Annotated in this window: 54 protein-coding genes and 1 pseudogene (2 of these 55 cut by a window edge); 22 read left to right on the top strand and 33 right to left on the bottom strand. The window is 67.4% G+C overall.

Annotated features, from left to right (window positions below):
- Together ADE01S_RS09190 and ADE01S_RS09185 are read right to left on the bottom strand one after the other, a co-directional pair.
- Positions 1-422: the 5' portion of an AcrIF11 family anti-CRISPR ADP-ribosyltransferase gene (locus ADE01S_RS09190; RefSeq protein WP_062681378.1), read on the bottom strand. It extends 31 nt beyond the left edge of the window; 422 of the gene's 453 nt are visible here — the first part of the coding sequence; its start codon is at positions 420-422; the stop codon falls past the left edge of the window.
- 46 nt (positions 423-468) lie between these two features.
- Entirely contained in the window at positions 469-795 is a 327-nt protein-coding gene (locus ADE01S_RS09185) for a hypothetical protein (RefSeq protein WP_087881364.1), read from the bottom strand.
- Between the two features lie 86 nt (positions 796-881).
- Here ADE01S_RS09185 and ADE01S_RS09180 point away from each other — a divergent pair, with 86 nt between their 5' ends.
- On the top strand, positions 882-1,076 hold the full coding sequence (locus ADE01S_RS09180) for a hypothetical protein (RefSeq protein ID WP_062681377.1): 195 nt from the start codon (positions 882-884) through the stop codon (positions 1,074-1,076).
- Between the two features lie 4 nt (positions 1,077-1,080).
- Here ADE01S_RS09180 and ADE01S_RS09175 read toward each other — a convergent pair whose 3' ends face one another.
- Both ADE01S_RS09175 and ADE01S_RS31515 read right to left on the bottom strand, forming a co-directional pair.
- Positions 1,081-1,764, bottom strand: a complete 684-nt coding sequence (locus tag ADE01S_RS09175; RefSeq protein WP_062681376.1) for an SOS response-associated peptidase — start codon at positions 1,762-1,764, stop codon at positions 1,081-1,083.
- A gap of 33 nt (positions 1,765-1,797) precedes the next feature.
- The gene (locus tag ADE01S_RS31515) at positions 1,798-1,944 is read right to left on the bottom strand and encodes a hypothetical protein (RefSeq protein ID WP_156494252.1); all 147 of its coding nucleotides are present in this window, start codon (positions 1,942-1,944) and stop codon (positions 1,798-1,800) included.
- Positions 1,945-2,096: 152 nt separating this feature from the next.
- Between ADE01S_RS31515 and ADE01S_RS31510 the strand changes: the two genes are divergently transcribed.
- Complete coding sequence (locus tag ADE01S_RS31510; protein WP_131828716.1) at positions 2,097-2,339, top strand: hypothetical protein; 243 nt, start codon at positions 2,097-2,099, stop codon at positions 2,337-2,339.
- A gap of 482 nt (positions 2,340-2,821) precedes the next feature.
- Here the strand turns inward: ADE01S_RS31510 and ADE01S_RS09170 are convergent, their stop codons facing one another.
- The gene (locus ADE01S_RS09170) at positions 2,822-4,024 is read right to left on the bottom strand and encodes a two-component system sensor histidine kinase NtrB (RefSeq protein WP_062681375.1); all 1,203 of its coding nucleotides are present in this window, start codon (positions 4,022-4,024) and stop codon (positions 2,822-2,824) included.
- 229 nt (positions 4,025-4,253) lie between these two features.
- Positions 4,254-5,177, bottom strand: a complete 924-nt coding sequence (locus ADE01S_RS09165; protein ID WP_062681374.1) for a LysR family transcriptional regulator — start codon at positions 5,175-5,177, stop codon at positions 4,254-4,256.
- A 130-nt stretch (positions 5,178-5,307) separates the two neighbouring features.
- On the opposite strand from ADE01S_RS09165, the gene gbd reads away from it, so the two are divergent.
- The 4 genes from gbd to ADE01S_RS09145 all read left to right on the top strand — a co-directional run bounded on the left by gbd (position 5,308) and on the right by ADE01S_RS09145 (position 10,555).
- Positions 5,308-6,441, top strand: a complete 1,134-nt coding sequence (gbd, locus tag ADE01S_RS09160) for a 4-hydroxybutyrate dehydrogenase (RefSeq protein WP_062681373.1) — start codon at positions 5,308-5,310, stop codon at positions 6,439-6,441.
- An 83-nt stretch (positions 6,442-6,524) separates the two neighbouring features.
- Positions 6,525-7,856, top strand: a complete 1,332-nt coding sequence (locus ADE01S_RS09155; RefSeq protein ID WP_082775741.1) for an MFS transporter — start codon at positions 6,525-6,527, stop codon at positions 7,854-7,856.
- Between the two features lie 48 nt (positions 7,857-7,904).
- Positions 7,905-9,491, top strand: a complete 1,587-nt coding sequence (locus ADE01S_RS09150) for an aldehyde dehydrogenase (NADP(+)) (RefSeq protein WP_062681372.1) — start codon at positions 7,905-7,907, stop codon at positions 9,489-9,491.
- A 146-nt stretch (positions 9,492-9,637) separates the two neighbouring features.
- Positions 9,638-10,555: a transcriptional regulator GcvA gene (locus ADE01S_RS09145; protein WP_062681371.1), complete on the top strand. Its 918-nt coding sequence runs from the start codon at positions 9,638-9,640 to the stop codon at positions 10,553-10,555.
- 19 nt (positions 10,556-10,574) lie between these two features.
- On the opposite strand, the gene ADE01S_RS09140 is transcribed toward ADE01S_RS09145, so the two are convergent.
- The 3 genes from ADE01S_RS09140 to ADE01S_RS09130 are packed head-to-tail and all read right to left on the bottom strand — an operon-like array spanning position 10,575 to position 13,584.
- On the bottom strand, positions 10,575-11,504 hold the full coding sequence (locus tag ADE01S_RS09140; RefSeq protein WP_062681370.1) for an amidohydrolase family protein: 930 nt from the start codon (positions 11,502-11,504) through the stop codon (positions 10,575-10,577).
- Between the two features lie 40 nt (positions 11,505-11,544).
- Positions 11,545-12,765 carry a CaiB/BaiF CoA transferase family protein gene (locus ADE01S_RS09135; protein WP_062681369.1) on the bottom strand — a complete coding sequence of 407 codons (1,221 nt, stop codon included), beginning with the start codon at positions 12,763-12,765 and terminating at the stop codon, positions 11,545-11,547.
- 36 nt (positions 12,766-12,801) lie between these two features.
- Entirely contained in the window at positions 12,802-13,584 is a 783-nt protein-coding gene (locus ADE01S_RS09130; protein WP_062681368.1) for an enoyl-CoA hydratase-related protein, read from the bottom strand.
- Positions 13,585-13,857: 273 nt separating this feature from the next.
- Here ADE01S_RS09130 and ADE01S_RS09125 point away from each other — a divergent pair, with 273 nt between their 5' ends.
- Genes ADE01S_RS09125 through ADE01S_RS09105 form a run of 5 tightly spaced genes read left to right on the top strand, consistent with a single transcriptional unit; the run spans position 13,858 to position 19,109 of the window.
- Positions 13,858-14,832, top strand: a complete 975-nt coding sequence (locus tag ADE01S_RS09125) for a Bug family tripartite tricarboxylate transporter substrate binding protein (protein WP_062681367.1) — start codon at positions 13,858-13,860, stop codon at positions 14,830-14,832.
- Between the two features lie 2 nt (positions 14,833-14,834).
- Positions 14,835-16,028: a fumarylacetoacetate hydrolase family protein gene (locus ADE01S_RS09120; RefSeq protein WP_062681366.1), complete on the top strand. Its 1,194-nt coding sequence runs from the start codon at positions 14,835-14,837 to the stop codon at positions 16,026-16,028.
- A gap of 1 nt (position 16,029) precedes the next feature.
- Entirely contained in the window at positions 16,030-16,935 is a 906-nt protein-coding gene (locus tag ADE01S_RS09115; protein WP_062681365.1) for an NAD(P)-dependent oxidoreductase, read from the top strand.
- Positions 16,932-18,077 carry an alpha-hydroxy acid oxidase gene (locus tag ADE01S_RS09110; RefSeq protein ID WP_062681364.1) on the top strand — a complete coding sequence of 382 codons (1,146 nt, stop codon included), beginning with the start codon at positions 16,932-16,934 and terminating at the stop codon, positions 18,075-18,077. The genes ADE01S_RS09115 and ADE01S_RS09110 overlap by 4 nt, the downstream gene beginning before the upstream one ends.
- A gap of 36 nt (positions 18,078-18,113) precedes the next feature.
- Positions 18,114-19,109 (top strand): tripartite tricarboxylate transporter substrate binding protein, encoded by a 996-nt coding sequence (locus ADE01S_RS09105; protein ID WP_062681363.1) that lies wholly within the window; start codon positions 18,114-18,116, stop codon positions 19,107-19,109.
- Between the two features lie 15 nt (positions 19,110-19,124).
- Here ADE01S_RS09105 and ADE01S_RS09100 read toward each other — a convergent pair whose 3' ends face one another.
- Complete coding sequence (locus ADE01S_RS09100) at positions 19,125-20,921, bottom strand: ATP-binding protein (RefSeq protein ID WP_062681362.1); 1,797 nt, start codon at positions 20,919-20,921, stop codon at positions 19,125-19,127.
- A 198-nt stretch (positions 20,922-21,119) separates the two neighbouring features.
- Here ADE01S_RS09100 and ADE01S_RS09095 point away from each other — a divergent pair, with 198 nt between their 5' ends.
- Positions 21,120-21,989, top strand: coding sequence for an EAL domain-containing protein (locus ADE01S_RS09095; protein ID WP_062681361.1), 870 nt, complete (start codon positions 21,120-21,122; stop codon positions 21,987-21,989).
- Here the strand turns inward: ADE01S_RS09095 and ADE01S_RS09090 are convergent, their stop codons facing one another.
- On the bottom strand, positions 21,990-22,397 hold the full coding sequence (locus ADE01S_RS09090) for a hypothetical protein (RefSeq protein ID WP_062681360.1): 408 nt from the start codon (positions 22,395-22,397) through the stop codon (positions 21,990-21,992).
- Between the two features lie 315 nt (positions 22,398-22,712).
- On the opposite strand from ADE01S_RS09090, the gene ADE01S_RS09085 reads away from it, so the two are divergent.
- Complete coding sequence (locus ADE01S_RS09085) at positions 22,713-23,177, top strand: helix-turn-helix domain-containing protein (protein ID WP_062681359.1); 465 nt, start codon at positions 22,713-22,715, stop codon at positions 23,175-23,177.
- 4 nt (positions 23,178-23,181) lie between these two features.
- Here the strand turns inward: ADE01S_RS09085 and ADE01S_RS09080 are convergent, their stop codons facing one another.
- The 4 genes from ADE01S_RS09080 to ADE01S_RS09065 form a co-directional block, all read right to left on the bottom strand.
- Entirely contained in the window at positions 23,182-27,198 is a 4,017-nt protein-coding gene (locus ADE01S_RS09080) for an autotransporter outer membrane beta-barrel domain-containing protein (RefSeq protein ID WP_115599003.1), read from the bottom strand.
- Between the two features lie 134 nt (positions 27,199-27,332).
- Positions 27,333-28,031: an Hpt domain-containing protein gene (locus ADE01S_RS09075; protein WP_062681357.1), complete on the bottom strand. Its 699-nt coding sequence runs from the start codon at positions 28,029-28,031 to the stop codon at positions 27,333-27,335.
- A gap of 16 nt (positions 28,032-28,047) precedes the next feature.
- Positions 28,048-28,680, bottom strand: a complete 633-nt coding sequence (locus ADE01S_RS09070; RefSeq protein WP_062681463.1) for a response regulator transcription factor — start codon at positions 28,678-28,680, stop codon at positions 28,048-28,050.
- Entirely contained in the window at positions 28,677-31,064 is a 2,388-nt protein-coding gene (locus tag ADE01S_RS09065; protein WP_062681356.1) for an ATP-binding protein, read from the bottom strand. The genes ADE01S_RS09070 and ADE01S_RS09065 overlap by 4 nt, the downstream gene beginning before the upstream one ends.
- 195 nt (positions 31,065-31,259) lie before the next feature.
- Here ADE01S_RS09065 and ADE01S_RS09060 point away from each other — a divergent pair, with 195 nt between their 5' ends.
- Both ADE01S_RS09060 and ADE01S_RS09055 read left to right on the top strand, forming a co-directional pair.
- Complete coding sequence (locus tag ADE01S_RS09060; RefSeq protein WP_062681355.1) at positions 31,260-32,393, top strand: DUF3182 family protein; 1,134 nt, start codon at positions 31,260-31,262, stop codon at positions 32,391-32,393.
- Complete coding sequence (locus ADE01S_RS09055) at positions 32,380-33,138, top strand: alpha/beta hydrolase family protein (protein ID WP_062681354.1); 759 nt, start codon at positions 32,380-32,382, stop codon at positions 33,136-33,138. The genes ADE01S_RS09060 and ADE01S_RS09055 overlap by 14 nt, the downstream gene beginning before the upstream one ends.
- Positions 33,139-33,155: 17 nt before the next feature.
- Here the strand turns inward: ADE01S_RS09055 and ADE01S_RS09050 are convergent, their stop codons facing one another.
- The gene (locus ADE01S_RS09050; RefSeq protein WP_131828734.1) at positions 33,156-33,770 is read right to left on the bottom strand and encodes a hypothetical protein; all 615 of its coding nucleotides are present in this window, start codon (positions 33,768-33,770) and stop codon (positions 33,156-33,158) included.
- A gap of 256 nt (positions 33,771-34,026) precedes the next feature.
- Between ADE01S_RS09050 and ADE01S_RS09045 the strand changes: the two genes are divergently transcribed.
- Positions 34,027-34,305 (top strand): hypothetical protein, encoded by a 279-nt coding sequence (locus ADE01S_RS09045; RefSeq protein ID WP_062681352.1) that lies wholly within the window; start codon positions 34,027-34,029, stop codon positions 34,303-34,305.
- Between the two features lie 513 nt (positions 34,306-34,818).
- Here the strand turns inward: ADE01S_RS09045 and ADE01S_RS09040 are convergent.
- The 13 genes and pseudogenes from ADE01S_RS09040 to ADE01S_RS08990 all read right to left on the bottom strand — a co-directional run bounded on the left by ADE01S_RS09040 (position 34,819) and on the right by ADE01S_RS08990 (position 47,059).
- Entirely contained in the window at positions 34,819-35,784 is a 966-nt protein-coding gene (locus ADE01S_RS09040; protein WP_062681462.1) for a Bug family tripartite tricarboxylate transporter substrate binding protein, read from the bottom strand.
- Positions 35,785-35,880: 96 nt separating this feature from the next.
- Positions 35,881-37,059, bottom strand: a complete 1,179-nt coding sequence (locus ADE01S_RS09035) for a CaiB/BaiF CoA transferase family protein (RefSeq protein WP_062681351.1) — start codon at positions 37,057-37,059, stop codon at positions 35,881-35,883.
- Between the two features lie 37 nt (positions 37,060-37,096).
- On the bottom strand, positions 37,097-38,377 hold the full coding sequence (locus ADE01S_RS09030) for a TRAP transporter large permease (RefSeq protein ID WP_062681350.1): 1,281 nt from the start codon (positions 38,375-38,377) through the stop codon (positions 37,097-37,099).
- Positions 38,374-38,967 (bottom strand): TRAP transporter small permease, encoded by a 594-nt coding sequence (locus ADE01S_RS09025; RefSeq protein WP_062681349.1) that lies wholly within the window; start codon positions 38,965-38,967, stop codon positions 38,374-38,376. Before ADE01S_RS09025 ends, ADE01S_RS09030 begins: the two co-directional genes overlap by 4 nt.
- A gap of 10 nt (positions 38,968-38,977) precedes the next feature.
- Positions 38,978-40,000 carry a TRAP transporter substrate-binding protein gene (locus ADE01S_RS09020; RefSeq protein WP_075873348.1) on the bottom strand — a complete coding sequence of 341 codons (1,023 nt, stop codon included), beginning with the start codon at positions 39,998-40,000 and terminating at the stop codon, positions 38,978-38,980.
- A gap of 86 nt (positions 40,001-40,086) precedes the next feature.
- A complete protein-coding gene (locus ADE01S_RS09015) occupies positions 40,087-41,055 on the bottom strand; it encodes an SMP-30/gluconolactonase/LRE family protein (protein ID WP_062681347.1) in 969 nt (322 codons plus the stop codon).
- A gap of 10 nt (positions 41,056-41,065) precedes the next feature.
- Positions 41,066-42,004, bottom strand: coding sequence for a hydroxymethylglutaryl-CoA lyase (locus ADE01S_RS09010; RefSeq protein WP_062681346.1), 939 nt, complete (start codon positions 42,002-42,004; stop codon positions 41,066-41,068).
- 186 nt (positions 42,005-42,190) lie between these two features.
- Positions 42,191-43,093, bottom strand: coding sequence for a LysR family transcriptional regulator (locus ADE01S_RS09005; protein ID WP_062681345.1), 903 nt, complete (start codon positions 43,091-43,093; stop codon positions 42,191-42,193).
- A gap of 170 nt (positions 43,094-43,263) precedes the next feature.
- A pseudogene (locus ADE01S_RS31170) lies at positions 43,264-43,691 on the bottom strand (VOC family protein).
- A 62-nt stretch (positions 43,692-43,753) separates the two neighbouring features.
- Complete coding sequence (locus ADE01S_RS09000) at positions 43,754-45,400, bottom strand: hypothetical protein (RefSeq protein WP_062681344.1); 1,647 nt, start codon at positions 45,398-45,400, stop codon at positions 43,754-43,756.
- 26 nt (positions 45,401-45,426) lie between these two features.
- On the bottom strand, positions 45,427-46,044 hold the full coding sequence (locus tag ADE01S_RS08995) for a YiiX family permuted papain-like enzyme (protein ID WP_075873349.1): 618 nt from the start codon (positions 46,042-46,044) through the stop codon (positions 45,427-45,429).
- Complete coding sequence (locus tag ADE01S_RS31775) at positions 46,041-46,208, bottom strand: hypothetical protein (protein ID WP_165695633.1); 168 nt, start codon at positions 46,206-46,208, stop codon at positions 46,041-46,043. The genes ADE01S_RS08995 and ADE01S_RS31775 overlap by 4 nt, the downstream gene beginning before the upstream one ends.
- Before the next feature lie 155 nt (positions 46,209-46,363).
- Positions 46,364-47,059 carry a DUF3313 domain-containing protein gene (locus ADE01S_RS08990; RefSeq protein WP_062681343.1) on the bottom strand — a complete coding sequence of 232 codons (696 nt, stop codon included), beginning with the start codon at positions 47,057-47,059 and terminating at the stop codon, positions 46,364-46,366.
- Positions 47,060-47,260: 201 nt separating this feature from the next.
- Between ADE01S_RS08990 and ADE01S_RS08985 the strand changes: the two genes are divergently transcribed.
- Positions 47,261-47,893: an FMN-binding negative transcriptional regulator gene (locus ADE01S_RS08985; protein WP_062681342.1), complete on the top strand. Its 633-nt coding sequence runs from the start codon at positions 47,261-47,263 to the stop codon at positions 47,891-47,893.
- On the opposite strand, the gene ADE01S_RS08980 is transcribed toward ADE01S_RS08985, so the two are convergent.
- Positions 47,853-49,112: an MFS transporter gene (locus ADE01S_RS08980; protein WP_062681341.1), complete on the bottom strand. Its 1,260-nt coding sequence runs from the start codon at positions 49,110-49,112 to the stop codon at positions 47,853-47,855. The genes ADE01S_RS08985 and ADE01S_RS08980 overlap by 41 nt on opposite strands.
- A gap of 86 nt (positions 49,113-49,198) precedes the next feature.
- Here ADE01S_RS08980 and ADE01S_RS08975 point away from each other — a divergent pair, with 86 nt between their 5' ends.
- Both ADE01S_RS08975 and ADE01S_RS08970 read left to right on the top strand, forming a co-directional pair.
- A complete protein-coding gene (locus ADE01S_RS08975) occupies positions 49,199-49,963 on the top strand; it encodes an ArsR/SmtB family transcription factor (RefSeq protein ID WP_062681340.1) in 765 nt (254 codons plus the stop codon).
- Between the two features lie 271 nt (positions 49,964-50,234).
- A complete protein-coding gene (locus ADE01S_RS08970; RefSeq protein WP_082775738.1) occupies positions 50,235-50,507 on the top strand; it encodes a hypothetical protein in 273 nt (90 codons plus the stop codon).
- A 7-nt stretch (positions 50,508-50,514) separates the two neighbouring features.
- Here the strand turns inward: ADE01S_RS08970 and ADE01S_RS08965 are convergent, their stop codons facing one another.
- The 3 genes from ADE01S_RS08965 to ypfJ form a co-directional block, all read right to left on the bottom strand.
- A complete protein-coding gene (locus ADE01S_RS08965) occupies positions 50,515-51,279 on the bottom strand; it encodes a DUF1828 domain-containing protein (protein WP_062681338.1) in 765 nt (254 codons plus the stop codon).
- Positions 51,276-51,812 (bottom strand): hypothetical protein, encoded by a 537-nt coding sequence (locus tag ADE01S_RS08960; RefSeq protein ID WP_062681337.1) that lies wholly within the window; start codon positions 51,810-51,812, stop codon positions 51,276-51,278. The genes ADE01S_RS08965 and ADE01S_RS08960 overlap by 4 nt, the downstream gene beginning before the upstream one ends.
- A gap of 187 nt (positions 51,813-51,999) precedes the next feature.
- Positions 52,000-52,851: a KPN_02809 family neutral zinc metallopeptidase gene (gene ypfJ, locus ADE01S_RS08955; protein WP_062681336.1), complete on the bottom strand. Its 852-nt coding sequence runs from the start codon at positions 52,849-52,851 to the stop codon at positions 52,000-52,002.
- Between the two features lie 87 nt (positions 52,852-52,938).
- Between ypfJ and ADE01S_RS08950 the strand changes: the two genes are divergently transcribed.
- The 3 genes from ADE01S_RS08950 to dapA all read left to right on the top strand — a co-directional run.
- Positions 52,939-53,565: an L-threonylcarbamoyladenylate synthase gene (locus ADE01S_RS08950; protein ID WP_062681335.1), complete on the top strand. Its 627-nt coding sequence runs from the start codon at positions 52,939-52,941 to the stop codon at positions 53,563-53,565.
- A gap of 69 nt (positions 53,566-53,634) precedes the next feature.
- Positions 53,635-54,282 carry a site-2 protease family protein gene (locus tag ADE01S_RS08945; RefSeq protein WP_062681334.1) on the top strand — a complete coding sequence of 216 codons (648 nt, stop codon included), beginning with the start codon at positions 53,635-53,637 and terminating at the stop codon, positions 54,280-54,282.
- 87 nt (positions 54,283-54,369) lie between these two features.
- On the top strand, positions 54,370-54,574 hold the 5' end (the start) of the coding sequence (gene dapA / locus ADE01S_RS08940; RefSeq protein ID WP_062681333.1) for a 4-hydroxy-tetrahydrodipicolinate synthase. Its footprint extends 701 nt past the window's final position; only the first 205 of its 906 coding nucleotides appear in the window; its start codon is at positions 54,370-54,372; its stop codon lies off the right edge, out of view.

Below are 54,574 nucleotides of genomic sequence, written 5' to 3'. Positions count from 1 at the left end.
GCCATGTCGACGAGGTAGGACGTTCCCTGCTCATCGCGTACGGCAACGCCGCGAAAACCCAGGATCGCCGCGGCGCGGGCGGTGATTGCCTGGATGTCCCACGATATTTCGCCGAGGTCATCTTCGATCCCGTCAAGGTCGAAGACCGATTTCGACTCGTCGATCAGGGCCTCGGCGTCGTCTTCGTCGAGGCCGAGGCGAGCCGCTAGTTCGTCAACCAGCGGTTGCAGCCTGGCCGCGTCTTCGTGATAGAACAGTCGGCCTGCGTCGATGATGCTGTCGTCGTCGATTTCCAGGCTGTACACCAGCGCTTCGCCTGCTGTCATCGTATAGGCGCGGGCGGAGAAAAACAGAAATGAGCCGAAACGGCCGGTGCTGGTGATCGTGCTGATTTCGCTGGGGCTGGTGTGAAAGAGTTGCATGTCGCTCTCCGCTTTTGACTAAATTATATAGTCATGCAGAAAGGCGTCAAGCTTTTGCCGCTACCCATTGCATCCACCAACCCTGATAGTAGCGCTGGCCGTCTATCTCTTCGAAGCCGCAGATCATCATCCCGCGATCAGAGCCAAACGTCAGCAGTTCGGGCTCCAATAGGTCAGGGATTGCCACTTCAGGCCCGGTGTCATAGCCGTGGAGCGGCTTCATTGTCATTACTGAGACATACCGCTTCAACTCTGGATGCATGATCGAATACATGCGCACCGTCCCGACAGCGATCCGGCCGGGGTCGTTGTCGCGGCGTCGCTCGCCGCGCTGATGGGTGCGCTGTACGGCGCATTTGAAGTCCACAGTCATGCCCAATATGCTGTATAAATAAACAGTATATTTCAGACGAATCCTAGTGCAATTCGGCCCCGATTTCGGCCGGCAGGAGACGGAGCATGGCCGATACGGAATGGACGCAGAGGGACGACTACTACTGGGAGGGGCCGCCGGGCTGGACGATCTGCCGCGTGTTCGTGGACGGCATGTGGCAATACGAGCTCTGGTTTAGCCGGGGAGGCGGCGGCACGATCTACGGCATGCGCGGCTCGCTGGGCGCGGCCCAGGACCTGTACCAGCAGAAACTAGGGTAGCGAACTACTTGGGCTGGGGCTCCGCGACCAGGCGCTCGGCCGGGTAGGGCAGCAGGAACTCCCGGGTGTCGGCTACCGGGGCTGTCAACCAATCCGCGTAGGCTCCCTCCGGCAGGATCACGACCATACGCTTTTCCTTGCCGGCCTGGTGGTAGTGCTTGAACAGCGGGTCATCGTCGGCGTTGATGGTGAGCACGGTGTAGCTCAACTGCCACTGGCCTGCCGCGTCGCGGTAACGGTCCCACAGGCCGGCAATGCCCATGGGCGCGCCGTCGGCTCGGGCGAAGCGAGTAGGGACGGGATGTTCCCCTCGCTGCTCATACACGGGGCGCCAATCGGGCTCGAAGATGGCCTCGGCAGGGATGATGCAGCGCCGGCCATGTTGCGAGGCCAGGCGGAATGTCCAGATTTCATGGGCCGTCTCGCTCTTGGAATTGAAGGGCGCGATCTTCTCGGCCTTCGCCAGCTTCTCGGGCGGAGTGCTGGGTGCGATCATGCCCCAGCGGCCGACGACCGCTTCGCGCTCCGGTACCGCGTCGTCGCCGGCGTCATGCTCGGGCGGCCGCCGGATGAGCGGCCCCTGGTACCCGGGCCACATATCCGACTTCGGTGGCAGCGGAATCCCGCGCGCGCCGAAGTACTTCTCCAGCTGTTCCTGCTTCTTGAGCGCGGTGTAGTGGCTGCACATGGTGGCCTCCCGGTCGGAAGGGCCAGTATAGGATCAGTCCAGGCCCGCCGCGGCCTCGGAATGGTGCTGGAGGTAGTAGACCAGCGCGCGGACGATCAGAGCGATCTGCCGCTGCTGCGCGACCGGCAGGGCGGCGAATTCCGCGACGGTGAAATATTCGTTGTAAGGCCAGATTTCCATGCCCATCACACTACCCCATTGCGGGCGATCATGTGGCCCTGGGCAGTAAATCTCGGACTGACTAGTCTTATAGGTCTGACAAGGGATTGGGCCTGTCACGACTTTGTCCCGTACACTCAGGGGCCTTATAACCAGAAGTGAGAGATTCGGCCATGTCAGATTCAAAAAACATCAGTCAGATTTTGGCGGATCGCCAACAGGCCGTGGATGCCATTGAATGGGATGAAGTGGAGCAAGAATATCGGGTTCCTGCCATGGAAGCACTAATTTCGGTACCGAAGTCTTATCTGCAGGATTCTGCCGGACAGGTTCGCCAAATTCTTCGATTGCTGGAAAAAGGCGCCACTCCGCAAACCGTGTTGGCGTTCGCAATTAAGGCGGGCCTAAACACCTAAGGGCGGATGTAGGGCGATCGATGCCGTCAGGTCTGTGCGTGCAGATCCAGCACCCGCCGGGATGGATCTGAGAGGGCTTGAAGTAGGATATGGCTGGATGAATGCACAGCCTTTTCGTTCTAATATTCAAGCAGGAAGGCGCATGATTGCGTGTTCGTTGGAACGTGTTTATTAGAAGAATTTCCCCACCAAGCCGCATGAATACTTGTAATTGGCCCGGATTGTGATTCCGGTTGTCGTGGGTTCGAGCCCCATCAGCCACCCCACAGAATACAAATGAAATCAGGCACTTGCGCGAAAGCGGAGTGCCTTTTTTCATTCTGCGATATAAAAATCAGAACGAAATCGCAAGTGTGAGAACGGCGCCCCGCTGTGGCCGAGGCTCGTGAGATAAGGCGATGGTCCATGCTTGCGGGCACGCGGCCGGGTATGTGTGGGCGGCGAAGTCCCAGCAAGGCTGGGAGCGTGATCTGGGCGCCTGTTCAGGTGTCGATGCCCGGCTTCCCGTCCGGGGAGGATACCCTGGGGAAGCAGAGTGTGAATGTGGTGCCGCCTTCGGCAGAACTCACTACATCCACATGCCCCTCGGATTGCGACATGTAGCCATACACTTGGCTCAAGCCCAATCCCGTTCCCTTCCCGTCTTCCTTGGTGGTAAAGAACGGTTCAAAGATGTGATCCAGAACGGTGGGGGGGATGCCCTCGCCATCGTCCGAGACGCTGACGATTACAAATCGCCCTGTGGCGATGCGCCCGGGCCCATCGGGATGCGATTCGGCGCCGCTGACTGCAATTTTCACATTGCCGCCATATGGCATTGCGTCTCCGGCATTCACCACCAAATTCAACAACGCGTTTTCCAGCTGGCTGACGTCGGCGCAAATGAAGCACGGCTCTTCAGGCAGCTGGTAATGCACTCGAACCGCGGAACCGAGCGTTGCTTGGAAGATTGGCTTCATGCCCGTGACACAGGCGCCCACGTCCACCTGGGTCGGCGCGAGAGGCTGGCGGCGGGCATACGCAAGCATTTGTTGCGTTAGGTGGGTCGCTCGTTGCGCGGTCTCCGCAATCGCATCGAGATACTTGAGACGCTTTTCAGGCGCGAGCTCGGGGTTGCGGAGTAATTCGGCCGCCCCGTTGATGATCGAGATGAAATTGTTGAAATCGTGCGCCAGCCCGCCCGTCACGCGACCAAGCGCCTCCATTCTCTGGGCCCGATGCAACGCCAGCTGGGTGGCCTGCAATTCGAGCTGGCTTTGTCGCTTCTCCGTTACATCACGCGTGACCTTCGCGAAACCGATGGGAGCTCCCGATCCATCCAGTATGGGATCTATGACGACGCTCGCCCAGAAGCGCGAGCCATCTTTGCGTACTCGCCACCCCTCCGCCTCAAACCTGCCTTCGGTCGCCGCGGTCGCCAATGCGCATTGCGGAACTCCTGCAGCGCGATCCTCTTCCGTGTAGAAGCGGGAGAAGTGCTGGCCGATGATTTCGGAGGCTTCGTAGCCCTTGAAGCGTTGCGCGCCAGCGTTCCAGCTTGCGACGAAGCCATTGGCGTCCAGGAGAAAAATCGCATAGTCGAGGACCCCTTCCACCAGAAGCTTGTAGCGGTATGGTTCGTCAAGTTCCGCCAAGCTACTGATGTGTGCGGCAGTCCCTAGTTTCGGGGGCTCAACGATGCTCATCGTCACTCCAATACGCGATCCTGGGGTGATCAATTATGGATCGAGATAGGCCTCCTCGCAAAGCGCTCATGGTGCCCTAACGCGCTTCCCGCATATGGCGGATTGCGCGCTGTGGTCGCGGATTTAAATCAGAGTGAATTCCATGCGCGGACGGTCATGCTCCCCAGTCCGCTCGACATTGCCATCATGTCAAGGTTGACCGGGGTGTGGCGCTACCTGGCGGTGCAGGTCAGCGGCCCTGAAGGCCGCCGCCGCTCAGGACGCGGTTCAAGGATTCCAGCAACAGGTTGAGCGTGGGGCTGCGCGGCGCGCCCTTTCTCAGGACCAGCTCGTAGGGCTCGCTGCGGGATTTGAGTTGCAGGGGCAGCACGCCGACGAGGCGGTGGCGGCAGAAGTAGTTCGCCACGTCGTCGGAAACCAGGGCCACCAGGTCCGTGTTGCGGCTGAGCAGGGAGAGCGTGGTCAGGGTGGACGTGGTTTCGACGAGGTGGAGCGGGAAGTTGAGCTGCGCTTCGTGGAATTCGCGTTCGAGCAGGCGGCGCATGGGCATATGCGCGCGGTAGACGACCCAGCGGTTGTCTTGCAGTTCGGTCAATTCCACGGATTTGGCGCCCATGGCCGGGTGATGCACGTTGGCGATCACCGATAGCGCTTCGTCCTTGATGAAGAGCGATTCGTAGGTGTCGGGGTTCCTGCTGACGGAGGAGCGGCAGATGGCGGCATCCAGCAGGCCGCGGTCCACCAGGCCCAGCAGCGTTTCGCTGGTGTCTTCCACGACTTCCAGGGACATCCGCGGCTGCTGCTGGAGCAAGTCGGAAATCACGTCGGTCAGCAGCGGCACGGCGCCCATGATGGTGCCGATGGCCAGCCGGCCGCCCGCGCCGCTGGCGATCGCGTCCAGCTCAAACCTCAGGTTATTGATGTCGGCCTGGATCAGGCGCGCGAAACGCAACACGCACTTGCCGGCCTCATTAGGGATTAACCCTCGGTTGGTACGCTCGAAGAGCTCGACCTGAAAGGTCTGTTCCAGCTCGCGCAGGGCCTTGCTCGCACCGGGCTGGGTGAGCCCGACCTTGTCCGCGGCGCCAAGCAGGGAGCCGCTTTCCTCGATGGCGATCAGCAGCCGCAGCTGCTTGGCATGCAGCCGCGACATCACGGAATTCAGGCTCGGGGTCGTGTTCACTATGAGTGAAAGTTATATCTCTATCGCAAGCTCTCAGTGTACCGAAACGGGAGCCATCCCTAGACTGCCCCTCGCATAACTGTTTTAACGAAGAGGCGATATGGCTTTGATCAATTACGTGACCGAGGTGCGTTTCGGCACTGGCGCGCTGGCTGAACTGAAAGAGGTTTGCGAGAAGCTGGGGATCCAAAACCCCTGCATCGTGACGGACAAGGGCGTGGAAGCCGCGGGCATCGTCGATAAGGTGCAATCCGTGCTCGGCCAGCGGGGCACCGTGTTCAACGAGACGCCGCCCAATCCGTCCGAGTCGGCGGTGCGCGCCGGCGTCGAAGCCTTGAAGGCCGCCGGCTGCGACGGCATCGTCGCGGTGGGCGGCGGTTCGTCCATCGACCTGGCCAAGGCGGTGGCCGTGGCGGCGCGCCACGAGGGGCCGTTGCGCCAGTTCGCGCTGATCGAAGGCGGGCTCCAGCGCATCACCGCCGCCACGCTGCCCATCGTGGCCATTCCCACCACCGCGGGCACGGGCAGCGAAGTCGGGCGCGGCGCCATCATCATCCTCGACGACGGCCGCAAGGTCGGCATCCTCTCTCCGCACGTGATTCCCAAGGTGGCGATCTGTGATCCGGCGCTGACGCTGGGCCTGCCGGCCGGGCTGACGGCGGCTACCGGCATGGACGCGATCGCGCACTGCATCGAGACGTTCCTGGCGCCGGCGTTCAATCCGCCGGCCGACGGCATTGCGCTCGACGGCCTGTGGCGCGCCTGGAGCCACATCGAGCGGGCCTTCCACGAGCCCGCCGACGTCGAGGCGCGGACCAACATGATGAGCGCCTCGCTGCAGGGCGCGCTGGCGTTCCAGAAGGGCCTGGGCTGCGTGCACAGCCTCAGCCATTCTCTGGGCGGCATCAATCCCAAGCTGCACCATGGCACGCTCAACGCCATCCTGCTGCCTGCCGTGATCCGCTACAACCGCGGCGCCGAATCGGTGGCGCGCGAGGACAAGATCGCCCGCCTGTCGCAGGCCATGGGCCTGCCGGCCGCGGTATCGATCGAGGACGCCCTGGTTGCCAAGTCGCGCGCGCTGCAGTTGCCCACGGGTCTGGGGCAGCTGGGCGTGACGGAAGATCTGTTCGACCGCATTGTGCAGGGCGCGCTGGCCGACCACAGCCACCGGACCAATCCGCGGGATGCCTCGGCCGCGGACTACGTCGAGATGCTGCGGCAATCGATGTGACTTCCATGCGTGCGCGCCCCGGCGGGGTCGCCGGGCGCGCATGGCGATACGACAGCCAATCATAGAAATAAGCAGGTGGAGACATGAGCAGCACCTCTCTCAACGCACTGGATTCCATGAGCTCCAAGGAGACCATGGTTCCGGATTCCGAGCGCCGCCGCGCCCTCTTCGGGAGCGCCGTCGGCAGCACCATCGAATGGTATGACTACTTCCTGTACGGAACCATGTCGTCCATTATTTTCGCCAAGCAGTTCTTTCCCAGCGACAACGCGCTGGTGAGCCAGATGCTGGCGCTCGCGACCTTCGCGCTGGCGTTCCTGATCCGCCCGCTGGGCGGCGTGATCTTCTCGCACATCGGCGATCGCGTCGGCCGCAAGAAGACGCTGGCCATGACGCTGTCCATCATGGGCCTGTCCACGGTGCTCATGGGGCTGTTGCCCAACTATGCGCAGATCGGCCTGGCCGCGCCCATCCTGCTGACGGTGCTGCGCCTGATGCAGGGGCTGGCCCTCGGCGGAGAGTGGGGCGGCGGCGTGCTGCTGGCGGTGGAGTATTCGCCCCGCAACAAACGCGGCTTCTATGGCGCCGTGCCGCAGACCGGCGCGGTGCTGGGCCTGGCCCTGGGCAACATCATCACTTCGATGCTGAGCGCCGGCATGAGCGAGGAGGCGTTCCTGTCCTGGGGCTGGCGCATTCCCTTCGTGGGGTCGATCGTGCTGGTGCTGATCGGCATGTGGATCCGCAATGCCGTGGGCGAGACCCCGTCGTTCAAGAAGATCCAGGCCACGCGCGGCAGCGCGCGCATTCCGCTCAAGGAGACGCTGCAGCACCATTGGCGCGAAGTGCTGATCGCCATCGGCGCGAAGGTCATCGAGACGTCGACCTTCTTCCTGTACGCGACTTTCACCATCTCCTACATGATGGACCACGGCTTCGCGCGCTCCACGATTCTCAACATCGTGCTGGTGTGTGCCTTGATCGCGTTCCCGTTCATGCTGTTCTTCGGGCACCTGTCGGACAGGATCGGCCGCAAGAAGGTCTTCATCCTGGGCAGCGTGGCGTTTCTCGCGTGGATCTTTCCCTATTTCTGGCTGCTGGACCAGAAGTCCGTTCCGGCCGCGGCCCTGGCCATCGTGGTGGGCCTGGGCATCATCTGGGCCAGCTACGGCGCCATGATCGGGACCTTGCTGGCCGAGGCGTTTCCGGCGGCGATCCGCTACACCGGCATGTCGCTCGGCTACCAGATCGGAGCGGCGCTGGTCGGCGGTCCGATGCCGCTGATCGCCACCGCGTTGATCGCCTATTTCAGCGGCAGCTATGTGCCGGTGGTGTTCTTCCTCGCGGCTTGCGCGCTGGTCTCCATCGTGGCCGTATCCCTGGCCCGCGACCGCAGCGGCCAGCCGCTGGACGACTGAATGCCATCGCCTTCCTCCATTTCAACCATTGAACAGGAACCTACCTCCATGCAACCCACCGGAGAAATGTTGATCGGCCGCGAGGCCGTCCGCGGCCAGGCTGGAATCCAGCGCGCTTTCAATCCCGCGACCAACGCCGAGATCGCCGAGCCGGCATTCGGCCTGGGCTCGCGCGAGGACGTGGACCGCGCCGTGGGCCTCGCCACCAGCGCCTTCGATTCCTATCGCAACCTGCCGCTGGAGCGCCGCGCCGCGTTCCTGGAAGCCATTGCCGACGAGATCATGGCGCTGGGCGATGCCCTGATCGAGCGCGCCCATGCCGAGAGCGGCCTGCCCGTGGCCCGCCTGACCGGCGAGCGCGCCCGCACCACCGGGCAGCTGCGGCTGTTTGCGCAGGTCGTGCGCGACGGGCATTTCCTGCGCGCCACCGTGGACAACGCGCAACCCGCGCGCCAGCCGGCGCCGCGCGCCGATCTGCGGCTGGCCAAGATTCCTCTGGGTCCGGTGGCCGTGTTCGGCGCCAGCAATTTCCCGCTGGCCTTCTCGGTGGCCGGCGGCGATACCGCGTCCGCGCTGGCCGCGGGGGCGCCCGTCGTCGTGAAGGCGCACAGCGCGCACCTGGGCACGTCCGAACTCGTCGGCCGGGCGGTGCGGCAGGCCGCGCAGCGGCAGGGCATGCCCGAGGGCGTCTTTTCGCTGCTGATCGGCGCGGGTCGCGAGATCGGCGAGGCGTTGGTGGCGCATCCCGGCATCAAGGCCGTGGGCTTCACGGGCTCGCGCCAGGGCGGCCTGGCGCTGCTGCGCATCGCCAACAGCCGCCACGAGCCGATTCCCGTCTATGCCGAGATGAGCAGCATCAACCCCGTGTTCCTGTTGCCGCGGGCGCTGTCCGCCAGGGCCGAGGCGCTGGCCCAGGGCTTCGCCGACTCGCTGACCCTGGGAGCGGGCCAGTTCTGCACCAACCCCGGCCTGGTGCTCGCCATCGACGGGCCGGACCTGCAGCGTTTCGTGTCGGCGGCCGGCCAGGCCTTGAGCGGCAAGGCCGCGCAGACCATGCTGACCCCAGGCATCCACGCCGCCTACCAGAGCGGCCGGGCGCAGGTGGACAGCCTGGAAGGGGTCGAGCGCGTGGCTTGCGGCGCGCAGGCCGCCGGCCAGCCCAATGCGGCCGAGGCCGCGCTGTACGTGACGGACGCGCAGCGTCTCTTGCGCACGCCCGAACTGCAGGCAGAGATGTTCGGCCCGGCGTCCGTGGTGGTGAAGGCGAGCAGTCTGGACGAATTGCTGGAGGTGGCCGAGCTGCTCGAAGGCCAGCTCACGGCGACCCTGCTCCTGGACGAGGGCGATCACGACGCCGCGCGCCGCCTGCTGCCGGTGCTGGAGCGCAAGTGCGGCCGCATCCTGGCCAATGGCTTTCCGACCGGCGTCGAGGTGTGCCATGCGATGGTGCACGGCGGCCCGTTCCCGGCCACGTCCAACGCCATGTACTCCTCGGTGGGCGCCAGCGCCATCGACCGTTTCCTGCGCCCGGTGTGCTACCAGGACATTCCGGACGCCTTGCTGCCGGCCGCCCTGCAAAACGCCAATCCGCAGGGCCTCTGGCGCTTGGTGGACGGCGCCGTGACGCAGCCCTGAAGCGGGGTAGAATCCAGTGACGCGGCAGCGGTGGCACGCTGCCGCGATCGGCCGCGGCTCCTGGCGAGCCCTGTAAGGCCGCGCATTGGCAGGCATCGGCAGGCAATGGCGGCTTCCGCAATTCCGGATGGATTCGCGCTTCTCTCATGCCCAGAAAAATCCCCCCTTTGAACCCGCTCCGCGCCTTTGAAGTGTCGGCGCGGCACATGAGCTTCACCAAAGCGGCCGAAGAACTGTTCGTAACGTCTTCGGCCGTCAGCCATCAGGTCAAGTCGCTGGAAGAGAACCTGGGCATCGCCCTGTTCGTCCGCGACTCCAAGACCCTCACGCTCACGCCGGCGGGCAAGGCCTATCTGCCCGGCGTGCAGGAGGCGTTCCGGCAACTGGAGGTCGCGACCTATCAGCTGCACCGCGAGAAGAGCACTTCGCTGCTCAAGATCAATCTGCCGCCGACCTTTGCCGTCAAGTGGCTGATCCCGCGCCTGAGCCGCTTCAGCCGCGAGCATCCGGACCTGGACTTGAAGGTTTCCACTTCCAAGCTCATGGCGGATTTTTCCCGCGATGCCGTGGACATGGAAATCCGCTACGGACGCGGCGTGTATGCCGGGCTGCACTCGGAGCTGGTGCTGCCGGTGGAGGTGTTCGCGGTGTGCAGCCCCGCGCTCCAGCAAGGGCCGCATCCCATCCATGAGTTCGCCGATCTTCGGCACCATGTGCTGCTGCACGACGACAGCACCTACGATGACGTCAGCAACCCGAACTGGGGCACCTGGCTGGCGCACATGGGCGTGCACGACCTGGACGCCGCCCGCGGCCCCTCGTTCTGGCCCAGCCACCTGGTGATCGACGCCGCGATCGACGGGCAGGGAGTGGCGCTGGTGAAGAAAAGCTGGGTGAGCCAGGACCTGGCGTCCGGCAAGCTGGTGCGCCTGTTCCCGGAGCACAGCCTGCCCATCGAGTTCGCCTATTACCTGGTGTTCCCGCGCAATCGCCTGGAGGATCCGCGCATCGCGGCCTTCGTCGACTGGATGCGCGAAGAATTGGCTCGCGACCCGCCCGCCTAGCAGCGGGCCGGGCCGCCGCTCACGGCGCGTTCGCGCCGATCCGATAAATGCGGGCCGCGTTGCCGGCCCACAGCGCGTGCCGTTGCGCGGGCGCCAGGGGCGCGATGGCCTCGGCGAAGGCCGCCACGATGGCGGGGTAGCTGGCGACGAGGCTGTCTACCGGGAAATTGCTGGCGAACATGCAGCGCTCGGGGCCGAAGAGGGAGATGGCGGTCCGGATCAACGGAATGTTGGCCTGCGCCGACCATGGCGAGTCGAGCTGGCCCAGCCCCGATATCTTCAGGGCGGCGTTGGGCGCCAGGGCCAGGGTTTCCAGCGCCTTGCGCCAGCCCGCCAGCCCTTGCGGGCTGCGATCCGAAGGCAGGCCGGTGTGGTTGAGGATCAGCGTGGTGGCCGGAAAATCGCGCGCTAGTTCCAGGGCCTGTTCCAGATGCCACCACGGCGCCTGGAGGTCGAACGACAGGCCGAACCGCTGCAACTGCGCATAGCCGTCGCGCCAGCGGGCATCGTCCATCGATCCCGGCTGGCCGCGGCGGGCGCCGTCGGCGCGAGGCGACGCGGCGGGCTTGTGGCGGATGCCGCGGACCATGTCGAACGCGGCCTGGGCCGCCAGGACCTCCCCGGCATCCGGCGCGCCCAGATCGGCGTGCGCGACCAGGACCGTGGGGCGCTGATGGCGCTCTGCCAACGCGGTCAGCCAGCGGGTTTCGTCCACGGGTCCGCGGCGATCCCATTCCGCTTCGATGTGGACGGTGGCCATGGGCGCGCAGCCCCGGGTGTCGGCCGCGTAGTCCTCCGGCAGGTAGTTGCGCCGCAGCGCTTCGTAGCTGCCATAGCGGAAGCCTTCGACGGTCTCGCCCTGCAACCACGGATAGGGATTCCGGTCGAGGTCCCAGAAGTGCTGATGCGCATCGATGAATGCCGGAATGTCGTTGTCTGCAGGGTTCATGGCCGGGTAATGCCGCGGAGGGTCGATGGAAATGTACCGCTTATGCGGGCACGGCGGTTTTGCCGCGCGCGCCAAACGCGCCGGCGGCCTGCAGCCGCTCGATGCGTTCGGCCGACAGGCCCAGTTCCGAGAAGACCTCTTGGGTGTGCGCGCCGAGCAGGGGCGCGACGCGGCGGATCTGTTGCGGCGTGCCCCGCAGCTTGACGGGGAAGCCGAGCATCTTGACCTTGCCTTCGATGGGATGTTCTCCCTCCATGACCATGTCGCGGGCCCGGGCCTGTTCGCAGTCCAGCGCTTCCTCGTAATTCTGTATGGGGGCGGCGGGCACGCCGGCGGCCAGCAGCAGGTCCACCCATTCGGCGGCGGGGCGGCGGGCGAACTCCTGTTCCAGCAGCGCGATCAGCGCCTTCCGGTTCTTGAGGCGTTCCACGTTGTCGGTGAAGCGCGGGTCGGCCAGCAGGTCCGGGCGCTCGATCACCGCGCACAGGGCGGCCCACAGCTTGGGGTTGGCGGCGCCGATGACCAGGTGGCGGTCGGCGGCGCGGATCGCCTGGTAGGGCGCGCTCATGCGGTTGGCGCTGCCCAGCGGGGAGGGCACGCGGCCGGTGCCCCAGAATTCGGCGGTTTCCCAGATCGACAGCCCCAGCGCGGTTTCGAAGAGCGAGGCGTCGATGTATTGGCCCTGGCCGGTCTCTCCGCGGCCGATCACGGCGCTCAGGATGGCGTAGGCGGCAAACAGCGCCGCGCCCAGGTCCGCGAAGGGCACGCTGGACTTCATGGGTTCGCCGCCGGGCTCGCCCATCACGCTCATGGCGCCGCAGCTGGCTTGCGCGATCAGGTCCAGGCCGGGGCGCAGCGCCCAGGGGCCGGTCTGCCCGAAACCGGAAATGCTGGCGTAGACCAGGCGCGGATTGATGGCCTGCAGCGTGGGATAGTCGATCTTCAGCCGGGCGGCGACGCCGGGGCGGTTGTTCTCCACCAGCACGTCCGCGCTGCGCACCAGCTCGTAGAACGCTTCGAGCCCCTGCGGATTCTTCAGGTCGATTTCGACGCTGCGCTTGTTGCGGTTCAGGGCGATGAAGCCGCCGCTGTCCTCGCCCTTGAGCTTGAAGCCCATGGCGCGGCGCGTCTGGTCGCCGACGCCCGGCGTTTCCACCTTGATGACATCGGCGCCCATGTCGCCCAGCAGCATGCAGCAATAGGGGCCCGCCATGATCTGGCTGACGTCGAGGACGCGGATTCGGGAAAGAGGAAGAGTCATTGCTATCGGAAGGATGGAAAAAGTGGGCGGGAGAGATCAGCGGCCGATGAAGGCGGGGCGCTGCTTGGCCAGGAAGGCGCGGTAGCCGATCTGGAAGTCCTCGGTTTCGAAGCAGTCGTACGCCACTTCCTGTTCCGAGTCCGTCAGGGGCTGGGGCAGGGCCAGCCGCCGCACGAAGTCCTTGTGCCAGCGCGCCACCAGCGGCGCGCCCGCGGCGATGCGGCGGGCGGCGGCGGCGCCTTCGTCCAGCACCGAGGCGTCGGGCACCACCCGGTTGACGAGTCCCTTTTGCAGGGCTTCGGCGGCGTCGAACACGCGGCCTTCCAGCACGATCTCCAGCGCCACGGCGGGGCCGGCCAGGGCGACGAGGCCGCCCAGCTCGCCATAGGACATCACCAGGCCCAGGCGGTTGATCGGGGCGCCGAAACGGCTGGATTCCCCGCAAAGGCGCATGTCGCAGACCGAGGCCAGCTCCAGCCCGCCGCCGACGCAGGCGCCCTGGATGACGGCCAGCGTGGGATGCCGGCTGGCCGAGACCGCCTGCATGGCCCGGTGCGTCACCTTGCCGTAGGCCATGGCCTGCGCCTTGTTCAGCCGGGTGCGCGGAAACTCCTCGATGTCGGCGCCCGCGGAGAAGGCGCGCTCGCCCGCGCCGCGCACCACGATGCAGCGCACCGAGTCGTCGGCATCCAGCTCCTGCATCAGATCGCCCAGGCGTTGCCACATTTCCAGGTTCATGGCATTCATCTTGAGCGGATTGTACAGCGTGAGGGTGACGATCTGTTGCTCGTCGCGGGACAGGAGGATTGCGTCTTCCATGGATCGAATGCCTTATATCGGGTGGGGCGAAGTTGCCATCGCATGCGAAAAGTGTAGGAAGGCCTGCCCACACCCTCAACCGAGAAAAATTGGGTGTCTGCCCAAGAAAAACTCAGCTAGCGGTGCATGAGAAAAACTTGTCGATCGCCTGAAATATTCCACGTTGTTGGGCGGGATGACGGCTCCTATACTTTTTTCGACCACAGCCTGAGGAGGCCATCCGGACCTCACCGAAGAAGCAGGCGCGGCAGCAGGAAACCAAGGAGACGAGACATGCAACGACGCCAATTTCTGGTAGCGGCGGGGCTGGCCGCCATGCACGGCATGGCCCGGGCCGCCAGCGCGGGAGAGCTGCTGCCCAAGGCCCCCATCCGCATCGTGGTGGGTTTCCCGCCTGGCGGCGGAACGGACGTGGTGACGCGGGTGCTGGCCCAGCAGCTGGGCAGCCGGTGGGGCCGTACCGTGGTCGTCGAGAACAAGACCGGCGCCGCCGGCGTGATCGCGGCCGAGTACGTGGCCAAGCAGGAGGCCGACGGGACCACCTTGCTGATGACGAATTTCAGCAACCACGTGGTGGCGCCCAGCCTGTATCCCAAGCTCGGCTACGTGGTCGAGCGCGACTTCACGCCCATCACGCTGGTGGGAACCACGCCTTGCCTGCTCATCTGCCGCAAGGAGCAGCGGGCGCAGACGCTGGAGGCCATCGTGCAGCGCTGCAAGGACAGCCCCGGCTCGGTGAGTTTCGGTTCGGCGGGCGCCGGCTCGATACAGCACCTGGCGCTGGAGATGTTCCAGCTGCGCACGGGCGTGAAGGCGCTGCACATCCCGTACCGCGGGTCGGCGCCCATGATCTCCGATCTGATCGGCGGCCAGATCGACTACAGCTTCGAAACCATGGCGTCGGCCTCGCCCCAGGTCCAGAGCGGGGCGGTAGTGCCCATCGCCCAGACCAGCCTCAGGCGCGCCCAGGCGCAGCCTTCGGTTCCCACGCTTGCCGAAAGCGGTTATCCGGGTTTCGATGCGAGGGTCTGGTACGGGATCGTGGGGCCGGGCGGCATGCCCGAGGCCCTGGTCCAGGCGATGAGCCAGGATATCAATGACGCGCTGGCGGTGCCGGCGGTGGCCGAGAAGCTGCTGTCGCTCGGCGCGGAAGACGGCGGTGGGTCGCCGGCGCAATTCGCTTCGTTCATCGCAAGCGAAAAAGCCAAATGGGCCCAAGTGATTCGCGATGCAAATGTGACTGTCTGAAGATGAACACGGAAAAATTCGTAATTGAACGCACCCTTCCCGAAGACCTGGCCGCGGCCGCGCTGGTGGGCCGGGTCTGGCGTCCGGGGGGCGTGGACGGCAGCCTGGAAGGCCCCTGCGTGGTGGCGGTGCGCGACGGCCGCCTGGTCGATCTGAGCGCCCAGGCGCCCACCCTGTCCGCCCTGCTGGAGCGCGACGACCGCCTGGCGCTGGCCGCGAGCGCGCCGGGCGCGGACCTGGGCCCGGTGGCGGATTGGCTGGAGAGCAGCCTGCGCCATAGCGGCGATCCGCGGCACCCCCATCTGCTGGCGCCCTGCGATCTGCAGGTGGTCAAGGCGGCGGGGGTTACGTTCGCGGCCAGCATGCTGGAGCGCGTGATCGAAGAACAGGCCCGCGGAGAGCCGGCGAAGGCCCATGCCATCCGGGCGTCGATGACGGCCATCGTGGGAGAGGACCTGTCGGCCATCGAGCCCGGTTCCGACGAGGCGCTCAAGCTCAAGGAAATGCTGTCCGGCCAGGGCTTGTGGTCGCAGTACCTGGAAGTCGGCATCGGCCCCGATGCCGAAGTGTTCACCAAGGCGGCGCCGCTGTCCTCGGTGGGACATTGCACGGCCGTCGGCCTGCATCCGGCATCGCACTGGAACAATCCGGAGCCGGAGATCGTGCTGGCGGTGAATTCGCGCGGCGAGATCGTGGGCGCCGCCCTGGGCAACGACGTGAACCTGCGGGACTTCGAGGGGCGCAGCGCGCTATTGCTGGGCAAGGCCAAGGACAACAACGCATCCTGCGCCATCGGGCCGTTCGTGCGCCTGCTGGACGGGAATTTCACGCTGGGCGACATCGCGTCGGCCGACGTGCAGATGACGGTGTCCGGCACCGACGGCTTCGTCCTGCAAGGCAGCAGCTCCATGCAGTGCATCAGCCGTTCGCCCGAGAGTCTGGTCAAGCATGCCATGGGTTCGCATCACCAGTATCCCGACGGCATGTTCCTGTTTTGCGGCACCATGTTCGCTCCGACCGAGGACCGCGGCGCGCCCGGCGCGGGCTTTACCCACCGCGTGGACGATGAGGTGCGCATCTACAGCGCCCGGCTGGGCGGGCTGTTCAACCGGGTCGGGCTGAGCGACCGCCTGCCGGCCTGGACGTTCGGCATCGGCGCGCTGATGCGCAATCTGGCCGCGAGAAAGCTGATCTGACATGAATCTCCCTAGCATCGGTTTTATCGGCATCGGCCTGATGGGCGAAGCCATGACGCTGCGCCTGCGCGACCAGGGCTATCCGGTCTTCGTCTGGAACCGCGAGCCCGAGCGGCTGCCGGCGGTGGAGGCGGCCGGCGCCATTGCGCTGGCATCGCCGGCGGAGGTCGCGCGCCACGGCGACGTGGTGCTGATGTGCGTGCTGGACGACGCGGCGGTGGACTTCTGCACCCGAGGTCCGCAGGGCATGGTCCACGCCGGCGGCGAGGGCAAGCTGATCGTCGATTTCTCGACCATCGCGCCGGGCACCACGCGGACGCTGGCGGAGCATGCGCTGCGGCGGGCGGGCATGCGATGGGTGGACGCGCCGGTGTCCGGCGGGCCGCAGGCCGCGCGCGAAGGCCAGCTCACCATCATGGCGGGCGCGAGCCCCGCGGATTTCGAGCAGGCCCGCCCCGTGCTGGAGGCGCTGGGCGGCCAGGTGACGCTCATGGGGCCGGTCGGCGCCGGCCAGACGGCGAAGATCATCAACCAGGCCATCGTCGGCGCGGGCTTCGTGCTCATGAGCGAGGCGGTTTTGCTGGCGGAGGCGTCCGGCATCGACGCGGCCAGGCTGCCGGACTGCCTGAAGGGCGGCTTCGCGGACAGCGTGCTGCTGCAGAAGCTCTATCCGCGCATTCTTGAGCGGCGCTTCGATCCCCCCATCGGCTACGCGCGCCAGCTGGCCAAGGACATGGCCGCGGTGCAGGCGCACGCCCGCGAGGCGGATTGCGCGCTGCCCCTGGTGGAGGAGGCCGCGAGGCTGTTCTCGCGCTACGTCGAGGCGGGCGGGGCGCTTGCCGATTCGGCGTCCATCATCCGCCTGTACGAAATGGGGCGGGCCGGCGCCAAGGGAGAGGACGCATGAAGCGGACCATCACCTGCGTCGAGGACCTGCGCGCGCTGGCGGAAAAGCGCGTTCCCCGCATGTTCTACGACTACGTGGACGTGGGTTCCTGGACGGAGAGCACCTACCGCGCCAATGCGGCGGACTTCCAGCGGATCCTGCTGCGCCAGCGGGTGGCGCGCGATCTGTCGCGCCGCTCCGTGCGTTCGACCATGGTGGGCCAGGACGTGGCGATGCCGGTGGCGATCGCGCCCACGGGCCTGACCGGCATGCAGCACGCCGACGGGGAAATCCTGGCGGCGCGCGCGGCCAAGGCCTTCGGCGTGCCTTTCACCCTGTCCACGGTCAGCATTTGCTCCATCGAGGACGTGGCCGAGGGCACGGACGGGCATCCGTTCTGGTTTCAGCTGTACGTGATGCGCGACCGCAAGTTCGTGCGGCGGCTGATCGAACGGGCCGCCGCCGCCGGATGTTCCGCGCTGGTGGTAACGCTGGACCTCCAGATCAGCGGCCAGCGCCACAAGGACCTGAAGAACGGCCTGTCCGCGCCGCCCCGGCTCACTTTGCTCAATCTGCTGAACATGGCGGGCAAGCCGCGCTGGTGCCTGGGCATGCTGGGGACCAAGAGGCATACCTTCGGCAACATCATCGGCCACGTCGACGGCGTGGACAACATGACCTCGCTGGCCGAATGGAGTTCGCAGCAGTACGACCCCGCGCTCAGTTGGGACGACATCGCCTGGATCCGCCGGCTGTGGAAAGGCAAGCTGATCCTGAAGGGCATCCAGGACGTGGAGGACGCGCGGCTGGCGGCGGCCAGCGGCGCCGACGCCCTGATCGTGTCCAACCACGGCGGGCGGCAGCTGGACGGCGCGCCGTCCTCGATCCGCGCGCTGCCGGCGATCGCCGAGGCGGTGGGCTCGGACATCGAGGTCCACATGGACGGGGGCGTGCGCTCGGGCCAGGACGTGCTCAAGGCCATCGCGCTGGGCGCCAAGGGTGTCTATATCGGCCGGGCCATGCTGTACGGGCTGGGCGCCATGGGCGAGCAGGGCGTGGCGCGGACGCTGGAGATCATCCGCAAGGAGCTCGACCTGACGATGGCGTTCTGCGGAAAAACCGACATCCGGGAAGTGGATGCCTCCATCCTGCTTCCCGCCTGACAACGATTCTTGAACATAAGAAAACTGGAGACCATCATGCATCAATCCCTCTCGAAGACGCCCGCGCCGGCGCGTCGCAGGCAGCTGCTCGCGGGCATGGCCATGCTGGCGCTGGCCGCGGCGCCGGCGCTGTCCGGGGCCGCGGACTATCCGCAGCACCCGATCCAGCTGATCGTGCCCTACCAGGCCGGCGGCGGCGCGGACGTCATGGCGCGGGCCTTTTCCAAGGCCGCGGCCAAGGTGATGCCGCAGGGCATCGTTATCGTCAACAAGCCTGGAGCGGCCGGCGTGATCGGCTGGCAGGAGGTCATCCGTGCCAAGCCCGACGGCTACAAGGTCGCGCTGACGACGGTGGAGATGACATTTCTTCATTACCTGGGCCTGGCCAAGTTCGACCAGCACGCGCTGCGCCCGATCGCCAAGCTGAACGCGGACCCGGCGGTGGTCGTGGTGCGCAGCGACTCGCCGTACGCCAGCATCGAGGATTTCCTCTCCCAGGCGCGCAAGCCCGACGCCAACATCCAGATCGGCAATGCCGGCCAGGGGTCGATGTGGCACATGGCGTCGGCCGCGCTGGCGGAGAAGGGCCAGGCCACGTTCAACTACATTCCCTACCAGGGCGGGGCGCCGGCGCTGCTGGGCCTGCTGGGCGGGCACATCGACGCCGTGATCGCGAGCGCGCCGGAGGTGATCCCCTACGTGAACTCGGGCAAGCTCAAGGCGTTGGGGGTCATGTCGGAAAAGCGGATCAAGGGCTTGGAGAACACGCCCACCCTGCGCGAGCGGAACATGGATCTGGTGCTGGGAACCTGGCGCGGGCTGGCCGTGCCCAAGGATACGCCGGACGCCGTGGTGCAGGTGCTGCGCGAAGCGACTGAGAAGTCCATGCGAGATCCAGAGCTGCGGGAAGTGATGGAAAAGCAGTTTTTCACCACGGACACGTACGAGGACGCGCCGGCGTTCGCCGCCAGCATGGATAAGGAGAGCGCCGAGCTCAAGGTGGTCGCCAGCGGTATCGCGCTGCGTCCCTGAGGAAGCATCGCGGCGCTATGCCGGCATGGCCGGTAGCGCCGCGAGCACCCGGCGCAGCGCATCGATGTCCACCGGCTTGATCAACACGTCGTTCATGCCGGCGGCGCGGGCGCGCGCGATCTGCTCCTCGCAGACGCCGGCGGTGTATCCGATGATGGGCAGGCGCGCCGCGGCATCGTCGCGCTGGCGCAACGCCCGGGCGAAGGCATAGCCGTCCATGACCGGCATGGCGCAGTCGCACATGACCAGGTCGAATGGGGCGCGCTCGATCTGCGCCAGGGCCGCCTGGCCGTTGTCGGCGGAGGCGACCTCGTGCCCCAGCTTCTCCAGCTGGCGGGTCAGCAGCAATACGTTCGACGCCTGGTCGTCGACCACCAGGACGCGCAGGCGGCCGCCTGCGGGGGGCGTCCCGTCCGTGTGCGCGGCATCGGGCGGCGCCGGCGGCAGCGGTATGCGGGCGGTCATGGTGGTGCCGGCTCCCCATAGGCTGTCTATGGTGATGGTTCCTCCCATTTTCTTTACCAGGCGATCGCAGACGTACAGGCCGAGTCCGGTGCCTTGATCGGTCGGCGGCTGGGCCTGCTCGACCTGAACGAACGGATGGAGCAGCGTGTCGAGCGCGGTGGCGGGGATGCCGATACCGGTATCGGCCACCTTGAAGGCCATCCATTGCCCGTCGCCTTCGGGGCCTTCGATGTCCAGGCGAACCTGGACCGAGCCCTTCGCGGTGTAGCGGATGGCGTTCGAGACGAAGTTGTTCATGACCTGCTTGAGGCGCAGCGGGTCTACGTTGTGCAGGACGGCGGCGCCTTCCGGCGCCTCGGCGCGCATCGAGAGGGCCACGCCCTTGCTGGCGGCGATCGGCCGGAACGTGTCCACGACTTCCTTGACCAGGTCGTGCAGCCGGGTCGGGCGAGGCTGCAGCTTGAACTTGCCCGCCTCCATCTTGGAGAGATCGAGCAAGTCGTCGATCAAGGCCAACAGGGACTTCGCGGCGAGATGGGCGGTGGCCAGCAGGCTTCTGTCGTCCACGGGCAGGGTCGGGTGCGACAGCGCCAGGTCCAGCATGCCCATGATGGCGTTCATGGGCGTGCGGATCTCGTGGCTGACGGCGGCCAGGAACGTCGACTTGGTGCGGTTCGCGTTTTCGGCGCTGTCGCGGGCGACGGCCAGTTCCTTCAGCACGCGCTGCCGATGCGTGATGTCCATCCACCCGCTGACGACGCCGACCACCTTGCCCCGGGCGTTGCGCAGCGGTTCCATCCAGTTTTCCACGCACATGGCCTTGCCGCGGGCATGGAACTCGCGGTCCTTGCACAGCGCGAGCCCGGTGGTCATGACCGTTCGATAGTCTTCCTCGATCCTGGCGATGTCCAAATCGCAGCTCAGACGGCGCAAGGCGCCTTCCAGCGTCGTGCCCATCAGGACGTGCTTGGGCTGCATCAGCAGCTTTTCGTACGACGAGTTGCAGGCGATGAGCTTCAGGTCGAGGTCGCGCAGCGTGATCGGCTGCGGGATGGCGTTCAGGACGCCCAGCTGAAACGCCAGGAGGTCTTTCAGTTTTTCCTCGGAGCGGGCGTGCTGGCGCGCCTTGCGCTGTAGCAGGATCAGGGCGATCAGGGCGATGAACAGCCCCGCCGAGCACACGATCTGCGTCAGCGTCAGCCACGCCTGCGCCAGGCGGCCCGCATTCGCGAACAGGGATCCGGCCCGCGCGCCGGGCGGCGCGGCCCAGGCGAGCAGCGCCAGCCCCGGCTTCAGCCAGCGCAGGGGAACGCGATGCGCGGGATAGCGGCAGGGCGGAGGAAGCATGGATCGGGCACGTGCAAGGGTTGGGGGCGCGGTATCAATCTAGGTCCGCGCGCCCGTCGCGTGCCGTGGAAATGTCCGAACGATTTGTCGAAATTTCATACGCGCCGCGCATCCCCAATGTGAAATTTCCCACGTACGGCATGCCTGCCCGCCATTACAGTCATGGCACCCGGCCCAGCCCGATTCCAGGAACCCGGCATGACTTCGTTGCCTTGTCGCCCCTCGGCCCCGCTCGTGACGGACCGCGACGTTCAGGCGCTGTTCGAGGACGGACCGCCGCTGCACCTTGAATTCCAACCCCAGTACGACCTGCGCAATGGCCGGCTGTCGTCGGCGGAAGCGCTGGCGCGCTGGTCGCACCCCGAAAAGGGCGACGTCCCGCCGGCGGACTTCATGCCGGCCATCCATAGCCTGGGGTTGGAGCAGGCGTTCTTCGAGCGGGTTTGCTCGCTGGCGCTGGACGCCATCCGGGTACTGAACTGCCACGGCATCTTCATCCCGATCGCGATCAACGCCTGCGCCCGGACGCTGGCCGGTCCGCGCAGCCTGGCGTTCCTGCGGCGCGAAGCGCTGCGGCGGCGGATTCCTCCCTCGCACATCCGTATCGAGCTGACGGAAGAGATGGCCATGGAAGGCCGACCCGGGCTGTGCGAGGCCATGGCGCGCTTGCGGGCCTGGGGCTGCGAAGTGGCGCTGGACGACTTCGGCTCCGGCTATTCGAACCTGGCCATGCTGGCCCGCCTGGATATCGACGAGCTCAAGCTGGACCGGCAACTGGTGGCGCGGGTCGACGACAGTCTCGTCGCCCGCGAAGCCGTGCGCTTCGCGCTGGCGCTCGGCGAGAGGATGGGATGGCGCGTCGTGGCGGAAGGGATCTCGACTTCGGCCGAACTGCGCGCGCTGCAAGCGCTGGGTTGCGGCCACGGCCAAGGCTATTTGCTGGGCAGGCCGATGCCGCTTTCGCGGCTGGCGGCGCTGGCCGACGCGGGGGCGGGATCCGCCATGCCGGTGTCTTGCGCGCAATGCCGCAGGCTGGAGCCGGGGCGCCCGTGCGTGGCAGGGTATTGATCACGGCTCGCTGATGTTCCGATACACGAGGTTGCCGGCCAGGATGGAATCGATCAGCACGGACAAGTTCCGGGTAGTGCCGTAGGCCGCGGCGTCGATTACGCCGTGGGCGCCCGCCTGCACGGCGAGGTACGCGAAGTTCTTCCATCGGGGTTCGGCACGGACCGCCACTTTCGCGCAAGGGAACAGCGCCCGCACCCTTACCGTGGCGGCCAGGCAGCGGGTCACGCTTTCGGCGATGTCCAGCAGCACAAGGTCGGGTTGCTGCGGATACGTTTCGTGCTCGAAAAAACGCAGGTCCTGCGCTTCGATCAGCCACACGGTCGGGGCGGTCTGTCGTCGCAGTGCTTCCTGGAAGTCGCGGTAATCGGAAAGCCTGTCGGTAATTATTATCGTATTGGCCAGCATATCGCTCTCCCTGTTATCTACCCCTGGCTGCGCCGGCGCGAAGCGTCGACGTTGCGATGAGACAAGTTTGCAGCGATAGCAATATGGGAACACCTAGGAAATTTCCGACGATCTAGTAGGAGATTTCGTAGCGGACCGATGGTCTGCCGCTTTGCGGCCGGAACGATTCGGAAATTTCCGCAAGCCGATTTGGCGTCTTCCTACACGTGTCGATGGCGCGCATCTCTATGCTCCGTACGAGTGCCGTGGAGCATGGGCACGATGAGGCGCGGGCAGCCTTCCTCGCCCGAGAATTCAACACAGTGGAATTTCCTTATGCTGTCCATTTTTCATTCCCGGCCCATCGCGGCGGGGCGCGGCTTGCGGTCCGACGCCCATGCCCGCGCCGTCGATTCTCCGGCGCCGCAGGCGTTCGGCCTGGGCGGCCTGCGTCAGCCCCTGGTGTTGACGACGGTTGCTCCGCCGGAAGAGGACGGCCCCGCCGGAGTCTTGCCGGAGCCCATCCGCAATGCCATCGTCGAGGGCGGCGCGAGCGCGCTGCGGGCCTGGCGCAACTATTGCGGGATTTCGATGCGGACGCTGCAGCTCCGGACGGACACCAGCTCCGCCACCCTGCAGGCGATCGACCGCGGCGACGTGACCATCTGCGAGTGGACGGTGGGCGCGCTGGCCAAGGCGCTGCACGTCGAAGCGTGGCAACTGCTCGAAGCGCAGGCCCTCGCATCGCGCCAGGGCCGCGCCCGCGTCTCCAGCGAGAAGTACGCCGGCTTCGCGAAGTGACCTCCTAGAAGGCGATTTTCACGCCGAGTTTTCCGTTCAGGCTATGGCCTTCGCCGCGAAGGCTGACTTCCGAACCCACGCTGCCGTAGAGCGATACGTTGCGCTTCACGCCCACGTCCGCGCCGAGGTTGAACTGGGCCGAGAGCCCTCTCATGTCGGCGCGGAACGGCACCTCGCCGCCCTGCGACGAGAATGCCGTGGCGGGGTTCGCGAGGAACTCGTTGACGAGGCTGGCGCGCAGCCAGGTCGTGGCGACGCGCCGGTTCTGGCCGCTGGAGTCCAGTTCCACCATGCGCGCCACGCGCACGCCCACGCGGCCTCGCAGGCTGTCGACGTCGCTGAATCGGACGCGGGCCACGCCGTCGTTGGCGTCGTTCAGATTGATCTTCTGGTAGCTCAGCTGGGCCTGCGGCTCGATGACCCATTCGTCGTTGAGACGGAAGGGATAGCCGCCCTCCAGCGACGCGCCCAGGCCGTGGCCGCGGGTGCGGACGTCGAAGCCGGATGGCGAGCGGGCATTGTCGACGTGATACTTCGTGCCCTGGATGATGGCATCGGTGTACCAGCCGTCCTTGCCGATATGCGTCCAGTAGCCGCCCAGCGAGAGGCCGTCGAGCTGCGCGTCGCCCGCGTCGCGGCCGCCGGCATGGGTGACGTCGGCGCTGGCGCGGCCGAAGGCGACGTAGGTTCCGGCGCGATCGATGCTGCCGGAAGGGGCTTGCCGCTGGTAGAGGTCGACCCCGGTTTGCAAGGCGTAGACCCGATAGTCGTAGTCGGGGCCCTTGGAGCCGTAGATGCCTGCCTGGCCGGCGTCGCGCTTGCCGGTGACGCCGATGGCGCGGCCCCATGCCAGGGGCGCGGCGTCGCTGGCGATGCCCGGGCGGAACATACGCTCTTCGCCCATGCGCTCGTGCAGCGAGTCCAGCAGCGCATCGCCATAGCGCAGCGCCAGCGTCGGCGTGGCGACGGCGGCCGACACTTCGGGCCGATAGTCGGGCGGCGCGGGAGGCGTGGGGCCGGGGGCCGGGTTGGGATCCGGATTGGGATTCGGGTCCGGCTCCGGGTCTGGCTGCGGGCACGCGGGGTGGGACGGGGCCGAGGCGCAGTCCACGGTCGAGCGCAGGTACCAGTTCTGTTGGCCGTTGCCGTCGACGCCGGCGCGGAACAGCCGGTAGGCGTAGGGGCCGGCCGCGATGTAGCCCCCGGGATTGCCGAGCGCGAACGCGCCGGCCGCGGTGGTGGCGCCATGGATGGCGTCGACGACGCGAATGCCGTTGCCGGTGGTCACGGCGCCCGGCCCGCCGGCGTTTTCGACGAGGAGGGTGGACGTTCCCGACGCGGCGCCGCCATCGATCACCAGGCGGTCGGACGGCGAGCCGTCGGCGCCCAGATAGGTGTTGAGCGCGATGGTGCCGTCGTGGCCGACGTAGTTCGGCGTGGTCAGCGTCGTGCCGGGCGAGGTTCCCGTTCCCATGGAGATCCGCCCCGCATTGCTCAGGCCTGCGACGGCCTGGCTGTAGCCGTTCAGGTCCAGGGTGCCGGCGGCCGCGACGGTCATCGCGGACGACGGGCTGAACGCCGCGGGCGTTCCCGCCCGCAGCACGCCGGCCTCGACGGAGGTGGCTCCGCCGTAGGTGTTGTGCGCCGTCAGCATGGTGACGCCGGCGCCTATCTGGCGCACCTCGCCCGCGCCGGACACGACGCCCGCGAAGGTCACGGCGTCCGCGCGATTGAAGACCAGGGCGCCTTGGTTCAGCACGTCGCCCATGATGGCGCCTGTGGCGCCGCCGTCGCCCAGTTGCAGCACCCCGCTGGAAATCGTGGTGCCGCCGGCGTAGCTGCTGTCCGCCGTCAGGATCGTGGTGCCGGCGCCATGCTGCTCGACGGCGCCCGTGCCGGAGATGGCGCCGGCAAAGGTCAGGGTGTCGGAACGGTTGAACACGAGCTTGCCGTTGTCCGTCACGTCGCCGACGATGGAACCGGTGGTGCCGCCGTTGCCGAGCTGCAAGGTCCCGGCGGAGATCCTGGTGCCGCCCGTGTAGCTATGGTCGGCCGTCAGCACCGTGGTGCCGGCGCCCTGTTGCCCGACGCCGCCCGTGCCGGAGATGAGCCCCGCGAAGGTCGCGGTATCGGAACGATCGAAGGCCAGCGTGCCGTTGTCCGTCACGTCGCCGACGATGGAACCCGTGGTGCCGCCGTTGCCCAGTTGCAAGGTTCCGGCGGAGATCGTAGTGCCGCCCGCATAGCTGTGGTCCGCGGTCAGGACCGTGGTGCCGGTCCCGGTCTGCGCGACGGCGCCCGTGCCGGAGATGGCGCCGGCAAAGGTCAGGGTGTCGGAACGGTTGAACACGAGCCTGCCGTTATCCGTCACGTCGCCCACGATGGATCCCGTGGCGCCGCCGTTGCCGAGCTGCAAGGTCCCGGCGGAGATGGTGGTGCCGCCCGTGTAGGTGTTGCCGCCCGTCAGGATGGTGGTGCCCGCGCCGTCCTGATGGACCGCGCCGGTGCCGCTGACCGCGCCCGCCAGTGTCAGGGTGTTGGAACGGTCGACGACCAGCGTGCCGTTATTGGCCACGTCGCCGACGATGGCACCGGTGGCGCCGCCGTTGCCCAGTTGCAGGGTGCCGCTGGAAATGGTGGTGCCGCCCGTGTAGACGTTGTTTGCCGTCAGTATCGTGGTGCCGGCGCCGGCCTGTTCGACCGTGCCCGACCCCGAAATGAGGCCCGCGACCGTCATGCTGTTGGAGCGGTCGAACTTCAGGATGGCGTTGTTCAGTACGTTGCCGGCGATGGAACCGGAGGTGCCGCCATTGCCCAGTTGCAGGATCCCGCCCTGGATCGTCGTGCCGCCGGTATAGGTGTTGTCGCCGGTCAGGACGGTGGCGCCGCTATAGACGCCGACGCGGCCGGCGCCCGATATCACCGGCGTGAACAGATAGCCGCCGCTGGCGTCGGTGTGGTTGAAGACGAGCGAGCCGGTCGAGCCCAGCGTCACCGACGGGGAGGCGCTGGTCAGCACCAGGCTGCCCGGCGCGGCCGCGGCGTCGGTGGCAGCCGCGCCGATGTTGATGACGCCCTGCGAGCCGGCGGTCACGCCCGCTCTGGCGCTTGCCGCGGTGACCACGGCATTGTTCGAAATGGTCAACGCGCCCGAGCCGCCATGGCCCACCGTGAGCGTGCTGGAGTTGGTCCACGAGGAGCCGGTTCCGTCGACCGTGACCGAGCCCGTCGCGCTCGCGGTGCTGCCTATGGTTCCGAGCGTGCTGGACACGGCGCCGCCATTGGAGATGATGAGCTGGCCCTTGCCCATGGTGCCGACGCTGAGTTCGGCGCTGCTGTTCCACTGCGACCCCGCGCCGCTTACCGTCGCCACGCCGATGCCGGTCGTGTCGTAGCCGACGTAGCCCAGCCCATTCGTCACGACGGCGCCGCCCGTGATCTGCATGACGCCGTGGCCCGTCTGGCCCACGCGCATGAAGCCGGCGGTGTTCAACTGGGAACCCGCGCCGCTGATCGTCAAGGTGCCGCTGCTGCCGGCGGCCACGCCCAGATAGGTATTGGTCGTGCTGGTCACGCGGCCGCCATTCGAGATGTTCAGCGTGCCAGTGCCGATGTTCCCGATATTGAGGCCCGGGCCGGTCGTCCATTGCGCCCCTGCGCCGCTCACCGTCACCGTGCCCGTGCTGCCGGCTTGACGGCCGATGAAGCCGGAGCCGCTGGAAACGGAGCCGCCGGCGTTGATGTTCAGCGTGCCGCTGCTGGTATTGCCGACCGAGAGCGAACCCGCGATGGTCCAGGGCGAAGTGTGCGTGCCGGGCACGCTGACGACGGCGCCGCCGTCTATGGTCTGCGAGGAGGCGGGGGGCACGCCGGCCAGCGTCAGCAGGGACGCGACGGAGAACAGGAAGGGCGAGCGCAGCCTGTCCTGCGAGTGCTTCGGGAGAGGGCTGCCGGTCTGCCGCTGAGGGGCTTCGGTGAGCGCCGGCCGGATGGCGGGCGCGGAGGAGAAAAGCGGGGACATGATGAATTCCACGAGTCAGGTGGCGTTCGTGCCATGCGGCGCGACGCCCGGGACGCGGGAAAGCCAGTGTCCGCGGCGCCCTTGGAAAAAGTATGGGTCCGCGGCAGAAATCGTCGATTGGGAAGCCGCCCAAACTATCTGGCGAAATTTCCGAAGGAGGGGGGAGCGCGCCGCAGTTCGCGCAGCGCGGCGCACAGGCGGTCCACGCCCGGCGCGAAGATCGCGTTGAGGTCGGGCAGCAGCTTGTCGGCCTCCGCGCGCGAGGCCGCCTCGATGCGTTCGCTCAGGCGGGTGAGGGAAGCGCAGCCGGCCATGCGCGCCGTGCCCTTGATTCGGTGGGCCAGGGCGCCGGCGGCAAGCCAGTTTCCCTCGGCGCAGCGCGCCCGGTAGGCGGCGATGTCGGCCTCGCCGGTCGCGATCAGGCTGTCGATCAGTTCCCCGACGATGGCGCTGTCGCCCTCGACGAGGTCATGCAGCGTGGCCGCGATGGCGGCGCACTCCGCGTCCGCGGGCAGGTAGTAGCCGGTATCCAGCAGGGCCCGGGCCAGGCTGGCTTCGGTGGCCGGGGGCATCACCACGGCCTGCATGCCCGGCACGGGAGAGCCGGAGCCGGAGATGGCGATCCGGATCGGGATGTCGGAGACGCCCGCGGGCAGTTTCCCCTCCTGGAGGCCGTCGGCATCCTCGTCCGCCAGCAGGACCCGGGGCCGGGCCTCGGGGCCGGCCCCCAGGTCGGCGGCGTGCAGTTGCGCCCGCAGGCCGAGGCCATCGAGCAGGCCCGCCAGTTCCGCCATGCGGGCATGGCGTTTTCCCAGGATCAGGGCGCGATTCATCGGCGGCCGGGAGACGTCAGGGAGCGATGTGGCATTCCCGCGCGAAATCCACGAGCTCCACCAGGGTCTGCACTTCCAGTTTCCCCATGATGCGGGTCTTGTGCGTGCTGACGGTTTTGTTGCTGATGAAGAGCGCCTCGCCGATTTCCTTGTTGGACAGGCCGCGCGCCAGCATCTGCATGATGACGATTTCCTTGTCGGACAGGCGATTCAGGCGGTCGACGTTCTGGGTGGCGCGTTTCGGACGCCCGGCGTGCGGCCCGTCGGTGTTAGGAAACACCGAATACCCCGCCAGGATGGCCTCGACGCAGCGCACGATCTCGGAGATATCCTGCGCCTTGCTGACGTAGCCGTCCGCCCCGGCCATCTTGACCCGCGGCGCGAACACCGCCTGGTCCTGGCCGGAGACCACCAGGATGCGGATGGCCGGATCGATGGCGCGGATGCGCGGAATCACGTCCAGCCCGTTGATCTTGGGGATATCGATGTCCAGGATGACCAGGCCCGGGGCCGAATCCTTCACGGCCTGTATGGTGGACTGACCGTTGTCGGCTTCCAGTATTTGCGTCACGCCCAGCACTTGGGACAAGTGCATTTTCAGCACCAGGCGCAGGGAGGGGTGATCGTCGACGATGAGTACGGTGGTCACGGTCGGGTCCATTTTTCTATGCAGGCGCGCAGCGTCGCCAGGTTGACGGGCTTGACCAGGAAATCATTCATGCCCGCCTCGCGCGACCGCTGCACATGGTCCGGCGACAGGTCCGCGCTCAGTCCGATGACCGGCAGGCCGCGCAGTCCCGGGTCGGCCAGTTTCCGTATGCTCCGGGCCAGTTCGAATCCATCCATGCCGGGCAGATGGCAGTCGGTAATGACGAGGGCGTAGCGATTCCGTTCCATCAGCTGCAAGGCGTCCGATGCGTTGGCGACGACGTCGGGGGCGCCTCCCAGTTTTTCCAGCAGGTTGCGGACGACGATCTGGTAGGGCGCGTGGTCCTCCACCACCAGGATCCGCAGCGGCGGGCCGTCTTTGGAATTCTCCGGCAAACCGGCGGGCATTCGAGTAACCGAACAATTCAATTGCAATATGGTAAGACAGATTTTCCGGAACTCCTGCCACCGTATCGGATTGCCGCTGAGGATCTGGGGCGTCCGCGCGGCGGCGGAGGCGGGCGGGCCTTCCTGCACCAGCTGGATGACGGGCGGGCCGCCCGGCGGCATCGGCCTGTCGGCGTCCACGATGCGCGCGTCGGCGTCCTCGTGGGCGTGGACCAGCGAAAACCCCAGCGTTTCGGCATAGGCCCGCAAGGCCTTTTCATCCTGGTTGCGGCGCACCTCGATGGCGATCCGCTTGCCGGCTACCGCGGGCTCGGCGTCCGACGGCCGCGTGACCTGCAAGGGCAAGCGCGTTTCAAAGACGCTGCCGCGGTTTTCCTGGCTTTCCACGCGGATGTCGCCGCCCAGCAGGCGGGCCAGGCGCATGCTGATCGCCAGCCCCAGGCCGCTGCCGCCGAACTTGCGGGCGATGGAGGCATCGCCCTGGGCGAAGGGGTCGAAAAGGCGGTGCTGCATCTCGCGGGTGATGCCGATGCCGGTGTCGGCGACGGAGATGATCAGCTGCTGGCCGGCGCCGTCGCCCGGAGCCAGGTCGGGATCGACGGAGACCGACACCACGATCCCGCCGGTTGCGGTGAATTTCACCGCGTTGCCCACCAGGTTGATGACGATCTGCTTGATCCGCACCGGGTCGCCCACGAATTCGGCGGCCACCTCGCGCGCGATGCACAGATCCAGGGTCAGCCCGCGCCGCCGCGCGCCGGGCGAGAAAATCGGCAGCACCTGGTCGAACAGTTCCCGTATCGAAAAGGGAATGGCCTCGACGGCGAGCTGCCCGGCCTCCAGGCGTGAAAAATCGAGCACGTCGCCGATGATTTCCATCAACAGGTGCGAGGCGTTGTCGGCCAGTTCCACGTGTTGATGCTGGGTGGCGTCCAGGGGCGAGTTCCGCAGCATTTCCAGCGCGCCGACCGCGGTCGCCAGGGGCGTGCGGATTTCATGGCTCATCACGGCCAGGAAGCGGGACTTGGCTTCGGCGTTGGCCTCCGCCGCGGCCTTGGCCTGGCTCAGCGCGAGGCCGTCGCGATGCTCTTGCGTCACGTCCAGCAGGTAGCCGTTCCATTCCGTGACGCCCTCGGCGGGGCTGCGCGGAACCGCGGTGCCGATGCGCAGCCAGCCTTCGTCCTCGGGGCGGTGCATGGGCAGATCGATCTGGATGGGCGTATGCCCGCTGCGGGACTCTTCGAGCGCGGCGCGGGCGGCCGGCCAGTAGTCTTCCAGCACGTTCGACCGGGGCAGGCCGCCCGAATTCATGTGGATCTGGTTGAGCGAAGTGCGCAGGAAGCGATCGGTGTGGCCCACCAGGTAGGAGATCCGGCGATTGCCGTCGATTTCCTCCCGCAGCCGGAAGAACGCCATCGGCAGCGTGGCGACCAGGTCTTCCACCGTATCCTTGATCTCGCGGGCCTCGCGTTCGGCCGCCAGGCGCGCCGAGATGTCCACCACCGCCACCAGCGCGCCCCGCTTGGCGTCCTCGGAATAATAGGGGCGGACAATCAGCAGGCCGTCCACGAAGCGCCCGCTGGCCGTGCGGAAATTGATGACTTCGGTGATCGCCTGATCGGTGATCACGCACTGCGCCGCGAAATTCTCCAGTTGCGCGCCGAGGGAGCCGGCCTCTCCGGGAAGGCGGCTGGCTTCGACCCCGATGAGCTGGCTGCGGTCCGACCCGACGGTTTCCTCGAAGGCCTTGTTGACGGCGAGATAGCGGTGCATGCCGTCCAGCGCGGCGATCAGCGTGGGCGTTACGTCCAGCAGCCCGGCCTGCACCTGGGCCGAGGCGCCCGCGGCCTGGAGCCGGCCGCGCAGCCGCCGGGCTTCGGCCATGGTGTTGCGGGCGTAATACAGCAATACCAGCGCGGCGCCCAGGAGGAGGAGGGCTGTGCCGCCAAGAACGGCTTCCAGATTGGACAAGGACATGCTTTTGCGCTCACTCTGATCGATGACGATGGTGCAAGCTCTGATGCCTAGGTACCGGGTCCGCGCGCGGCTTAACCGTGCTGGCGACTAGCATACCGCCGAATGGATGAATTCCCGTCCCTTAAATTTTTGAATCCGTTTTCGAATCCAGCCCGCGCCGGCCGGCCGGGAACGCGGCTTGCTGCGCCGGCTCGCATGACGCGCAAATCCACTCCCCAGGCCGCGGGCACCGTGGCCGCCTATCCCCGGCGAGCCGGTGCCTCGGAGCACGAAGCCGCCTCGCAGGACGCGCTGGCGCACCGCCTGGCCGCGCTGCTGGGCAGGCGCTTCGCGCCCGGCTACCGTCCCAGCCGCCATCGCGAGGAGCCGCCGCCGTACTACGTGCCCGACCGCAGCATCGTCGGGACGGCGCGCGCCGCCGTGCTGGGCATCAGGCGGGCCGCCGACCTGTACGGCGGCGTGGTGCCGCACGCCTTCGTGGCGACGAAGTCGATCAGCCACGGCCTGATCGGGCCGCAAGCCCGGGCGCCCCGGGCGTGGGCCGTTGCGCTGCCGGATGCGCTGCGCGACGTCGTGCTGGCCGGCTACACGGCGTTCTGCGCCGAGGATGCGCTGGCGGCGGGGCAACGCCTGCTGCGGCGCGGCCCGCTGCGCCTGAAGCCGGCGGACGCCTCGGCCGGGCGCGGGCAGGTGGTGGCGCGCGACGAGGCGGCGCTGCGGGCCGCGGTGGCCGCGCTGTCGCCGTGGATCATGGAGCGGCTGGGCGTGGTGCTGGAAGAGGACCTGGCCGAGGTCGAGACCTACAGCGTGGGCTGGGCCCGCGTCGGCAAGATGGAAATCGCGTACGTCGGCACGCAGGAACTCACCGACGACAACGAGGGCAATGCGGTCTATGGCGGATCGGCGCTGCGCGTGGCGCGCGGCGGCTTCGACGCGCTGCGTGCCTTGCCGCTGGATGAACGTGAACGGCACGCGGTCGACATGGCGTGCCGCTACGACGCGGCGGTGTCGGCCGCCTATCCCGAGTTGCTGGCTTCCCGCCGCAATTACGACGTGGCGTTCGGGCTCGGCGCCGGCGGCGCGGCCCGCGCCGGCGTGCTGGAGCAGTCGTGGCGGGCGGGCGGTGCCAGCATCGCCGAACTTGCCGCCATGCAGGCCTTCGCGCTGTCGCCGGGCTTGAAGGAGGTGCGCGCCGAGACCCGGGAGCGCTATGGCGCGGACGTGACGGCGCCGACCGCCCAGCGCCTGGTGTTCCACGGCGTGGATACGGCCGTCGGCCCGATCAGCAAGTCCGGCGGCATCCTGGAGGCAGGCGATGGCGGCGCATAGCAATGCCATCGCGCTGGAGGTCGACGGCGTGGCGCTGGACGGCACCTTCCTCACCCCGGAAGACAAGGTGCCGGGCGTGCTGTTCATCCACGGTTGGGGCGGCAGCCAGGAATTCGACCTGTCGCGCGCCAAGGGTATCGCCGCGCTGGGCTGCGTGTGCCTGACCTTCGACCTGCGCGGGCATGCCGCCACGCAGGCGCAGCAGCGCCAGGTCACGCGCGAGGACAATCTGCGCGACGTGGTGGCGGCCTATGACCGCCTGGCGTGCCATCCTTCGCTGGATTCGGGTTCGATCGCGGTGGTGGGCAGCAGCTACGGCGGGTACCTGGCCGCGTTGCTGTGCACGCTGCGGCGCGTGCGCTGGCTGGCGCTGCACGTGCCGGCGCTGTACCGCGACGACGAATGGCTGCTGCCGAAGAACCAGCTCAACCGCGAGACGCTGCGCGCCTATCGCAGCGCCTACGTTCCGGCCGAAGAGAACCGCGCGCTGAAGGCGTGCACCGAGTTTTCCGGCGACGTGCTGCTGGTGGAGGCCGAGCACGACAGCTACATCCCGCACTCCACCATCATGAGCTACCGCGCCGCCTTCCGCCGGTCTCATTCGCTGACGCATCGCATCATCGATGGCGCGGACCACGCCTTGAGCGAGAAGCCCGCGCAGCGGGCCTATACCTCCATCCTGGTCAACTGGGTGACGGAGATGGTGACGGGCGCGCGCATGGGTGAAGGGCGCGGTGGCTTCTGAATGCCGGGCCGCGCGCGTCAGTTCTTCAGGTTGAACGTCTTGGTGGTCTTGCCATTGGACAGGCGGCACTGGCCGGGCTCGGTATTGGGCTTGGCGGACACCTTGCCGTAAAGCGAATTCTTGTTGTGGATCTGGTCCTGGCTCGTCGTGGTCCAGCCGTTGGCCGCGACCGTCATGGAGGCGCCGCTGGGAAACGTGAATCCCGCGTTGCCTTTGCCCGGCGTTCCCTGCGCCTTGAGCGGGTACAGCGTCGCCGGGTCGCGGCTGGAGACGGCGAAGTAGCGCGCGTTGGCATCGCGCCAGATCGCCAGCGAGGACGTCATGCTGGATTGCGCGAACGCCGGCACATTGCATTCGTACACCAGGGTGGCCGGGACCGCCTTGCCGGCAGACGCTTCCTTGGCCGGCCCGGGCTGGCTCGCAGGCGATTGCAGCATCTGCGTCCCTTTCCGTATCACCTCGTCCACGCAGGCCTTCGCCTGCGCCTCGGGCAGGGCGTAGCATTTGGGCAGTTCCTTTTCATTGAACGCCCGCACGCGATCCATCTGCTCTTGCGTGGGCCGGGCCAAGGCAGCCTGGGAAAGAACGCATAGCGATGCCGCGACAATCGTGCCGATGCCTGTGTGGTTCATGATGGCGACCCTCCGTGATGAGCCTACTTGTACGCCTGGGCCGCAAGCCGGGGTATCGGTCCGGCCTCGGGCAGAAGCATGAGCCGCCCCGCGAAGAAGACCTACGGCTCCGCGCAGGCATGCCGCGGCCCGGCCCGGCGGAGAGGGGGACTGTCCCTCGCTTGACGCGTGGGGCCGTCCCTGGTTTGCGGTTTGGAGTTGGCCCGGCGGGCTTGCTATAAAGATGCCTGCAAGCTTTTTCGCAAGGGTAGGGCACATGTCGATTCAATCGTTGGGGCGCTTCGGCGCCGCGCTGTTCGTGGCCGCGCTGGTTGCCGGCTGCTCCTCGACCAGCAGCCCCGGCAAGTCGGAATCCCAGACATCCGGCGGCAGCGGTGGCAGCGCGTCGCGGGTCAGCGCCGAGTGTAAGGCCAACCGCAGCAAGTGCCTCTACAAAGGGGCATACGAGTCCGGCGAGCGCGACTACGCCGAAGCAGAGGCCAGGCGGCTGAACCTGGCCGAGGTCGAGCGCCTGCGGCGCGCTTTCGGCCGCTAGGCGCGCCGCGCGCCCGGCAAAAAGCCCGCTGCTTGCGCCGGCGGGCTTTTGTTTTCAGCTTTCGTCTTTGCTTTTCTTCCTGCGCCGGGCGACTGCCCGGAGTATTTCGCCTGTTTCGAGTCGGTACACGCCGTCACCCTCCCTGGTCACAGTGCCGCCGGTGGACAGGCGGCAGGTCAAGACAGTGCATGCATCAACATTCGGATCTGTCGTGGGCTGCTGAACGAGATGTCTCTCGATCCGGTACTGGACTCCCGCTCCGGAGACCGCGATCACATCCTCCAATCGTCTACACGATATTGACATGATGAACCTCCCGTACTCGCGCCACGCTGAAACCTGTGGCACCGGGGTCATCGTCACAACTGGGTTTGGCGCTGTCAATGCCGCAATCCCGCATTTTCAGCGGGTTTGCGAGGGGCCTCCCAGGAAGCCTCGTGCGTACGAACGAGGCGATGCATGCGTCTGGTCTAGGGCTTTTTCAGCCGCAATCCGCGGCTGGATCTTCGCGGCCTATTCGAGTTTGACGTTGGCGGCCTGGATGACTGCGCGCCATTTCTTGTGGTCCGCGGCGATCGTCTGCGAGAACTGCGCGGGCGTCGTCGGCATGGCGGTGGCGCCTTGCGCCGCCAGGGCGTCCTGGATGTCCTTGAGCGCGAGGATGTTGTTCAACTCCTTGTTCAAGGTCTGGATGATGGGCTGGGGCGTTTTCGCGGGGGCGAGCAGGCCGTACCAGACGCGCACGTCGAAGTCGGGATAGCCCAGTTCCGCCACGGTGGGCACGTCGGGCATGGCGGGGCTGCGCTTGAGCGACGTCACCGCCAGCGGCACGGCGCTGCCGGCCTTGATCTGCGGCGCGGCGGAAGGAATGGAGGTGAAGATCACGGGCACCTGGCCGCCCAGCAGGTCCGCCATGGCCGGGCCCGAGCCCTTGTAGGGCACGTGGATCAGCTTGATGCCGGCCTGAAGCTGGAACAGTTCGGCGGCCAGGTGGGTGATGGTGCCCGCTCCCGGAGAGCCGTAGTTGATCGTGCCGGGCGCTTTCTTGGCGGCGTCGATCAGGTCCTTGAGCGATTTGTACGGGCCGTTCTTGCCCGCCACGACCACCAGGGGCGCTTCGCCGACGATGCCGATGGGCTCGAAATCCTTGAGCGGGTCGTAGGACAGCTTGCTGTAGAGCGAGGGCGCCACCGCCAGGTTGTCGACCTGGCCCATGACGATCTCGTAGCCGTCTGGCTTGGCGCGGGCCGCGGTGCCGATGCCGATGGTGCCGCCGGCGCCCGGCCGGTTTTCGGCGACCACGTTCCACTTGACCGTATCCGACAGCTTGGCGGCCACCGTGCGCGACAGGAAGTCGGTGCCGCCGCCGGGAGTGAACGGCACGATGACCCGTATGGGCTGGTTGGGATAGGGGTCGGCGGCGGCCGCGGGGGCGCTGGCGGCGAGCGCGCAGGCCGAGAACATCAGGGCACGTAGCATCATGGTTGTCGTCTCCTTTACTTGGTGGGCGCGTCCGGTCATGGATGCCGGACGTCGTGGACTGCGGTCGTATTCGCTGGGCGCGCGCCGGCGCCCCTAGATGGTCCCTTTGGCGCGCAACGCCTCGATCCGGGGTTCGGGCAGGCCCAGTTCGCGCAGCACCGCGGCGGTGTCCGCGCCCAGGGACGGCGCGGGCGCGCGGGCCCGGCAGGGCGACTCCGCGAACTTGATCGGAAACCCGAGCATGCGCACCCGCTGCCCGTCGGGGTGCGGGACGTCGATGGCCATTTCCTGGTCGGCCACCTGCGGATCGTCGAACACCTCGCGCAGGTTCAGCACCTGCCCGCAGGGCACGCCGTACTGGTTCAGGCGCTCGATCCAGTAGCGGCTGGTCTCCTGGCGGGTGCGCGCCTCGATGGCCGCCTTGATGGAATCGCGGTTCAGCATGCGGTCGGCGTTGGCCTGGAAGTCCGGATGCGAACGCAGGGATTGCAGCTCCAGCGCGTCGAGGAACTTCTCGTACATGGCGTCGTTGGACGGCGCGATCGCCACCTGGCCGTCGGCCGTCTCGAACAAGCCGTAGGGCGCGACGATGCCGTGGTCGTTGCCGGTGCGCGGCGGAAGCTCGCCGCTGGCGAAGTAGTTGGAGGCCTGGAAGCTGAGCAGGCCTATCATGCTGGACATCAGGCTGACGCTGACGGAATCCCCGCGGCCGGTGCGTTCTCGGCGCAGCAGCGCCGCCAGCACGCCCAGCGCGCCGTTCATGCCGGCCACCAGGTCGCTGATGGGCGGGCCGGCGCGCATGGGCGGATCGTTTTCGCCGCCGTTCAGGCTCATGAAGCCGCTCATCGCCTGCGCGATGAAATCGAAGGCGGGGCGGTCGCGGTACGGGCCGGACGTGCCGAAACCGTTGATGCTGCAATGGATGATGTCCGGGCGCAGCGCCTTCAGGGCCTCGTCGCCGAACCCCATCCGGTCCATGATGCCGGGGCGGTAGTTCTCGATCACCACGTCGCAGCTCGGGATCAGCTGGCGCAGGATGTCCTTGCCTTCCTCGCTGTACAGGTCGAGCGTGACCGACTTCTTGTTCCGGTTGTAGTTCGCGAAGTACCAGCTCAGGCCGTCCCGGATCACGCCCTGGTGCCGGACCGGGTCGCCTTCCCCGGGCGCTTCTATCTTGATGACTTCGGCCCCCATGTCGGCCAGGATGGAGGTGCAGTAGGGGCCCGAAATGATGCGGGTCAGGTCCAGGATGCGGATTCCGGTGAGGGGCATGTCGTGTGTCTATGCAGTTATCGGGAGGAAACGGGCCCTAGCCGCCCAGGCCGGGCAGCCACAGGGTCAGGGGCGGGAAGGCGCAGATCAGCGCAAGCACGATCAGCGACCAGATGAAGAACGGAACGATCTCGCGCACGATGGGGCCGATCGGCGTGCGGCCGACGGCGGACGTGACGAACAGCAGGATCCCGACCGGCGGGGTCAGCATGCCGGTCATCAGGTTGAGGATCAGGATCATGGCGTACTGGATCGGATCCAGGCCCAGCTGCGCGCCGATCGGGAGCAGCGCGGGCAGGGTGATGATCATGGCGGGCAGCGGTTCCAGGATCTTGCCCACCAGGATGAGGAACACGTTCACCGTCAGCAGCACCACCCAGGGCTCGTCGGAGATGCCCAGGATGCTCTTGGCGATGGTGGCGGCGATGCGCGATTCGCTGATCAGCCAGCTGAAGGGGCCGGCGGCGGCCAGCAGGAACAGGACGACGGCCATGGTCCGGCCCGCGGCGTAGAAGGCCGAACCCAGTTCGCCCGGTTTCAGCTCCCGGTAGACGGCCAGGCCGATCAGCAGCGCGTAGACGGCGACGAAGGCGGCGGCCTCGGTGTCGGTCAACAGGCCGAAGCGGATGCCGGCGATGATCAGGACCGGCATCATCAGCGCCCAGATGGACGCCCGCGTCACGCGCGCCCGTTCGGGCCAGCTGGCCCGAGGACGCGACTGGTAGCCGTGCCGGCGCGCCTGCCAGGCGCAGATGGCCATGTAGCCGGCCAGCAGCATGAAGCCGGGGATGATGCCGGCCAGGAACAGGCGGATGATGGACAGGTTGGCCAGCACCGCGTAGACGATCATGGGGATCGACGGCGGCAGGATCGGCCCCAGCATGGCGCCGCAGGCGATGACCGCTTCCGGATAGCCGCGGCGGTAGCCTTCGCGTTTCATGGACGGGATCATGGCCGTGCCGATGGCGCTTGCGTCCGCCACCGCGGAGCCGCTGATCCCGGCCATGACGAGGTTGGTGGTCAGCGAAACCTGCGACAGGCTGCCGCGCATGTGGCCGACCATGGCCATGGACCAGTTGATGAGCCGCAGCGTGACGCCGCCGCGGTTCATCAATTCGCCGGCCAGGATGAAGAGCGGGATCGCCACCAGCGCGGTCTCGTCGATGCCGCCCAGCATCGAAAGCGGGGCCTGCACGATGTCCACGCCGCCGCCGCCCTTGAACAGCATGCCTATCATGGCCGCGGTGATCATCGCGAAGCCGATGTCCAGTCCGACCAGGATCAGGACGATGAACAGGATCACCGAAAACAGGATCATGGGTGGGTCCCCGGAAGATCGCCGTTGCCCTCGTCGCGGGCGAAGGCGTCGCGCGGAACCGGCGCGTTCGGGATCAGCAGGCGCAAGGCCAGGAACAGCATGAAGAAAACCATGCCGGCGGTCAGGGCCGCGTAGCTCACGGCGTAGGTGAAAGGGGTGCCGACGATGTCCTGGAAGTGGCCTACCTCGACCACGTCCAGGCCCTTGTAGAAGAGGGTCGCGGCCAGCGCCAGCAGCAGGGCGTCGAACAGGCGGTCGCGCACCCGACGCACGCGCTCGGACAAGTGGCTGTCGATCAGGTCGATCACGACGTTGCGGCGTTCGCGCAAGGCCATGGCCGCGCCCAGGAAGGCGCACCACAGCATGCCGATGCGCGCGAGCTGGTCCCAGGCGTCGAACTGCGTCTTCAGCAGGTAGCGGTCCAGCACCTGGGCGAAACAGAAGACCAGCACCACGGCCAGGGTGAGCGCCACGCCCAGCCGGCCGATCCAGCAGACGACGCGGTCGGCGCGCAGCACGCGGGCCCGCCAGGCGGATCCGGTGGCCGCGGCGGGGCGGGAGCGGGCCGCGGCCGGCATCGGGGCGCTCATGCCGGGCTCCTTATTCCTGCATCTTCTGGATGCGTTCCACCATGCCGGCGGGCCAGTCCTTGCCCTCGTACTGCTGGTAGACCGTGGCCAGCGCCGCCTTGAACGCCGCCTTGTCCGGCTGCGTGTAGGTGACGCCGGCGTCTTTCAGGAGCTTGACCGCATTGTCGTCCAGCTCCTTGTCCAGCCGGGTGGCGACCTGGCCGCCGGCCCGGGCTGCGTCGATCAGGGCCTGGCGCTGCTTGTCGTTAAGGCCTTGCCACACGCGTTCGGAAATGAACCAGCCGGTCAGTTCGTAGGCATGGTCGGTGGCGGCCCAGAACTTGGCTTCTTCGTGGAAGCGCAGGGGAATGGACAGGTCGAAGCCGTTGTCCTGGCCGTCGATCATGCCGCGGCCCAGCGCGGTGTAGATTTCGGTCATTCCCAGCGGCACGACCTGCGCGCCCAGCTTCTCGAAGGTGCTTTTCAGAATGGGGATGGACGGCACGCGCAGCTTCAGGCCCTTGACGTCCTCGGGCTTGTTGATGGCGCGCGATACGGTCTGGAGCGCGCGCGGCGAGCGGATGCCGAAGGCGGCGAACACGCGCACGCCGGACTTCTTGGCGACGTCGTCGAAGATCTTGGCGAACTCGTCGCTGTTGATGATGCGCTCGGCCTGTTCGCCGCTCTTGAAGAGATAGGGCGCATACAGGATGTTCAGCGGTTGCGCGCCGCGCAGCAGCACCACGGAGCCCAGGCCGAAGTAACCCATGTCCAGCGTGCCCAGCTGCATGGACGACAGGATCTTGCTGATGTCGCCCAGTTGTCCGTCGGTATAGACGTGCACCTGCAGATCGTTGCCGGACTGCTTGCCGGCTTCGTCGGCGAAGGCGCGCATGGCGTGGTCCCAGGGGCTGTTCGAGGCGGCGATGGTGGCGATCTTCATCTCGCGGGCCTGCGCAACCCCGGCGGGCAGGAGCGCGCCCGCGGCGGCGGCCGACAGCGCCAGCACGATGGCCGCGCCACGGGCCAGAAACGGCGATAGCTTCCTGTTCATCATGTCTCCCCCCGGCATTGTCGTAGTGTCCGGTGATGTGGATCCGCCTGGTCCGGGTGGACGGCGGGTGCTGCGGTCGGCGCGGGTCACCCGTTCCAGTGCGCGGGCTTGAGCCCCGCCACCGGGGAATCGAACACCGCCAGGCTCGCGCCGTTGATGCTGCCCAGGTAGGCGGTCTTGCGGTCGGGGCCGCCGAAGGCGATGCTGGTGATGTTCTGGAGCTTCTTGCTGTGGTTGTCGTAGACCATCGGGCGGCTCAGCCGGTTGGCCAGGTACTCGGTCTCCAGCCTGTCGATGTGCGCGGGGTCGCCGTCCTCCAGCACGAGCTGCTGCCGGCCGTCGGGGCTGACGCGTATCACCCGGTTGGACACCACGCTGATCACCCAGATGTGGCCCGCTTCGTCGATGGCCATGCCGTCCGGGTAGGTGCCCTTGCCGAATTCGGTGATTACCGTGCGTTCGCCGAGATCGCCGTTGGGGGCGACGCGAAAGCGCAGCAGCCGCCGGCCGAAGGTCTCGTTGACGTACAGGTAGGCGCCGGTGGGATCCATGCGGCATTCGTTGGTCCAGTGCACGTCCTGCGCCACCACGCGCGTGCCCCGGCCGTCGTGCACCGCGATGTAGCCGTCGGCGATGTCGCGCCTGAACTGGTGGTCGCCCTTGCGCACCGTGCTCACGCAGATCCACAGCCGTTCGCGGTCGTCGAGCCAGACGAAATTGACGCTGGGCAGCGCCACGCCGTCGATTTCCATGATGTGGGGCGCGGCCGAGCCGTCACGCTGCACGCGCCAGACGCCGCCGTCGTCGGCCAGGTTCGCCACCGCGAACGAACCGTCGGGCAGCAGCGCGAAGCCATTGGGGATCAGGCCGGCCTGCGCGCCGATGAGGCGGGCGCTGCCGCCGGGCTGGATGTGGCGGATGCCGCCGGCCTTGTCCGACACGTACAGGTCGCCGGCGGCGGTGGCCAGCACGCATTCCGGGCGGTTCAGGTTGACGCCGGCTTCGCGCACCGCGCTCAGGGGCAGCAGGGGGGCGGGATTCGGTTGGCTGTCCATGCGCCTTTCCTCAACCGACCGCGCCGACGGCGCCGCCGTAGTCGTGCAGGTTCAGGCGCGGGCCGGCTTTCATCAGCTGCCCCGGGAGATTGCGGCCGATCACGCTTTCCAGCCGCTGCGCCACCTTGATCAGGGCGCGCAGATCGATGCCGCTGTCCACGCCCATTTCGTCGAGCAGGTAGACCAGGTCCTCGGTGCAGATGTTGCCCGTGGCGCCCGGCGCGAACGGGCAGCCGCCCAGCCCCGCCAGCGACGACTCGTACGACGTGACGCCGGCGCGCAGCCCTTCGGCGACGTTCACGAGGCCGATGCCCCGCGTGTTGTGGAAGTGCAGCGAGATCTTCATGTCGGGGTGGTCGGCGCGCAGCGCCTCGACGGTGCGGCGCACCAGCGGGGGCGTGGCCATGCCCGTGGTGTCGCCCAGCGTCACCGCGTCGAAGCCCAGCCCCGCGAAGTGGGAGAAGATGGCCTTGATCCGCCCCAGGTCCACGTCGCCCTCGAAGGGGCAGCCGAAGGCGACCGCGATGGCGCCCTTGCGCTTCATGGGGTGATCTTTCAGCAGCGCCGCGATGTCCTCGATATCGCGCAGCGATTGTTCGACCGGGCGGTTCAGGTTCTTGGTGTTGTGGCTTTCGGTGGCCGACAGGAACACGACGATCTCGTCGGCCTTGGACTTGAGCGCGTTTTCGACGCCCTTGCGGTTCGGCGCCAGGGCGCCCAGGACCACGCCGGGGCGCTTGCGCACTTTCTCCAGGACGTCGTGGGCGTCGCGCATCTGCGGCACCGCGCGCGGCGATACGAAGGAAGTGGCTTCGAAGTGCCTGACGCCCGCGTCGATCAGGGCGTTCAGTATCTCGGCTTTGGTGTCGGTCGGCACGAATTCGGACTCGATCTGCAGCCCGTCGCGCAAGCCGACTTCCACGATTTCAACCCGGTCTGGAAGGCTCACGGCGCTTGTCTCCTGGTGCCCGGCTCCTGCGCCCGCAAAGGCCTTGCGCGGCGATGTCCGGGACGGCGTTGTCGGTCACTATCTTCAGTGATCGACCCAGGCGGGACAATTCGTGAATCTTCGGCCGGGTATCGCGAAATGCGATGCCTCCGGCCGCGGCCGGCGGGCCTGGGCAAGGCCGCGCATTCATTGCTGCGCTGCGGCCTCGGCGATCAGATGGTCCAGCAGGAGGCGGGCGGCGCCCGACAGCGATTCATTGCTGCGGACGCACAACTTCAGCTGCCGGCGCGCCCAGGCGTCGGTCAGCGGAACCACGCAGAGTTCGTCGCAGGCATAGACGGACAAGGCCTTAGCCGGAACGATGCCGATGCCGAGATCGGCGCGCACCATGGATACCAGCGCATCGTAGGACGTGACCTGGAAGCGCAGCCGCAGCGTGCGGTTCATGGAGGCGGCTTCGCGGGTGAACAGATAGTTCGCCGCGCTGCCTCGGTGCATGCCGACGTGGTCGTAGTCCAGGGTGTCGGCGAAGGCCACGCGTTCGCGCCCGGACAAGGGGTGCCCGGCGGGCGCCACCAGGGCCATCACGTCGCGGTGGTAGGGGAAGATATCCAGGCCATTCTCGTCATCGGATTGCGTGTAGACGCCGATGTCGGCCGCGTTGTCCGCCACCGCGCGGGTGACGCCGGCGCTGACCGATTCTTCCAGGTCGATCTGCACGTGGGGATGGTCGATCAGGAAACGGCGCAGCTCCATGGGCAGGAACTGCGCGATCGAGGACAGATTGGCGGCCACGCGCACGCGCCCGCGCAGGCCGGCGGAGTAGTCGCGGATTTCGTCGGCCAGGTCTTGCGTCTGGTGCAGCAGGGTGCGCGCGCGCCGGGCCAGCGCGCGGGCGGCGCTGGTGGGCTCCACGCCGCGCGCGTGGCGCTGGAACAGCGGCACGTCCAGCACGCGCTCCAGTTCGGACAGGCGCTTGGACAGGGCCGAGGGCGCGATGTGCTCGCGCGTGGCGGCGGCCGTGATACTGCCTTCTTCCAGCACGGCCAGGAAGACCTGCAGGGTGTAGAGGTCGAGACGAGGATTCATGCGGGCCTACTCGGACTTGCCTGCCCGCGAGGATAGCGGCTGTCTCGCCAGCCATCGCTAGGGGATTACGCTTAGGGAGCGTTCCCGCCATAAGGAGCCGCGCACAGGCGTGAAATCGGTCGTCAGGCCCGGCGCGGCCGCCGCCGCGCGGCTGTGTCCTTGCGTGTATCTCAGGTGCCCGCGTCCGCCTGCCAGGCCGGGTTCCAGACGGCTTCCCAGACGTGGCCTCCGGATCCTGGAAGTAGCCGGCGTAGCCGCCCCAGAAAGTGTCGTGGGCGGGCTTCAGGATGCGGGCGCCGGCGGATTGGGCCCGGGCCATGACGCGGTCCACTTCCTCGCGCGAGCCGACATTGTGGCCCAGCGTCAGGTTGGTGGGCGATGCCGGGCCCGGCGGCAGGCCGGTATCGTGGGCGATGCTGGCTCGCGGCCAGAGCGCCAGCTTCAGGCCGGGCTGCAGGTCGATGAACACCACCGAACCATGCTCGAACTCCTGCCCGATGATGCCCGGCGTGGGCAGGCCCAGGCCGTCGCGATAAAAGCGCAGGGCGAGGTCCAGGTCGTCGACGCCCAGGGTGATGACACTGATGCGGGGATGCATGGCGCGCGCTTGCGGAGAAAGCAAAAGCCCAGTGTATATCGCGGCATCCGCGCACGCCGCGCTCAGCCGATGTCGGCCCAGTGTGGTGTCGCATCCTGCCGCAGCAGCTCGCTCGCCGATACCACGGCGATGCGGCCGTCGGCCGTGCCCAGCGCCAGCCGGTCGCCGCGCGCGGCCATCGCATGCGCGACGGTGGGCAGCCCTTCCAGGCGCAGCTTCGCATTCCGCCGGATCCCGCCGGTGCCGGCATCCATCAGCATCAGGGTGCCGTCCAGGAAGGCGGCGGCGACGAGGCCGGCTTGCGGCAAGGCCACGATGGCGGCCGCGCTGGCGCGGGTCGGGTGGCGCCACGACGGTTCCTTGCCGTCCAGCCGCCTGCGATAGATGAAGCCGGCGCAGGCGTCGCCGACAGTGGGCGAATAGTGGCGGCCGGCGAGGACGACCGCCGCGCCTTGCGCGTCGTCCAGGTAGCAGCCGCAAAGCTCCATGGCATGGCTGGCCGGCTTGCCGTCGGCCTTCAGCACCGGCCACAGCCGGCGGACCCGGCCGTCCGCATCCACGACGCACAGATGCTTGTGTTCGTGCGAACCGGCGGGCGTGCCCTGCAAGGCGAACAGGCAGGGCGCGCCGTCGATCCGGAGGTAGTGGTTGAAGCAATCGTAGTGGCCCAGGTCCAGGCGCCGCTCGTCGCCGCGACGGAGGTCGCGCAGCAGGTCCAGGGGCCGCTGCGGGCGGGGATAGCGGTTCATGCGCCCCAGCAGCATGCCCTCGGACGAGGCCGAAAACGTGAACTCGCCTTCGTAGGCGGCGACGAGATCCAGGCCGTCTTCGGTCCAGCGATAGAGCCGGGAATCCTGCGACCACCTCGGCGCGGAACGGTCCGCGGGCGCCGCCGCGTGCACGTGGACGCCGGCCGCGAGCAGGATCTCGCAACCGTATCCCTCGCCGGTGTAGCGCGTGGCGGCGCCGCCGCGGACGTCGTGGATTTCCAGCAGGCAGCCGCGATGCGCCGCGGCAATCCGGTAGTCGTCCAGCCAGGCCAGGTCGTGGATGGCGCCGGTCTGTTCCAGGCCGGGCAGGCCCAGCCATTGCGCGAGCCGATCGGCGGGCGCGGCGGCTTGCGCGCAAGGCGCTTCCTCCGGCGCGGCGTCGTCGGCGCAAAGCGCCGGGCTCTGCGCGGGGGCTTTGGACCAGGTCGCCTCGCCGTACGGAACGCGCACGCGGTACAGCGTGTTGAACGCCGCGTCGGGCGTATCGGGCAGCCCCTCCCATTCTTCGTCCCAGGGGCGTACCCAGGCCGTGATGCCGCGGCCATCCGCGTCGCAGGCGCAGCGCGCGACTTCGGGCATGCGCTCGAACAGGCGAGCGTGGCGGCCGTTGCTCCAGTCCCAGGCGACGAGCTCGCCCTCGAACAGATAGCCTCCGTCATAGCTGCCGGCGCCGATCGCGGCGACGCTTTCGGTGGGATGGAAGGCGACGTCGTTCACGGGATGGCGCAGCGCGTCCAGGGCGGCGAAGGGCGAGGATTCGCCGCGGCGATACAGGGCCACGCGGTAGCGCAAGGCCTGGCCGCCGTAGGCGGCGCGCGCCCGCGGAACGGCCAGCAGGGGAAACTCGGAAGCGACGGCCGCGATGCCGCGCGCGGGATCGAAGAAAACGCCGGTAATGCGGGCGCTGCCGCGCAGCGGCGGGTCCGAAAGCGTGGCCATGGTTCGGGCTGTCCTGGCGTTTGCGCTCAGCGTTCGTCGACCGTGCGCAGCAGCGCCGAATCGAACATGGCCGCCGGCGAGATGATGGGTTCGTCCCAGGGCACGTTCTTGCCGTAGCGCTCCTGCATCTTGGCGCGCACGGCGGGCGAACTCAGGTCGAACTGCCGGAGCGGCGCGGTCGCGCCGATTTCCAGGCCCAGCGTGCGCTGGTAGATTTTCCAGACCAGTTCGGAGCAGTAGATGTTCTCGTCAGACCAGGCGAAGACCAGGTCGTAGGGTTTGCCCACGAACCCGGCGCCCGCCTCGGCAAGCCGTTCGCGCGCCGGCGGGGTGAGCCGCTCGGCGTCGCGCAGGCGTTTGACCACATAGTGCCCGCGTTCGCCTTGCGCCGCCCACTGATCGAGCGGCGTGTAGCCGACCCGGGCGGCGGCCTCCAGCACGTAGGGGCGCCCCTGGCGCATCACGATCATGCCCATGTGGCTATACCGCGAATGGGTTGCCTGCTGGATGGCCAGGCTTTGCGCCGACCGCGATTGCTGGAACACGAGATCGCCCGTCTGGACCTCGGGCGCCGCCGCGGCGGCCAGGGAAAGCGCGGACAGCGCGGCCGCAGCCGCGGCGAGCGTCCGCGCGGCCAGAGTCATGTACGGGCCCGGCCGGCAACCGGCGCCTCTTTCTTGCCGCGCGGCTTGGCCGCGGGTTTCCGGTCTTCGACGGGAGCGTCGAATTCCTGTTTATTGCGTTCGCCACGCGGGGTGTTTTCCGGGTGGGGTTTGGGAAAAGCCCAGGGCTTGGTTTTCTGATCCATTGCATGTACTCCTTGCACAGGCGGAACAGTAGCATTAGCCGTGGTCATGGGTAAGTGAGGGTTGACGTCAATATTCATCACATCGTGTTATTTGAAGGGAAAATGCGACGGTTTCGACCCGGATCCCTTCGCGATTGTTCCCGGCGCGCTTGCGGCTAGCCGGCTTCGGGCCTTTCGTCCTGCCAGATGCGGTCGAACTGCTCGCGCACGTGGCGCGCCCATTCGTCGATGGCGCTGCGCACGTCGTCCGCGGTGGGCTTGCGGTCCGGCGGCAGGTTGCTGCCCGTCACGGTGCCCACCGACGCGATCAGCAATTCGTTGGTGTTGGCGTCGCGCAGCGCGGCCTCGATCAGCAGGCGCGCGGATTTGTCCCGCAGCCCAGCCGCCTTGGCGGTCTGGCCGATCACGTAGCCTATCGGGATGTACTCCATCGCGCGCGGATCGCGGTCGTTCTTGAAGGTGCCGGTAATGGCCGCGCGCAGCCGCAAGGCGCGCGGCGCGGGATGGGCCAGCAATTGATAGCCCGATTGCGCGAACTCCCGCCGCAGCGCTTCGTTCATATAGTCCAGCGCGCGCTCGCGCATGGCCGGGTCGTCGCGCATGTCCAGGTCGTCGGGACGGTCGCCCTGTATGTACTCCATTTTTTCCAGGATGAGCTTCTTGTCGTACAGGCTGCCGATCGACGGGCCGGGGCGCACCCAGACACGGCCGGCGTTCCAGTCGGGGTCCTGCCGGAGCTGGCTCTGGCTTTCGCCCAGCGAGGTCGAGTAGTCCTGCGCCTTGGGCAGGTTGGTGCAGCCGGCCAGACCGATGGCCGCGCAGCAGGCGGCCAGCGCGAGATGGGTGTTCATGTTTTCTCCTTTTGCGGAAAAATGACACCCGGGCGCGGGTTGCCGGACGGCAGACGTTGCAGGCGGGGGCGTACCGGCAATTATGGCGCGGCCAGCCGGCGACGGGCGCGTCTGGCTCCATGAAAAGAATTCTTGGTGGCCCTGGCAATGGGGCCACGGTGGCGGTATGTTGGGTGTTTCCCCGCACACTCGATTCCCGCCATGTATCTGCCTTCCGCCTTCCGCGAAGATTCCCTCGACGTTCAGCACGATTTCATCCGCGCGCACCCCCTGGGCGTGCTCACGACCGCGGCCCAGGGCGGGCTGATGGCGAACCACATTCCCTGTCTGCTCTATCCCGAAGGGCCTTGCGGCGTGCTGCGCCTGCATGTCGCGCGCGTCAATCCGCAACTCGCGGAACTGGCCTCGGGACGGGAGTGCCTGGTCGTCTTCCATGGCCCGCAGGCCTACATTACCCCGTCCTGGTATCCGACCAAGGAAGAAACGCACAAGGTCGTGCCCACCTGGAATTTCGTGGCGGTGCATGCCTGGGGCGTTCCGGCGATACAGGATGATCCGGCCTGGCTGCGGGCCCAGCTCGACGCGCTGACCGACAGCCAGGAAAGGGCGCGCGCGCTGCCCTGGCGCGTGGACGACGCGCCAGCCGATTTCATCGCCGCCCAGATGCGTGCGATCGTCGGCGTGGAGATCCGCCTGACGCGCATCGAGGGCAAGTGGAAAGTCAGCCAGAACCGCGCGCCCGCCGACCGGCGCGGCGTGGCGCAAGGCCTGGCGGACGAGCAGGGCGATGCCGTCATGGCCGGGCTGGTCGCGCGCCGCGGCGGACTGGAGTGAACCGACCGGCCGCGAAGCTCGCGATCGCGGCGGCTTGCAGGCAGGCCGCCGCGGCCAGGAACCAGCCCAGCGGATGCCCGGCGGCTTCCGACAGCACCCGCAGCAGGCCGAACAGGGCGGGCGCGAACGCGTAGGCGCCTTGCGAGATCGCCACGATCAGCGGCACGACGCGTTGCGCGTCCTCGCGCGAGAATTCGGTCTGGGCGATCAGCGGCGGCAGCGACGTCGCGTTGCCGATTCCCGAGCCGAACAGCAGCACGCCCAGCCACACGGCCCAGGCATGCTCGGCGGCCAGCATCAGGACCAGCGATCCGCAGATCTGGATGGCGTACGCCAGGCACGCCACCTTGCGGCGGTCGGCGCCCGCCGGCATCAGCCAACCCACCAGCGTGCGCCCGGCGATGGCGGCGGCGGTGGCCAGGCCCATCGCCAGGCCGGCCGTCTGCGCGCCCAGCAAGGGGGCCAAGAGCGACAGCAGGTGCGCGATCAATCCGATCTGCGCGAACAGGCCCAGCGACGTGCCCGCGGCCAGGGTCAGGAAGGCCCGGTCGCGCCGCAGCTCGGGCACGGATGGCGGTTGCGGCGCCGCGGCCAGGGCCTGTGCCGGCGCCGCCGCGCCATCGGGCGCCTGTCCGAGCTGTTGCGGCGTGACGGCGAACACCTTGAACGACAGCGCCGCGATTACCGCCACCATCGCGATCCCCACCCACAAGGCCGCCTGCGCGAAGCCGATCGTGCCGATCAGGTAGACCCACAAGGGCGAGAACACGATGCCGCCGACGCTGGCGCCGTTGTAGGCCATGCCGAGCGCGGCGGGGCGGCGGCGCGCGAACCAGGGCGAGATCAGCGCGTTGACCGCGGCGGCGCCCAGCGTCACCCAGCCCATGCCGCTCAACAGCGCGGCGGCATAGAGCTGCCAGGGCTCGTCCGCGCGGGCCCAGCCGTTCGCGCCCAGCGCGAGCAGCAGCGCGCCGCTCAACGTCACGGCGGGCACGCCGAAGCGTCGGTACAGGCGAGGCAGGTTGGCCACCACCAGCGTTCCGCAGAGGAAGTGCAGGGTGACGGCGCCGGAGATGAGCGCCACGCCCCAGCCGGTGCGCTGCGCCACGGCGTGCAGGAAAACGGGCGGCCCGTAGAAACCCACGCCCCAACCGAAGATGGCCAGCACGAAAGTGGCGGACAGCACCGTCCAGCCGAAGAATGCCCGGGATTTGCGCATGGGGAGTCCGGCGAGGCCGGCTGTCTTGTAGTGATGACTCGCAGTATGCTTGAGCCTGCACACGATACTTTGACCCGGAGCGAATCATGGAATCCACGTTCGCCGACATCAATCTTTCCGCGGTGGCGGGCGCCATCGCCGACCCCGCGCGCGCCCGCATGCTGTGCGTGCTGCTGGATGGTCGCGCCCGCACGGCAACCGAACTGGCGGCGGTCGCGGACATCGGCGCTTCCACGGCCAGCAGCCATTTCCAGCGCTTGCGCGAGCAGGGCCTGGTGGAGATGGCCGTGCAGGGCAAGCATCGCTACTACCGGCTCGCCAACGGCGAGGTCGCCCACGCGCTGGAGGCCCTGCTGGTGGTGGCGGGGGCCGAGCGCGCGCCGTTCAAGCCGAATACGCCTTCCGCGCTGCGCGAGGCGCGCACCTGCTACGACCATATGGCGGGCACGCTGGCGGTGCGCATGCACGACGCGATGCTGGCCCGCCGCTGGCTGGAAGCCGACGGGCGCGACTACGCGCTGACGCCGCTGGGCGAAGCCGCGCTCGCGCAGATCGGCGTGGATGCCGCGCAGGCGCGGCAACGCCGCCGGCGCTTTGCCTGCTCCTGCCTGGACTGGAGCGAGCGTCGCTCGCACCTGGGCGGCGCGCTGGGCGCGGCCCTGCTGGATGCGCTGCTGCGGCGGGGCTGGGTCAGCAAGGACCTGGATTCGCGCGCGCTGGCTCTCACGAAAAAGGGCGAGCGGCAGTTTCCCGCGTTTTTCGGCAACCCCGAGGCGGACGCCGTCGCGCCGGATGCCGCCTGGCGGCAAGGGCGGGGGCAGGCCGCGAATCTGCCGCGGGCGACGGCATGAATCCGTCCGAAAGTGTGGATACGCAACAGCTTTAGGGTAATCCCCGTGAATCGGCGCGGGGACGCATGGGCGGGGCTTGCCAGGTTCCCGCGCAGGCCGCGTCACGCTTGGCCATGCGCCGGATGGGTGTTGCGCTCGCTCGGTCGTCGAGAAACGGGGACGCACCTCTTGCGATGCAACAATGTTTCTAGTTTCTGCCTGAGTTACAAAACATATCTGAACTGTCATGGACAGCCGGAGTATGCTGGATCGCAGAAAGAGGGCATCCGAAGTGCATCAGAACAACTTGATCTACAAGGGATACCGGCTTACGGCCAAAGTGTCCCGGGGCGCCGGCGCCGAGGTTGAAGCGCCGCCCAGCGGCCCCGTCTTCATTGCGTCGGTGATGGTGGTCCAGGCGGGCGCCGTACTCGAAGGCGGCGACGAATATCCGGTCCCGTGCTTTGCCGAAGGTGGTTTCGTCTTCAGTCCGCGCGAAGCGGTGCATGCGGCCATCCTGCATGGCCGCGAAATCGTCGACGGCCTGACCAACATGGCTTCCTGACGCCGTCCTAGCTGGAAAAGACTTCGCGCCAGTCGCGCGTCTTGGCCAGCGTCTGCACGGTGGCGGATTGTTCCAGGATGGTCACCGCCTTCTTGAATTCATCGGCCGAGGCGCCGTCTTCCAGGATGACCATGCGCGAGTTGCGCGCATCGGCCATTTTCACGTCCGACATCTTGCCGTGGGTCTGGTAGACCTGCGTCCAGTCCATTTTCTTGCCGGCTTTCAGAGCGATCGGCTCGATGTACGTCAACGCCGTGCTGCCGGAGGCGCGCACCGCGTAGGCGAAATCCGCCGTGTGCCCGCTGCTGCCCTTGGCGCGCGCGCCCTTGACCAGGCGGTTCACGCCCACGCCTTCGGCCAGCGCGCGGCCCACCTGCGCGCGAAAGCGCAGCTGGCTGAAGCGCGGCATCCACTTGGCGCACTGGAACGACAGCGCCATCGCCAGCTTCACCGCGTCCCACAAGGCTTCCTGCAGCTGTTCGTTGGGGCCGGACGCCACGATGGCGCCGCTGCGGTCGAAATGCGCCAGGCTCACGCCCGGCGTTTCGTTCAGCAGGTCGATGCGCTTGGCGGGCAGGTCGATGCCGTAGCTGGACGCGTGCATCGCGGTCTCACAGGCGTCGGTCAGGTAGAAAGACGACTCGTCGGGATGCGCGATGAAGAATGCCGCATGCTGTCCGTCCAGGCCCAGCGTCATGGGCGATACGGCGCGGATGGCGTGCTCGCCGGCCGGCAGGACAGTCCAGCCGGAGGCTTCCAGAAAATTGCTCATAGGATCAGTTCGATTTGGCGGCCTTTGAGGGGATGCGCGAAACCGCCGGTCAGCGTCAGGTTCGCCCGCGGCAGGAAGTACTGCATCAGCGCGCCGATGGTGTGGAGGGCGGGCACGACGGGCTCGGCATAGCCCTCGCCCTCGTCCACCCAGAGATGTTCATGGCTGCGGTCCGCCAGCGCCTTGCGGAATTGCGGCCGGCCTTCGCCCACCAGGCTGGTGTGGAAGGAATCGTCGGTGTCCACGCCGAACACGCGGTGCGGCCCCACGAAGAGGCTGGCGCAAAAGGCCTCGGCCAGGAAAATGGTGGCCTGCCCGTGCACGGCGGTGCGCGCCCCGCGGTAGGTTGCGCGGAAGATCACGTCCTCGCGCACTTCTCCCTTGATCCGGCACGGGCTCGCGAATTCCATCCACTGGAGGTCGGTGAGGGCGGGCTTCGGAATCCAGGCTATCGGCTTTACGGTTTCCTTGGGCTCGGCAAGGATCTCTTGCACCTCATCAGCGGTGATTAGCGGTTCGAACTTCTTGGCCATGGAACGGATCTAGGGTCTGGGGAATGCGCGCGCCGGCGGATCGAGCCTGGCGCGCGCCGCGCCGCTCGACCGAAGGCGCGCGTGGAAACGCGCGCGCAACGCGGCGAGGGGGCGTAATCTTACAAGATGAAGACGCCGCCGCCTTGCGGGCTGTATGGATATACAGGCAAGGCGGCGCGGCGCGGGCCTACAGGCTGCTGGCCGAGAACGTGTCGCACTGCTTGATGCTGCCGCTTTCCAGGCCGCGCTTGAACCAGCGCACCCGCTGGGCCGAGGAGCCGTGGGTGAACGTGTCGGGCACGACGTAGCCCTGGCTCTGCTTCTGCAGGCGGTCGTCGCCGATGGCGGTGGCGGCGCCCAGCGCTTCTTCCACGTCGCCGCCTTCCAGGATATTGCGCGCCGCATCGGCGCGCTGCGCCCACAGCCCCGCGAAGCAGTCCGCCTGCAGTTCCATGCGCACCGACAGCGCGTTGGCCTGCGAGGGATTGCGCCGGCGCAGGTTGTCGACCTGGTCCGAGATGCCGAGCAGATGCTGGACGTGGTGCCCGACCTCATGCGCGATCACGTAGGCCTGGGCGAAATCGCCCGGCGCCTTGAACCGGTTCTGCAATTCATCGAAGAAGGCCAGGTCGATGTAGACCTTGCTGTCGCCCGGGCAATAGAACGGCCCCATCGCCGATTGCCCCGTGCCGCAGGCCGTGGGCGTGGCGCCGCGGAACAGCACCAGCTTGGGCGCCACGTACTGGCGGTTCAGGTCTTTCTGGAAAATGGCGCTCCAGGTGTCCTCGGTTTCGCCCAGCACCTTCGAGACGAAGATGGCCTGGGGATCGTTGGCGGGCGGGCGCGAGGCCGGGGCCTGCTGCGTGGTCGGGGGGCCTTCGGCCATTTGCAGGACCACGCTGGGGTCCACGCCGAAGTACATGGCGACCAGGGCCAGTACTATCGTACCGATGCCGATGGTGCCTCGTCCGCCGATCCGCGGCCCGCTGGCGCGGCGGTCTTCCACATTGTCGCTCTGGCGCGAGTTATCAAGGCGCATTCTATTTCTCCGGGCGGGATCGGCCGTCCCGCCATTTTGCATCGCCGCCCTTTACTGGGCGACCTTCAAGAATGTTAGGATAAACCCATGGCTCTGTATTTCTCCATTCATCCCGCGAATCCCCAACCGCGCCTGCTCAAGCAGGCGGCCCAATGGCTTGCCGACGGCGGCCTGGTGGCCGTTCCCACCGATTCCAGCTATGCGGTCGTCGCCCGCCTGGACGACAAGGACGCCGCCGACGGCCTGCGCCGGCTCCGGGGCCTGGACGAACGCCACCATCTCACGCTGCTGTGCCGCGACCTGGCCGAAATCGGCCACTTCGCCCGCGTGGACAACCGCCAGTACCGCCTGCTGAAAGCCGCGACGCCCGGCCCCTGGACCTTCATCCTGGAAGCCACCAAGGAAGTGCCGCGGCGCGTCTCGCATCCTTCCCGCAAGACCATCGGCATCCGCGTGCCCGACCACCCCGTCATGCTGGGCCTGCTGGAGCAGGTGGGGGCGCCCTTGCTGTCGACCACGCTCATCCCCAAGGACGAGTCCGAGGCGCTGAACGACGCGGAGGAAATCCGCGAGCGCTACGACCACTCCCTGGCGGCCATCATCGACGCGGGCGCCTGCCCGCAATCGCCCACCACCGTGATCGACCTCACCGGCGACGAGCCGGTGGTGGTGCGCGTGGGTCGCGGCGACCCGGCGACGCTGGGCCTTGCCTGATCGCGCCTGCTGCAATGCTTCGCGGAACGGCTCCCGCCGGCCCGCGGCTCATCTACAATCCGGTTCGCCATGAACGACATCATCCAAACCATTGCGGTCTACGCGATACCGGTCATTTTCGCCATCACCCTGCACGAGGCCGCGCACGGCTTCGTCGCGCGCATGTTCGGCGATCCCACGGCCTACCAGGCCGGCCGTATCAGCCTGAACCCGGCGCGCCACATCGATCCGGTCGGCACGCTGCTGGTGCCGGTGGCCATCCTGCTGGCGTCCAAGCTGCTGGGCAGCCCCGGCATGCTGTTCGGCTGGGCCAAGCCCGTGCCGGTGGACTTCGGGCGCCTGCGCCGTCCCAAGCAGGACATGCTGTGGGTCGCGCTGGCCGGCCCCGCCGCCAACCTGCTGATGGCGATCCTGTGGGCGTTTTCCCTGCGCCTGTTCCTGGAATCCGGTCTGCAGGAATCGTTCTGGTTCGAGATGGCGGTGGCCGGCGTCAACGTCAATCTGGTGCTGATGGCGCTGAACCTGCTGCCCATCCTGCCGCTGGACGGGGGACGTATCCTTTTCAGCCTGCTGCCCAACCGCCTGGCCTGGCAATACTCGAAAATCGAGCCCTATGGCCTGGTGATCGTCGTGGTCCTGCTGGTGACCGACGTGCTGTGGCTTTTGATGCGGCCGGTGCTTGGGTTGGGAACGACAATCGTTCAATGGTTTCTGTAAGATTTTGGCCAATTTCCGTTAAACTCAGCTGTTTCACTGATTCTGGCCTTGGGGCATCCTGCCGCAGGGCCTTGGAGCCCTACATTTATGGCATCCCCTGCAACCGCCGCAGGCGTTAATTTCCAGGGCAGCATGGTGGCCCTGGTCACCCCAATGCAGCCCGACGGCAGCCTTGATTACGCTGCCTACCGGTCGTTGATCGACTGGCACGTCCAGGAAGGAACCGACGCACTGGTGGTGGTGGGTACCACCGGGGAGTCGCCCACGGTCTCCATGGAAGAGCACGCGGAAC

Source organism: Achromobacter denitrificans NBRC 15125 (assembly GCF_001571365.1).
GTDB lineage: Bacteria > Pseudomonadota > Gammaproteobacteria > Burkholderiales > Burkholderiaceae_B > Achromobacter > Achromobacter denitrificans.
The sequence above is the reverse complement of the archived record's forward strand: the minus strand, read 5'-3'. Positions and strand labels throughout refer to the sequence as shown.

Coding starts and splice junctions, on each gene's coding strand:
- ADE01S_RS09185 (WP_087881364.1), bottom strand. CDS start 795: ATGACTGTGGACTTCAAATGCGCCGTACAGCGCACCCATCAGCGCGGC.
- ADE01S_RS09180 (WP_062681377.1), top strand. CDS start 882: ATGGCCGATACGGAATGGACGCAGAGGGACGACTACTACTGGGAGGGG.
- ADE01S_RS09175 (WP_062681376.1), bottom strand. CDS start 1,764: ATGTGCAGCCACTACACCGCGCTCAAGAAGCAGGAACAGCTGGAGAAG.
- ADE01S_RS31515 (WP_156494252.1), bottom strand. CDS start 1,944: ATGGAAATCTGGCCTTACAACGAATATTTCACCGTCGCGGAATTCGCC.
- ADE01S_RS31510 (WP_131828716.1), top strand. CDS start 2,097: ATGTCAGATTCAAAAAACATCAGTCAGATTTTGGCGGATCGCCAACAG.
- ADE01S_RS09170 (WP_062681375.1), bottom strand. CDS start 4,024: ATGAGCATCGTTGAGCCCCCGAAACTAGGGACTGCCGCACACATCAGT.
- ADE01S_RS09165 (WP_062681374.1), bottom strand. CDS start 5,177: ATGTCGCGGCTGCATGCCAAGCAGCTGCGGCTGCTGATCGCCATCGAG.
- gbd (WP_062681373.1), top strand. CDS start 5,308: ATGGCTTTGATCAATTACGTGACCGAGGTGCGTTTCGGCACTGGCGCG.
- ADE01S_RS09155 (WP_082775741.1), top strand. CDS start 6,525: ATGAGCAGCACCTCTCTCAACGCACTGGATTCCATGAGCTCCAAGGAG.
- ADE01S_RS09150 (WP_062681372.1), top strand. CDS start 7,905: ATGCAACCCACCGGAGAAATGTTGATCGGCCGCGAGGCCGTCCGCGGC.
- ADE01S_RS09145 (WP_062681371.1), top strand. CDS start 9,638: ATGCCCAGAAAAATCCCCCCTTTGAACCCGCTCCGCGCCTTTGAAGTG.
- ADE01S_RS09140 (WP_062681370.1), bottom strand. CDS start 11,504: ATGAACCCTGCAGACAACGACATTCCGGCATTCATCGATGCGCATCAG.
- ADE01S_RS09135 (WP_062681369.1), bottom strand. CDS start 12,765: ATGACTCTTCCTCTTTCCCGAATCCGCGTCCTCGACGTCAGCCAGATC.
- ADE01S_RS09130 (WP_062681368.1), bottom strand. CDS start 13,584: ATGGAAGACGCAATCCTCCTGTCCCGCGACGAGCAACAGATCGTCACC.
- ADE01S_RS09125 (WP_062681367.1), top strand. CDS start 13,858: ATGCAACGACGCCAATTTCTGGTAGCGGCGGGGCTGGCCGCCATGCAC.
- ADE01S_RS09120 (WP_062681366.1), top strand. CDS start 14,835: ATGAACACGGAAAAATTCGTAATTGAACGCACCCTTCCCGAAGACCTG.
- ADE01S_RS09115 (WP_062681365.1), top strand. CDS start 16,030: ATGAATCTCCCTAGCATCGGTTTTATCGGCATCGGCCTGATGGGCGAA.
- ADE01S_RS09110 (WP_062681364.1), top strand. CDS start 16,932: ATGAAGCGGACCATCACCTGCGTCGAGGACCTGCGCGCGCTGGCGGAA.
- ADE01S_RS09105 (WP_062681363.1), top strand. CDS start 18,114: ATGCATCAATCCCTCTCGAAGACGCCCGCGCCGGCGCGTCGCAGGCAG.
- ADE01S_RS09100 (WP_062681362.1), bottom strand. CDS start 20,921: ATGCTTCCTCCGCCCTGCCGCTATCCCGCGCATCGCGTTCCCCTGCGC.
- ADE01S_RS09095 (WP_062681361.1), top strand. CDS start 21,120: ATGACTTCGTTGCCTTGTCGCCCCTCGGCCCCGCTCGTGACGGACCGC.
- ADE01S_RS09090 (WP_062681360.1), bottom strand. CDS start 22,397: ATGCTGGCCAATACGATAATAATTACCGACAGGCTTTCCGATTACCGC.
- ADE01S_RS09085 (WP_062681359.1), top strand. CDS start 22,713: ATGCTGTCCATTTTTCATTCCCGGCCCATCGCGGCGGGGCGCGGCTTG.
- ADE01S_RS09080 (WP_115599003.1), bottom strand. CDS start 27,198: ATGTCCCCGCTTTTCTCCTCCGCGCCCGCCATCCGGCCGGCGCTCACC.
- ADE01S_RS09075 (WP_062681357.1), bottom strand. CDS start 28,031: ATGAATCGCGCCCTGATCCTGGGAAAACGCCATGCCCGCATGGCGGAA.
- ADE01S_RS09065 (WP_062681356.1), bottom strand. CDS start 31,064: ATGTCCTTGTCCAATCTGGAAGCCGTTCTTGGCGGCACAGCCCTCCTC.
- ADE01S_RS09060 (WP_062681355.1), top strand. CDS start 31,260: ATGACGCGCAAATCCACTCCCCAGGCCGCGGGCACCGTGGCCGCCTAT.
- ADE01S_RS09055 (WP_062681354.1), top strand. CDS start 32,380: ATGGCGGCGCATAGCAATGCCATCGCGCTGGAGGTCGACGGCGTGGCG.
- ADE01S_RS09050 (WP_131828734.1), bottom strand. CDS start 33,770: ATGAACCACACAGGCATCGGCACGATTGTCGCGGCATCGCTATGCGTT.
- ADE01S_RS09045 (WP_062681352.1), top strand. CDS start 34,027: ATGTCGATTCAATCGTTGGGGCGCTTCGGCGCCGCGCTGTTCGTGGCC.
- ADE01S_RS09040 (WP_062681462.1), bottom strand. CDS start 35,784: ATGCTACGTGCCCTGATGTTCTCGGCCTGCGCGCTCGCCGCCAGCGCC.
- ADE01S_RS09035 (WP_062681351.1), bottom strand. CDS start 37,059: ATGCCCCTCACCGGAATCCGCATCCTGGACCTGACCCGCATCATTTCG.
- ADE01S_RS09030 (WP_062681350.1), bottom strand. CDS start 38,377: ATGATCCTGTTTTCGGTGATCCTGTTCATCGTCCTGATCCTGGTCGGA.
- ADE01S_RS09025 (WP_062681349.1), bottom strand. CDS start 38,967: ATGAGCGCCCCGATGCCGGCCGCGGCCCGCTCCCGCCCCGCCGCGGCC.
- ADE01S_RS09020 (WP_075873348.1), bottom strand. CDS start 40,000: ATGAACAGGAAGCTATCGCCGTTTCTGGCCCGTGGCGCGGCCATCGTG.
- ADE01S_RS09015 (WP_062681347.1), bottom strand. CDS start 41,055: ATGGACAGCCAACCGAATCCCGCCCCCCTGCTGCCCCTGAGCGCGGTG.
- ADE01S_RS09005 (WP_062681345.1), bottom strand. CDS start 43,093: ATGAATCCTCGTCTCGACCTCTACACCCTGCAGGTCTTCCTGGCCGTG.
- ADE01S_RS09000 (WP_062681344.1), bottom strand. CDS start 45,400: ATGGCCACGCTTTCGGACCCGCCGCTGCGCGGCAGCGCCCGCATTACC.
- ADE01S_RS08995 (WP_075873349.1), bottom strand. CDS start 46,044: ATGACTCTGGCCGCGCGGACGCTCGCCGCGGCTGCGGCCGCGCTGTCC.
- ADE01S_RS31775 (WP_165695633.1), bottom strand. CDS start 46,208: ATGGATCAGAAAACCAAGCCCTGGGCTTTTCCCAAACCCCACCCGGAA.
- ADE01S_RS08990 (WP_062681343.1), bottom strand. CDS start 47,059: ATGAACACCCATCTCGCGCTGGCCGCCTGCTGCGCGGCCATCGGTCTG.
- ADE01S_RS08985 (WP_062681342.1), top strand. CDS start 47,261: ATGTATCTGCCTTCCGCCTTCCGCGAAGATTCCCTCGACGTTCAGCAC.
- ADE01S_RS08980 (WP_062681341.1), bottom strand. CDS start 49,112: ATGCGCAAATCCCGGGCATTCTTCGGCTGGACGGTGCTGTCCGCCACT.
- ADE01S_RS08975 (WP_062681340.1), top strand. CDS start 49,199: ATGGAATCCACGTTCGCCGACATCAATCTTTCCGCGGTGGCGGGCGCC.
- ADE01S_RS08965 (WP_062681338.1), bottom strand. CDS start 51,279: ATGAGCAATTTTCTGGAAGCCTCCGGCTGGACTGTCCTGCCGGCCGGC.
- ADE01S_RS08960 (WP_062681337.1), bottom strand. CDS start 51,812: ATGGCCAAGAAGTTCGAACCGCTAATCACCGCTGATGAGGTGCAAGAG.
- ypfJ (WP_062681336.1), bottom strand. CDS start 52,851: ATGCGCCTTGATAACTCGCGCCAGAGCGACAATGTGGAAGACCGCCGC.
- ADE01S_RS08950 (WP_062681335.1), top strand. CDS start 52,939: ATGGCTCTGTATTTCTCCATTCATCCCGCGAATCCCCAACCGCGCCTG.
- ADE01S_RS08945 (WP_062681334.1), top strand. CDS start 53,635: ATGAACGACATCATCCAAACCATTGCGGTCTACGCGATACCGGTCATT.